General features: G+C 62.0%; 64 protein-coding genes. 63 read left to right on the top strand and 1 reads right to left on the bottom strand.

Annotated elements, in window-relative coordinates:
- Positions 1 to 493: 493 nt before the first annotated feature.
- The 3 genes from AWB94_RS24635 to AWB94_RS24625 all read left to right on the top strand — a co-directional run bounded on the left by AWB94_RS24635 (position 494) and on the right by AWB94_RS24625 (position 2,956).
- Positions 494 to 832 (top strand): ArsR/SmtB family transcription factor, encoded by a 339-nt coding sequence (locus AWB94_RS24635; RefSeq protein ID WP_062656703.1) that lies wholly within the window; start codon positions 494 to 496, stop codon positions 830 to 832.
- A complete protein-coding gene (locus AWB94_RS24630) occupies positions 829 to 1,443 on the top strand; it encodes a cation efflux transmembrane domain-containing protein (protein WP_201029541.1) in 615 nt (204 codons plus the stop codon). Before AWB94_RS24635 ends, AWB94_RS24630 begins: the two co-directional genes overlap by 4 nt.
- A 250-nt stretch (positions 1,444 to 1,693) precedes the next feature.
- Positions 1,694 to 2,956 carry a tyrosine-type recombinase/integrase gene (locus AWB94_RS24625; protein WP_062656701.1) on the top strand — a complete coding sequence of 421 codons (1,263 nt, stop codon included), beginning with the start codon at positions 1,694 to 1,696 and terminating at the stop codon, positions 2,954 to 2,956.
- A gap of 287 nt (positions 2,957 to 3,243) precedes the next feature.
- On the opposite strand, the gene AWB94_RS24620 is transcribed toward AWB94_RS24625, so the two are convergent.
- Positions 3,244 to 4,137: a helix-turn-helix domain-containing protein gene (locus tag AWB94_RS24620; protein WP_201029540.1), complete on the bottom strand. Its 894-nt coding sequence runs from the start codon at positions 4,135 to 4,137 to the stop codon at positions 3,244 to 3,246.
- A gap of 77 nt (positions 4,138 to 4,214) precedes the next feature.
- Between AWB94_RS24620 and AWB94_RS24615 the strand changes: the two genes are divergently transcribed.
- From AWB94_RS24615 to AWB94_RS35560, 60 genes are all read left to right on the top strand, one after another.
- Complete coding sequence (locus AWB94_RS24615) at positions 4,215 to 4,448, top strand: helix-turn-helix domain-containing protein (RefSeq protein ID WP_062656699.1); 234 nt, start codon at positions 4,215 to 4,217, stop codon at positions 4,446 to 4,448.
- Entirely contained in the window at positions 4,445 to 5,137 is a 693-nt protein-coding gene (locus AWB94_RS24610; protein ID WP_062656698.1) for a phage antirepressor N-terminal domain-containing protein, read from the top strand. Before AWB94_RS24615 ends, AWB94_RS24610 begins: the two co-directional genes overlap by 4 nt.
- Before the next feature lie 218 nt (positions 5,138 to 5,355).
- Positions 5,356 to 5,607, top strand: coding sequence for a hypothetical protein (locus AWB94_RS24605; protein ID WP_131805278.1), 252 nt, complete (start codon positions 5,356 to 5,358; stop codon positions 5,605 to 5,607).
- Positions 5,608 to 5,818: 211 nt separating this feature from the next.
- Entirely contained in the window at positions 5,819 to 6,022 is a 204-nt protein-coding gene (locus AWB94_RS24600; protein WP_131805277.1) for a hypothetical protein, read from the top strand.
- A gap of 238 nt (positions 6,023 to 6,260) precedes the next feature.
- Complete coding sequence (locus AWB94_RS35250) at positions 6,261 to 6,437, top strand: hypothetical protein (protein ID WP_165605312.1); 177 nt, start codon at positions 6,261 to 6,263, stop codon at positions 6,435 to 6,437.
- An 85-nt stretch (positions 6,438 to 6,522) separates the two neighbouring features.
- Positions 6,523 to 6,777, top strand: a complete 255-nt coding sequence (locus AWB94_RS24590; protein ID WP_062656694.1) for a hypothetical protein — start codon at positions 6,523 to 6,525, stop codon at positions 6,775 to 6,777.
- Positions 6,778 to 6,995: 218 nt separating this feature from the next.
- Positions 6,996 to 7,226, top strand: a complete 231-nt coding sequence (locus AWB94_RS24585) for a hypothetical protein (protein WP_062656693.1) — start codon at positions 6,996 to 6,998, stop codon at positions 7,224 to 7,226.
- A gap of 1,588 nt (positions 7,227 to 8,814) precedes the next feature.
- On the top strand, positions 8,815 to 9,186 hold the full coding sequence (locus tag AWB94_RS24575) for a hypothetical protein (protein WP_062656691.1): 372 nt from the start codon (positions 8,815 to 8,817) through the stop codon (positions 9,184 to 9,186).
- Positions 9,183 to 9,545: a hypothetical protein gene (locus AWB94_RS24570; protein ID WP_062656690.1), complete on the top strand. Its 363-nt coding sequence runs from the start codon at positions 9,183 to 9,185 to the stop codon at positions 9,543 to 9,545. The genes AWB94_RS24575 and AWB94_RS24570 overlap by 4 nt, the downstream gene beginning before the upstream one ends.
- Positions 9,542 to 9,793, top strand: coding sequence for a hypothetical protein (locus AWB94_RS34730; RefSeq protein ID WP_131805276.1), 252 nt, complete (start codon positions 9,542 to 9,544; stop codon positions 9,791 to 9,793). Before AWB94_RS24570 ends, AWB94_RS34730 begins: the two co-directional genes overlap by 4 nt.
- Positions 9,781 to 10,128 carry a DUF732 domain-containing protein gene (locus AWB94_RS36355; RefSeq protein ID WP_084395132.1) on the top strand — a complete coding sequence of 116 codons (348 nt, stop codon included), beginning with the start codon at positions 9,781 to 9,783 and terminating at the stop codon, positions 10,126 to 10,128. The genes AWB94_RS34730 and AWB94_RS36355 overlap by 13 nt, the downstream gene beginning before the upstream one ends.
- 555 nt (positions 10,129 to 10,683) lie before the next feature.
- A complete protein-coding gene (locus AWB94_RS24560) occupies positions 10,684 to 11,232 on the top strand; it encodes a dATP/dGTP pyrophosphohydrolase domain-containing protein (RefSeq protein WP_064961291.1) in 549 nt (182 codons plus the stop codon).
- Between the two features lie 113 nt (positions 11,233 to 11,345).
- Positions 11,346 to 11,975, top strand: coding sequence for a hypothetical protein (locus tag AWB94_RS24555; protein WP_062656687.1), 630 nt, complete (start codon positions 11,346 to 11,348; stop codon positions 11,973 to 11,975).
- Positions 11,972 to 12,160, top strand: coding sequence for a hypothetical protein (locus tag AWB94_RS24550; protein WP_062656686.1), 189 nt, complete (start codon positions 11,972 to 11,974; stop codon positions 12,158 to 12,160). The genes AWB94_RS24555 and AWB94_RS24550 overlap by 4 nt, the downstream gene beginning before the upstream one ends.
- A gap of 37 nt (positions 12,161 to 12,197) precedes the next feature.
- Positions 12,198 to 12,425, top strand: coding sequence for a hypothetical protein (locus tag AWB94_RS34725; protein WP_131805275.1), 228 nt, complete (start codon positions 12,198 to 12,200; stop codon positions 12,423 to 12,425).
- 356 nt (positions 12,426 to 12,781) lie between these two features.
- Positions 12,782 to 13,066, top strand: coding sequence for a hypothetical protein (locus AWB94_RS24545; protein WP_062656685.1), 285 nt, complete (start codon positions 12,782 to 12,784; stop codon positions 13,064 to 13,066).
- On the top strand, positions 13,063 to 14,058 hold the full coding sequence (locus AWB94_RS24540) for an AAA family ATPase (RefSeq protein WP_062656684.1): 996 nt from the start codon (positions 13,063 to 13,065) through the stop codon (positions 14,056 to 14,058). Before AWB94_RS24545 ends, AWB94_RS24540 begins: the two co-directional genes overlap by 4 nt.
- Positions 14,059 to 14,478: 420 nt before the next feature.
- Entirely contained in the window at positions 14,479 to 14,649 is a 171-nt protein-coding gene (locus AWB94_RS36350; protein ID WP_420092931.1) for a zinc finger domain-containing protein, read from the top strand.
- Positions 14,650 to 15,094: 445 nt separating this feature from the next.
- On the top strand, positions 15,095 to 15,445 hold the full coding sequence (locus AWB94_RS24535; RefSeq protein WP_165605310.1) for an HNH endonuclease: 351 nt from the start codon (positions 15,095 to 15,097) through the stop codon (positions 15,443 to 15,445).
- Positions 15,442 to 15,789, top strand: coding sequence for an HNH endonuclease (locus tag AWB94_RS24530; RefSeq protein ID WP_084395130.1), 348 nt, complete (start codon positions 15,442 to 15,444; stop codon positions 15,787 to 15,789). Before AWB94_RS24535 ends, AWB94_RS24530 begins: the two co-directional genes overlap by 4 nt.
- On the top strand, positions 15,786 to 16,451 hold the full coding sequence (locus tag AWB94_RS24525; RefSeq protein ID WP_062656683.1) for a DNA cytosine methyltransferase: 666 nt from the start codon (positions 15,786 to 15,788) through the stop codon (positions 16,449 to 16,451). Before AWB94_RS24530 ends, AWB94_RS24525 begins: the two co-directional genes overlap by 4 nt.
- A gap of 329 nt (positions 16,452 to 16,780) precedes the next feature.
- Positions 16,781 to 17,173, top strand: a complete 393-nt coding sequence (locus AWB94_RS24520) for a DUF4326 domain-containing protein (RefSeq protein ID WP_062656682.1) — start codon at positions 16,781 to 16,783, stop codon at positions 17,171 to 17,173.
- A complete protein-coding gene (locus tag AWB94_RS24515) occupies positions 17,173 to 17,529 on the top strand; it encodes a hypothetical protein (protein WP_062656681.1) in 357 nt (118 codons plus the stop codon). The genes AWB94_RS24520 and AWB94_RS24515 overlap by 1 nt, the downstream gene beginning before the upstream one ends.
- Positions 17,529 to 18,326 carry a hypothetical protein gene (locus AWB94_RS34720; RefSeq protein WP_131805274.1) on the top strand — a complete coding sequence of 266 codons (798 nt, stop codon included), beginning with the start codon at positions 17,529 to 17,531 and terminating at the stop codon, positions 18,324 to 18,326. The genes AWB94_RS24515 and AWB94_RS34720 overlap by 1 nt, the downstream gene beginning before the upstream one ends.
- Positions 18,327 to 18,538: 212 nt before the next feature.
- Positions 18,539 to 19,132 carry a plasmid mobilization protein gene (locus AWB94_RS24510; protein ID WP_349319028.1) on the top strand — a complete coding sequence of 198 codons (594 nt, stop codon included), beginning with the start codon at positions 18,539 to 18,541 and terminating at the stop codon, positions 19,130 to 19,132.
- Positions 19,129 to 19,467 (top strand): FDXHR family putative zinc-binding protein, encoded by a 339-nt coding sequence (locus AWB94_RS36345; protein WP_420092930.1) that lies wholly within the window; start codon positions 19,129 to 19,131, stop codon positions 19,465 to 19,467. Before AWB94_RS24510 ends, AWB94_RS36345 begins: the two co-directional genes overlap by 4 nt.
- Positions 19,460 to 19,699: a hypothetical protein gene (locus tag AWB94_RS24500; RefSeq protein WP_131805272.1), complete on the top strand. Its 240-nt coding sequence runs from the start codon at positions 19,460 to 19,462 to the stop codon at positions 19,697 to 19,699. The genes AWB94_RS36345 and AWB94_RS24500 overlap by 8 nt, the downstream gene beginning before the upstream one ends.
- Positions 19,700 to 20,003: 304 nt before the next feature.
- A complete protein-coding gene (locus tag AWB94_RS35245) occupies positions 20,004 to 20,153 on the top strand; it encodes a hypothetical protein (RefSeq protein WP_165605309.1) in 150 nt (49 codons plus the stop codon).
- A gap of 46 nt (positions 20,154 to 20,199) precedes the next feature.
- Positions 20,200 to 20,478 (top strand): hypothetical protein, encoded by a 279-nt coding sequence (locus AWB94_RS24495; RefSeq protein WP_062656678.1) that lies wholly within the window; start codon positions 20,200 to 20,202, stop codon positions 20,476 to 20,478.
- Positions 20,479 to 20,899: 421 nt separating this feature from the next.
- On the top strand, positions 20,900 to 21,769 hold the full coding sequence (locus AWB94_RS24490; protein ID WP_062656677.1) for a DUF7341 domain-containing protein: 870 nt from the start codon (positions 20,900 to 20,902) through the stop codon (positions 21,767 to 21,769).
- A 946-nt stretch (positions 21,770 to 22,715) separates the two neighbouring features.
- The gene (locus AWB94_RS24475; protein ID WP_062656675.1) at positions 22,716 to 23,294 is read left to right on the top strand and encodes a hypothetical protein; all 579 of its coding nucleotides are present in this window, start codon (positions 22,716 to 22,718) and stop codon (positions 23,292 to 23,294) included.
- Positions 23,294 to 23,722: a hypothetical protein gene (locus AWB94_RS24470; RefSeq protein ID WP_062656674.1), complete on the top strand. Its 429-nt coding sequence runs from the start codon at positions 23,294 to 23,296 to the stop codon at positions 23,720 to 23,722. The genes AWB94_RS24475 and AWB94_RS24470 overlap by 1 nt, the downstream gene beginning before the upstream one ends.
- 352 nt (positions 23,723 to 24,074) lie before the next feature.
- Positions 24,075 to 24,278, top strand: coding sequence for a hypothetical protein (locus AWB94_RS34715; RefSeq protein WP_131805271.1), 204 nt, complete (start codon positions 24,075 to 24,077; stop codon positions 24,276 to 24,278).
- A gap of 205 nt (positions 24,279 to 24,483) precedes the next feature.
- Complete coding sequence (locus AWB94_RS24455) at positions 24,484 to 24,720, top strand: hypothetical protein (protein WP_062656671.1); 237 nt, start codon at positions 24,484 to 24,486, stop codon at positions 24,718 to 24,720.
- 394 nt (positions 24,721 to 25,114) lie between these two features.
- Positions 25,115 to 25,396 (top strand): hypothetical protein, encoded by a 282-nt coding sequence (locus tag AWB94_RS24450; protein ID WP_201029539.1) that lies wholly within the window; start codon positions 25,115 to 25,117, stop codon positions 25,394 to 25,396.
- Entirely contained in the window at positions 25,397 to 26,968 is a 1,572-nt protein-coding gene (locus tag AWB94_RS24445; RefSeq protein WP_201029538.1) for a terminase large subunit domain-containing protein, read from the top strand. It abuts the gene before it with no gap.
- Positions 26,965 to 27,126, top strand: a complete 162-nt coding sequence (locus AWB94_RS35240) for a hypothetical protein (RefSeq protein ID WP_165605308.1) — start codon at positions 26,965 to 26,967, stop codon at positions 27,124 to 27,126. The genes AWB94_RS24445 and AWB94_RS35240 overlap by 4 nt, the downstream gene beginning before the upstream one ends.
- The gene (locus tag AWB94_RS24440) at positions 27,123 to 28,553 is read left to right on the top strand and encodes a phage portal protein (RefSeq protein WP_062656669.1); all 1,431 of its coding nucleotides are present in this window, start codon (positions 27,123 to 27,125) and stop codon (positions 28,551 to 28,553) included. The genes AWB94_RS35240 and AWB94_RS24440 overlap by 4 nt, the downstream gene beginning before the upstream one ends.
- Positions 28,513 to 29,436: an HK97 family phage prohead protease gene (locus tag AWB94_RS24435; RefSeq protein WP_062656668.1), complete on the top strand. Its 924-nt coding sequence runs from the start codon at positions 28,513 to 28,515 to the stop codon at positions 29,434 to 29,436. The genes AWB94_RS24440 and AWB94_RS24435 overlap by 41 nt, the downstream gene beginning before the upstream one ends.
- Before the next feature lies 1 nt (position 29,437).
- A complete protein-coding gene (locus tag AWB94_RS24430; protein WP_062656667.1) occupies positions 29,438 to 30,877 on the top strand; it encodes a phage major capsid protein in 1,440 nt (479 codons plus the stop codon).
- Positions 30,878 to 30,956: 79 nt separating this feature from the next.
- Entirely contained in the window at positions 30,957 to 31,220 is a 264-nt protein-coding gene (locus tag AWB94_RS24425; RefSeq protein ID WP_062656666.1) for a hypothetical protein, read from the top strand.
- Positions 31,220 to 31,621, top strand: coding sequence for a hypothetical protein (locus AWB94_RS24420; RefSeq protein WP_062656665.1), 402 nt, complete (start codon positions 31,220 to 31,222; stop codon positions 31,619 to 31,621). The genes AWB94_RS24425 and AWB94_RS24420 overlap by 1 nt, the downstream gene beginning before the upstream one ends.
- A gap of 3 nt (positions 31,622 to 31,624) precedes the next feature.
- The gene (locus tag AWB94_RS24415) at positions 31,625 to 32,176 is read left to right on the top strand and encodes a hypothetical protein (RefSeq protein WP_062656664.1); all 552 of its coding nucleotides are present in this window, start codon (positions 31,625 to 31,627) and stop codon (positions 32,174 to 32,176) included.
- A gap of 32 nt (positions 32,177 to 32,208) precedes the next feature.
- Positions 32,209 to 32,517 carry a hypothetical protein gene (locus AWB94_RS24410; RefSeq protein WP_109762215.1) on the top strand — a complete coding sequence of 103 codons (309 nt, stop codon included), beginning with the start codon at positions 32,209 to 32,211 and terminating at the stop codon, positions 32,515 to 32,517.
- A gap of 9 nt (positions 32,518 to 32,526) precedes the next feature.
- Complete coding sequence (locus tag AWB94_RS24405) at positions 32,527 to 32,904, top strand: hypothetical protein (RefSeq protein WP_131805270.1); 378 nt, start codon at positions 32,527 to 32,529, stop codon at positions 32,902 to 32,904.
- Between the two features lie 3 nt (positions 32,905 to 32,907).
- A complete protein-coding gene (locus AWB94_RS24400) occupies positions 32,908 to 33,201 on the top strand; it encodes an HK97 gp10 family phage protein (RefSeq protein ID WP_062656661.1) in 294 nt (97 codons plus the stop codon).
- On the top strand, positions 33,198 to 33,656 hold the full coding sequence (locus AWB94_RS24395) for a hypothetical protein (RefSeq protein ID WP_062656660.1): 459 nt from the start codon (positions 33,198 to 33,200) through the stop codon (positions 33,654 to 33,656). Before AWB94_RS24400 ends, AWB94_RS24395 begins: the two co-directional genes overlap by 4 nt.
- 93 nt (positions 33,657 to 33,749) lie before the next feature.
- A complete protein-coding gene (locus tag AWB94_RS24390) occupies positions 33,750 to 34,859 on the top strand; it encodes a hypothetical protein (protein WP_062656659.1) in 1,110 nt (369 codons plus the stop codon).
- Positions 34,860 to 34,875: 16 nt separating this feature from the next.
- Entirely contained in the window at positions 34,876 to 35,445 is a 570-nt protein-coding gene (locus AWB94_RS24385; RefSeq protein ID WP_201029537.1) for a hypothetical protein, read from the top strand.
- Between the two features lie 16 nt (positions 35,446 to 35,461).
- Complete coding sequence (locus AWB94_RS24380) at positions 35,462 to 35,878, top strand: hypothetical protein (RefSeq protein ID WP_062656657.1); 417 nt, start codon at positions 35,462 to 35,464, stop codon at positions 35,876 to 35,878.
- A 16-nt stretch (positions 35,879 to 35,894) separates the two neighbouring features.
- Positions 35,895 to 39,602 carry a transglycosylase family protein gene (locus tag AWB94_RS24375; protein ID WP_062656656.1) on the top strand — a complete coding sequence of 1,236 codons (3,708 nt, stop codon included), beginning with the start codon at positions 35,895 to 35,897 and terminating at the stop codon, positions 39,600 to 39,602.
- Entirely contained in the window at positions 39,599 to 41,326 is a 1,728-nt protein-coding gene (locus AWB94_RS24370; protein WP_131805269.1) for a DUF7257 domain-containing protein, read from the top strand. Before AWB94_RS24375 ends, AWB94_RS24370 begins: the two co-directional genes overlap by 4 nt.
- Before the next feature lie 60 nt (positions 41,327 to 41,386).
- Positions 41,387 to 43,123 (top strand): Gp37-like protein, encoded by a 1,737-nt coding sequence (locus AWB94_RS24365; RefSeq protein ID WP_062656654.1) that lies wholly within the window; start codon positions 41,387 to 41,389, stop codon positions 43,121 to 43,123.
- 52 nt (positions 43,124 to 43,175) lie between these two features.
- A complete protein-coding gene (locus tag AWB94_RS24360) occupies positions 43,176 to 43,997 on the top strand; it encodes a hypothetical protein (RefSeq protein WP_062656653.1) in 822 nt (273 codons plus the stop codon).
- Complete coding sequence (locus tag AWB94_RS24355; protein WP_062656652.1) at positions 43,994 to 45,607, top strand: DUF7257 domain-containing protein; 1,614 nt, start codon at positions 43,994 to 43,996, stop codon at positions 45,605 to 45,607. The genes AWB94_RS24360 and AWB94_RS24355 overlap by 4 nt, the downstream gene beginning before the upstream one ends.
- Positions 45,604 to 45,834, top strand: a complete 231-nt coding sequence (locus tag AWB94_RS24350; RefSeq protein WP_131805267.1) for a hypothetical protein — start codon at positions 45,604 to 45,606, stop codon at positions 45,832 to 45,834. The genes AWB94_RS24355 and AWB94_RS24350 overlap by 4 nt, the downstream gene beginning before the upstream one ends.
- Positions 45,834 to 46,190 (top strand): hypothetical protein, encoded by a 357-nt coding sequence (locus AWB94_RS24345; protein WP_131805266.1) that lies wholly within the window; start codon positions 45,834 to 45,836, stop codon positions 46,188 to 46,190. Before AWB94_RS24350 ends, AWB94_RS24345 begins: the two co-directional genes overlap by 1 nt.
- A 2-nt stretch (positions 46,191 to 46,192) precedes the next feature.
- Positions 46,193 to 46,582, top strand: a complete 390-nt coding sequence (locus AWB94_RS24340) for a phage tail fiber protein (RefSeq protein WP_062656649.1) — start codon at positions 46,193 to 46,195, stop codon at positions 46,580 to 46,582.
- The gene (locus tag AWB94_RS35565; protein ID WP_062656648.1) at positions 46,582 to 47,718 is read left to right on the top strand and encodes a phage fiber-tail adaptor protein; all 1,137 of its coding nucleotides are present in this window, start codon (positions 46,582 to 46,584) and stop codon (positions 47,716 to 47,718) included. Before AWB94_RS24340 ends, AWB94_RS35565 begins: the two co-directional genes overlap by 1 nt.
- Positions 47,718 to 48,926, top strand: a complete 1,209-nt coding sequence (locus AWB94_RS35560) for a collagen-like triple helix repeat-containing protein (RefSeq protein WP_201029536.1) — start codon at positions 47,718 to 47,720, stop codon at positions 48,924 to 48,926. Before AWB94_RS35565 ends, AWB94_RS35560 begins: the two co-directional genes overlap by 1 nt.
- Positions 48,927 to 48,957 lie beyond the last annotated feature (31 nt).

The raw sequence follows: 48,957 nt of genomic DNA, 5'->3' as shown, positions 1-48,957 counted from the left end.
GGGCGGCGCGGAACGTGCGACGTTCGCCGGCGGTGGCGGGGCGGGCGCGCCGCGCGGAGGTGGGGTTGCAACCGGTGCTGCCGCCGCGACGACGGCCGGAGAAGCCGGTGCAGTGGCGCGCGTGGTGACCGACGGTGCCGGGGCCACCGCGACAGATGTCGGCGCCGGCGCTCTCTCGGGAGGTTCTTGGCCGCGGATGATGACGACGGCGGCGGCCACCAACACGAGCGGTAAAACGCCGCGAGACCAACGCACGCCGGGGTGTGTCACAGTGCGTCCCTCCCGGTGGCCTGCGTTGTCGCACCCGACTCCCCGTTGACAGAGCAAATAATTGTAGCTAACGTCAATTAGTTTGCTGCTGCACGGCATATCTTGGCAGACCCTCCCGCGCTGCGTGGGCTTTGTCGGATTTTTGGTGCAGCGGTGCCGGTTCGCCCGGCGAATTCTCGTGCGCGCCGTTTCTTGATACAGAAATTCCTGTACTGTCGCCGGTGTGGAGACCCTGACCCACAGCGATGCCCTGGCCCGCTTCGGGCACGCCCTGGCCGACCCCACCCGGACCCGGATCTTGCTCAGCCTCAACCACGCGCCGAGTTACCCGTCGGAGCTCGCCGACCAGATCGGCGTGACTCGGCAGATCCTGTCCAACCACCTGGCCTGTCTGCGCGGGTGTGGCCTGGTGGTCGCGGTGCCCGAGGGCAGGCGCATGCGCTATGAACTGGCCGACCCGCGCATCGGGCACGCCCTTAACGACCTCATGGGACTGGTGCTGGCCGTCGACCCGGATTGCACCTGCGTAGGGCCGGACGGCCGGGAATGCGGTTGCGGATGACCGGTGCTTCGACACGGGACCGTCGCGCGCTGCTGGCCCGCCGCATCCGGATCCTGGTGGCCGCGACCATTTCCTACAACGTGCTGGAGGCCGTCGTGGCGATCGCCGAGGGGGCGCGCGCGTCGTCGACCGCGCTGATCGGCTTCGGGCTGGACTCTGTCGTCGAAGTCGCCTCGGCAGCCGCGGTGGCCTGGCAGTTCGCCGCCGCTGATCCCGAGACGCGCGAGAGGACCGCGTTGCGCATCATCGCGCTGTCGTTCTTCGGGCTGGCCGCCTACGTGACGGTCGACGCCGTCCAGGCCTTGCGGGGTGTGGGCCGACCCGAGCATTCCATCGTCGGGATCGTCTTGGCGGCAGCCAGTTTGGTGATCATGCCGGTGCTGTCGTATGCGCAACGCCGGGCCGGTCGGGAATTGGGCTCCCGATCGGCGGTCGCCGATTCCAAGCAGACCCTGCTGTGCACCTACCTGTCGGGCGTGGTGCTCGCCGGGTTGGTGCTCAACAGCCTGCTCGGCTGGTTCTGGGCCGACCCGATCGCCGGCCTGGTGATCGCGGCAGTGGCGGTCAAGGAGGGCCGCGACGCCTGGCGTGGGGACACCTGCTGTCCGTAACGACAAAAGCCCCGCCGAAGCAGGGCTTTTGCTTGTGGTGCGCCGTCAGGGTTTCGAACCCCGGACCCGCTGATTAAGAGCCATCCTTTACGATACAATCGCGAGTATGCGGCAACGGGCAAAAACCGTCTATGACCTCGATTTATACAGGTGGTCTGCACATTCGCGACGACCGTGGAAGCGTCAGCAAAACCCGACCGTTGTGTACAGTTTGTGTGGTCAGTCGCGTGTGGTCAGTAGGGGATAACAGATGGCGAAAACGACAACCTCCAAGCGTCGCGCACCCGGTGAAGGCGGACTCTACAAACGCAAGGACGGGATGTGGGTTGGTGTCGTCGACATCCCCACCACTGACGGCTCCCGCCGACAGAAGCGCGTCTACTCCAAGGACTACGGGCAAGCCAGAGACAAACTCGATGCCCTCAAGGACAACGTGTCCAAGGGTGTCATCCCCAGCACCACGATGACGGTGGGTAAGTGGTTGTCTTACTGGCTCACTGAGGTGCACGGCCCGCACGTCCGGCCAAAGACCTATCAGTTCTACGAGGAGGCCGTGCGCCTTCATCTCACCCCGGCCATCGGGAAGAAGCGACTCGACCGCCTCACCCCCATCGATGTCCGGTCCATGCTTTCAACGATCGCCACGGGCCGGAACAAGCAGCGGGCCCACCAGGTGCTGTCGCTGGCGCTGAAGGCCGCCGTCATCGACGGGATGGTGGAACGCAACGTGTGCGAGGCAGTGCGCAAGCCCAAGCATCTCCCCGCCGTACGGTCGGCCTTCACCGTCGACCAAGCAAGGGCGATCATCCGGGCGGCCATCGATGCTGAAGGTGATGGTCCGGCGGTCGGCACGAGGTGGGCGGCCGCGTTCCTCACCGGCGCCCGTCAGGCCGAACTTCTGGGCTTGGAGTGGAGCCGTGTCGACCTCGACCGCGGCACCGCCGACTTCTCATGGCAGCTCCAACAGCTCAAGAAAGTCCACGGGTGCGGTGACCCTACTGACGGGGTCTATCCGTGTGAGGTGAATCGGGCCAAGCGCCAGCGCGCCGCGTACTGCCCGCAATCCCGGTGGGACTTCGAAGACGGCTTCGAGTACCGCGAGTGCTACAAGTCCCTCGTCTGGACGCGCCCGAAGACCCGCACCGGCAAGCGCGTCGTACCACTCCTGCCCGGCCTGGTGGAGATGCTCCGCACCCACGCCGCACGGCAGGAACCAAACCCGCACGGCCTCGTCTGGCATCACCCAGACGGGCGTCCCCTATCGCCGACCGACGACCACGAGATATGGCAGCAGCTCCTCACCGCCGCGGGCCTCACCGAACCAGGCATGACGATTCCGATGCACTCGGCCCGGCACTCGACCGCCACGATGCTGCAGGCGGCCGGTGTGCCCGAAGAGGTGCGGATGGCGATCATGGGTCAGTCGTCCGTTGCTGCGCATGCGGCGTACGTCCACATAGATCAGACGCAAACCCGCGCTGCCCTGACGAATCTGGCCGAGCTTATAGCCTGACCTGCGGCCAGCCTGAGCCTCTACCAGAGGTTGAGGACACGCGTCGTCCGTTTTCTGGAATTTGCCTGTGATGTCAATTACAGTTCACTGCGTGGGCCGGGGAAAGTCCTTTACAGGGGAGGGCTACGCCTGTGCTCCAGAACGAATCAGACAGGCCCCCAGCGCCATACGGCAGCCAGATCGAAGCAGCGCTCGCACTCATGCCGGACGAGGAAGGCGAGGCTAACCTCGACGCACACGTTCGCTGGGAACTGAAAGAAGTGCTCTCCCGGATCCGGTACGACGACCTAAGCACCCGGGAGGTCATGGCCCTCCTCGCCGTCCTTTGCCCCGTCCACTCCCGGGTCATCCGCCTTCGTTCCAACATCGGCGTCGATGGTGGCTCCGTCATCCACCTGGTCCGCGACGACTAGCACCTCCTTGACTTTGTTGCCTTCCGGCGATGCTGGCGATTCCGCGGCTTGAGTAGCAGGTACTTCATGGCTTTCAGCTCCTGTCAGTTTCTCGGTTTGGTGGATCAGGTCGGCATACAGGTTCTGGAGTTCTGGACCCAACTCGACGACGTACGGGCTCTCCAACAGTCGCTGGACGATCATGCTGTTGATGACATGAATGGCCAGCCTGGTTGCGATCAGTAATTGGGGGCGTGGTGTCGGGTCTTCGAGTACTACCTCGGTAAGGTTCCTCGCCGCTTCCCAGGTGTGCTGTGCGACGTGGCGGTGTCCTTCGATGCTGAGCGCCGCAGGGGACAGCGGGGCTCCATAAAAGGACTCCCAGTCGGTGGGTGCGGGCTGGGAGTCTGCGTCCACGTCGAAGCCAGCGGTTTGCAGCGCTTCGTCACGGTCCCAGCCAACGGCCTTCGCTGCGGCGCACACCGTCGCCGGGGTGGTGCCGATCGGGATCAATAGGCCCTTGTTTTTCTGCCATCCAGTTTCCAACTGCTTCCAGCGGCCGGCACTCACGACCGGCTTGCCGCCGGTTACTGTCGCGGTCCGCCGGGAGGCTTCGCGCTGCGACAAACCAGCTTCTTCGCGGTGACGCCGCAGCGCTGGTCCAAATGGCCAGTCTTCGCGAACCCGTTCCTCTTCCACGCCGCCAATGTTCGCCTGCGAACAGGTGCAAAGTCCACCCGTTGCACCCGCCGGATTCTTTGCAATCACGCCGATGTAGTTATCGAACACCGCAGGTCAGCGCAATGTTGGCAGAAAGTTCGCGCAAACACTTGCGGTTTGCACTTGTTCGCAGTACGGTTTGCAACATGTCCAAGAAGAGCTACGGGGTATGGCAGGAGCTTCGCGTCATCCGAGAACGCACCGGTTGGTCCTCGGCTGAACTCTCCAAAGCCAGCACCATCTCGGCTCCTTATCTCTCCCAGCTGGAGAACGGAGACCGCTGGCCTAACGCCACCGTGACCAAGAAGCTCGCCGTCGCACTGAAGGTGCCCGTTTCCGTTCTAGAGCGCCCCATTGAGCAGAAGGGGGCTGTCGCATGACCACCGAACTGGTATGTGTTCCCGTTCCCGGAGCCGACGACCTCATGGCCACTGAGTTCAACGGCAATCAGTGGGCGGCGCTGAAGCCGATGTGCGAGACGCTCGGTATCGACTACTCCGCCCAGTTGAAGCGCCTCAAGGGCAGGTCATGGGCAGTTATGGCAGTCACGACCATGACTGCTGGCGACGGGAAGAACTACCAGACAACCGTCATCGACCGCTCAACGATCCCTATGTGGTTGGCGACCATCGATGAGCGTCGTGTCGCTGATGACGCGAGGTCGCAATTGGTGGCGTACCAGAGGGAAGCCGCGGCGGCTCTCGACGCCTACTTCAATCAGCGGGCTGCGGCGCCGGCAATGAATCAGCTCGACGTGTTGCGGGCGGCGCTGGATCAGATTGAGGCTGCGCAGCGCGATGCGGCGGACGCAAAGGCCATCGCGCAGCGCACCGATGATCGGCTTGCTGCGATTGAGGGCCGCCATGACTGGTTGTCGGCACTGGCGTACGCGCGGATCAATGGCCTGCCGACGCACACGACGTACCTCAAGCGGCTGGGTGGCTGCGCGGGTCGTATCGGGCGCAGCCGCGGTATCGCGCCGAATCCGGTTCAGCACCAGTTGTACGGCGAGGTCAACTCGTGGCCGGTCTGGGTGTGGGACCTAGCGGCTGATGGGTTTTCAGCATGACTCGGCAGGCTGGGCCGGGTTTGGCCGGGTCGGGCAGGGCTTGTCCAGGCGAGGTATGTCAAGGCGCGGCAGATGAGAAGAACGGTGAGCTGACTCCGCAGATCGTTGTGGATGAGGCGAGGCCGGAAACGTCGGAACTACATCACCGGTTTGAGTGGGATGACGCGGTTGCGGGGGAGGCGTATCGGCGCACGCAGGCCGCAGAGTTGATCAGGTCGGTGCGGATCACCTTCTCTGATAACAAGACCGGTGAGCGGAAACACATCAGGGCGTTCCATTCCCTCCGAGAGTCAGGGGAAGCGGAGCGGGCGGGGTATGTCCCGACCGATGAGATCGTCCAGGACGAGTTGGCGACGAGGATCCTGCAGCAGGCTTTCAAGCGCGAGATCGCTGACCTGAAACGCAAGTACGGGCACCTGGAGGACTACATCTCCTGGGTGCGCAGTGAGGCCGCGGAGCTGGCCTCATGAGAACGGCAGGCTGGGGAGGGCGTGGCATGGATGCGCTTGGTGTGGCTGGGCATGGTTTGGCAGGCACTACTTGGCATGGATTGGTGTGGTTCGTTCCGTCTAGGCGTGGCGTGTCGCGGCAGGCCAGTCCTGTCGGGGCCAGTCGAGGTTCCGCATGGCCAGGCACGTCACGGTATGGCGAGGCATGGCTAGGCAGGCAGGCGGCCCGCTCATGAGCGCCGAAGACAGCAAGCGGCGCCTGTTCTCCCGCAAGGACGCCGGTATCTACCTGGATAAGTCGCTCAGTGAAATCGACCGCCTCATTGCTTCTGGTGTGTTGTGCGCCAAGAAAGATGGTCGCCGGACGGTTATCGACCGGCGCGAGTTGGACCGCTATGCGGACCGGCTTCCCACGATTGAGCCGAGGGCGTCGTGATGAGCGGCGATCAGGTCCAGGATCTGCGTGCTCAACTGTCCCGTGATTGTCGGCGGCATCACCGACACCACCTCACCGAACTCATCCTCGCCGTAGTGGCGGGGTGTGTGTTGGGTAGTGCGTTGGTGCAGTTGCTGTCCGGGCACACACGGTCGGGGTTTCCGACGTTGTGGGTGGGTGTCTCGGTGGTGGTGTTGGTGGCGGGTGTTGTGCTGTGGGACCACAGGGGCGGTGCATCATGAGCGTGCTCGCTGTGGCAGCGATACTGCTGGGGGCGGTACCGATACTGGCCTTCATCTGGTACTTGATCCACGAAGACGCAGAAGCGTTCTTCGAGGCGTTGGGCCTGGCTGTCGTCTTTGCCGCCAGCGTCGCGGCGATCTGTTGGGGCATCGCCTATCTGGTGGCGTCATGAGTTGGCACGCGCGTCCCCGCCCGAAGGTTCAGCACTGGCCTAAACCCAGACAACCCCTATACACATCAAAGAACGGACACAAAGCATGAGCACCAGCACGGAACTGGTCCAGTTGGGATCCGAGCTGTGGCTGAAACCGGGCTATGGCGGAATCAGTCTCGTGCGTCGGGATGCCCACGGGCACATCCTCATCGGAGTGTTCACGGATCGGCTACGGGAGTACGCAACGGACTGGTCCCTCGCCGATGTGATGGCTGCGCTGAACGCGCACGAACAGAGGAACCGAGCCGAAGACTATCGGCGGGGATACGAGGCTGGCAAGAAAGAAGCCTCGAAATGAGCAGGTGCCCCAACGAAGGAATGCCGTGCTTCTGCACGGGCGTTATGCACGAAGCCAACGCCCCCGGATACGTGGGCTTCTGGTGTAACCAACCTCCATATGTATGTCCAACTCCCTGCATGTATCGATTCATCGGGGCACCGCTTCAAGGTGGATCTGGTGCGGGCTGACACGGCGGTTTGTGAGCGGTGCGGGTTGATCCGGAAGCAGGTAGTCCGATGAGTGACGCTCTTTCGACGGCCGGGGCTTTCCGCCGGTTGGATGAACTGCAATCCGAGCACGCTGTCCTTCTCCGGGATTTCGCTGTTGTGGATCAGGAGAACATGGCGTTGCGGGCACAGGTGGAGGAGTTGACCGTCGAGAACGACGCTTTGAAAGCTGCGGCTGCTGCACGGGATTCGGTGTTGGCGACTGCGGTAGCGAAGGCATGCAACGGGAGGCAGATATGACCGCGCTCGTTGTGGCCGGTGCTGCGGCGCTGGCTCTGTCCGTGCGGTGGATTCTTGGGGAGGCGTGGCGGGATATGGAATCGAAGTGTGATACCTGGCCGGGACCGGATGCCTGGCCAGACGAACTCTGGAGACCCCGATGAAAACCCGGCTGCTGTACATGCTGGCGATGTACGGCCCGTCCGCCTTCTGGGTGACCGCCTACTGGGTTTACAACACCTACCTATACCCAGGAGTAATCCAATGAACCCGGCGTTGTGGGTGTGTCATGGCTACTCCTGGACATCCCGTGACGGGCAATGGCTCATATCACCGGAACACAACCAATGGGTCCTATCCCGCAGAACTAGACGGAACTGGCACCCCTACCTGTTCTTCCACAATCCCGAAGACGCAGCCCAATACGCAACGGAGACACCATGACGTTCTGGCAGTTGGTATTCGAACATCCCGTGGCCACGTTCTTCCTCATCCTCGCGGTGGGATGGTCGATAGCCACGGTCGTCGACTCGATTCGGGGGAGGCGGTGACCATGAACCGTGATGTTGAGACAACACCAGACCTGGAACACCTCCTCGACCACGACATTCCCTGCGAGGATTGTGGTGCCACAGCGCAGTTGCGGAGCTGGGGGCATCCATGCCCGGGACGCCCGCCTGGGGGACATCCACCGTTCTTTAAGTGCATCAAGTGCTGGCAGGTGTGGCTTTCCAAGGCACTTCCATCGTTAATTCGGGCGGCTGCCCGTGGCGATGTCAGAGGTCCGACGTGCCCTAACTGCAAGCAGCACTTCAAGACCGTCGAGTCCTACTCCGATTACAGGCCGTTTTGATGTGGTGCAGGTTGTTTCGTTCTGTGTTGGAGCCGTCGTGGAAGCGGGAAGCGACACGGGCTGAGGTGTGGCTGCAGGAAACCGAGGCCGAGGAGGAGGTGTTGGGTCCGTCGGATTTTCCGGGGTGTGATTGCCGGTCGTTTCAGGCAGCCGACCTAGACGACCACGAAGCCGACTGTGGGGCGCGCAAGTACGCCGAGCGGCGAGCTTGGTGCCGTGGCTGCCAACTTGGCGGCAAGGAACCTCAGATGCACGACTTCCTGGATTGCGCTCCGATAGCAGCGGCCACTGCCGCTGCGGCTTCGGGTTCTGTGGTTGGGGATACCGCAGACACCAGCCCCACGGTGGGCGAGACCTTCGGGTCCCCACCGTGGGGCGACGCCAACCAACTCCTAGACCACATCGCGGAACTCGTCGACTACCACCAATTCCATCAACGCTCCACGGTGATGTTCGGGTACTGCACCGGGTGTTCCTGGTCCTGGACAGCCTGGGGGGAATTCACCCAGTCAACCAGGAGGGCGCATGCCGGGCATGTAGCCGAGCTGGTCATGGACATGGTCCAAGCAGAACAACGAATCCAACGAAAGGTGACGAAATGAAATGCCCTGAATGCAACCGCGATATCGGCTATCACGCTTTGGAGAAGAACGCCAAGGGGTGTGCTGGAGCCGGTGATCAGGTTGTGCCCGAACACGGGCCGGCCGGCGGTCCTGGACCCACGGGTAACGCCGTAATGCGGGGCGGTCCCGGAGCATGACGGCGTTCGCAATGGGCGACGCCAACCGCGGCAACCCGGTCCGTGTGTTCGACTGGGTAAAAGCCGCCAAGATCATCACGGAACGCGGGGCGCAGGATGCGTCCGCCGGGTTGTCCGGCGACTGGGAATGGACTGGCGGGGAGATATTCGCCGACGGCCAACCTGTACCCGAGGACGACACGTACGTCTACCTGGCATCCACCTGGGCTATCCCGGAACTGGATGTCGACGGGGACATCATCGATTGCTGGACATGGCAATCGGACACCCCTGGATGGGACCCCAAGAAGCAGACTGGGGGGTGGGGCTCGGGAACGTACTGGCCCGCTGAGGCCCTCGCCATCCTGGAAGCGGAGCCGGTGAAATGACTATCGAGTTGCCGAGGATCATCCCGTCATTCCCGCCCGGGTTTCAGTCGAAGTGGTCTGACCTTCCCACCCTCGTGGCCCCGCCGGAGATGGTGGAGCGTAACGCGGTGTTGGAGTTCCATGTCCGTGTCGACGAGTTGGAGGCCCGCTTTCAGTCGTTGATTGATGACGTTGTTGGCGGGTTGGGGGAGTGGTTTTGGCCGCATGAACTTGACGCGGCCGGGGACCGCCTGGTGGCCCTCTACGACTTCCTGGATACCCCGTTGGTTTCGGGGGAACCGGTGTGGCCGTCGTTTGATGTGTTGTGGGAGTGGGCCGGCGACGGTGAACTCATCAACCGCATGGACGGTGCAGCATGAGCACGCATATCGAAGGTATGTCGCAGCCCGTCCGCTGCCGTTGGTGCTCAGGCATCTACGACCTCGGCACCGTTGAAGTGACCGCCCGCTACATCGACTGCTCGATGTGGAAGACCCCGTGCTGCGGACACACCGCCGACGACCGCGGAGAGACCGGGTGGAAGTCCTTCTCCGACTACGAGCGTCTTGATCGGCCGCGCCCGCGGGGGCCGGTGGCGTATGGCGGCCGGTATCCATGGGAGGGATGATGCGCACAGCGTTCGGTTTCGTGTGCTTGGTGGGGATGTGGATGTTCCCCCTGGCCGCGTGTATACCACCAGCCCACGCCGGCCCGTATGAGGATATCGGGTTTCTGATGGTGTTGGACCGCAACCACATTGCGTATACGTCTGCGTCGGATGCGATTGAGGTGGGGCACACGATTTGTGAGGCCCTCCTATCTGGGTTGTCGCGGAGGGATGTCGTTGCGGCCGCAGCGTCTGCGGCGGACAAACTGCCGTTGTCGTTGGTGGGGGTGTTGGTGGATGCCGCGGTGGAAGCGTACTGCCCAGAAACCATGAAGGTTGGAGGGCGCGGCGCATGAGCTGCACAAGCTATGGCGGGGTGATCGTCTGCCAGCCAACCCGTGGCGGGGCGCGGCAGCGGCAGATCGGGAAGTGCTACGGCAAGTGCCCGAAGGGATGGCAGTCCCGCATCGTGCGTATGGAGCGCAGCCCTTGGTATGGGCCGGATTTTCACTGTCTCGAATGCGGCGACTCATGGGACATGGAAGGCGTATTCAGCCGCCCCGAACGTAAGGGGTGGCGGAAAGGGGCCAAGGCCAGGTTCAGGCTCACGTGGCAGGACGCGTGCTGGTGCCCGGTCGAGCGCGACGGAGAGCATTACGCGCTTCCATGCCAACTTCACCCGACGGGTGACGCCGAGAACCTGGAGGCCGCACCGTGAGTCGTGTTCCTTGGTTTCACATGTTGCTGGACTGCTTGTGTGGTCACCCAGCACACCCCGAAAAACATTGCGAACGGTGCTTGTGCATCAAGTACATCGAAGACACCGAGCCGTACCCAATCGGCGAAATCATCTGCACCTAACACGGCATACCGCCCACTTATCGGTACGAAATATCACCAGGAGGAAAGCCATGAACGACCGCACCGACGACGCACGGAAGCTGGCCCGCATCCGCGAGGTTCTGCGCGATCCCGACCTCTACGACTCGTACAACAGCGTTACCACCCGATGCCTCGTGCGTGACATCAAGCAGGCGATGGGATTGGAACTCAACGGCGCCAATATCCCTGAGCCTGACCCGCCAGCTGCCGCCATCGACGCTGCCCATCTCGACCGGCAGCGGACATGGAGCGAGAACACGTTCGGCCCCTACCCCCGACTGGCTGGCGTTGTCGATCACATCCGCAAGGAACTGGTCGAGGTGGTCGATTCGGGTAACGACCTGTCGGAATGGGTGGATGTGCTCATGCTGGCATTCGACGGAGCGTGCGGCACGGGTGCGTCATCGCAGGAGATCATCGACGCCTTGCAGGCCAAGCTGGCGGTCAACGAGGCTTTGGAGAACGCGTACAGGCTTGTTCGGGGGGAGCGGGACGAAGCCCTCCAACAACTCGCCTACCTGCGCGCCCAGTACAAGCAAGCATGCCTGGAATGGGGTGTACCCGGGGGTGAGAAGTGAAGTGCTCCCGGCCGAAATGCCCCTACAAGGTAGAACGAGCCGGGTTGTGCTACAAGCACTACATCGCCTCACCAGACACCGGTTTCATGCCAGCCCAACCTGTACGCGCACACATGGACCGTTTACGGGCGGCCGGGTGGACATGGGCGGCCATCGCCCAAGCAGCAGGGCTCACCGATCAGGGCGTGTACTACATCCGTGGCGCCCGAACAGTCCAACGCGCCACGTACACCGCCATCATGTCCATCCCCGTCGTGGATGGTGATGGGATGGTGGATTCGCTGGGGTCGGCCCGCCGGATCCAGGCGTTGATGGCGATCGGGTGGTCACAGGCCGAGTGCGCCCGCCGGTTGAAGATGACGCCTCAACGGTTGTGGCACACCATGCAGCACAAACGGATACGCGCTGATAAGGCCCGCGCGATCGATGCGTTGTTCCGCGAGTTGTGCATGACGCCGGGGAAGTCGGTGCGTGCCCGCAACTACGCCCACGCGTCGGGGTGGCCGCCGCCGCTGGGTTGGGATTGCATCGACGACCCCAACGAAACCCCCAACCTGGGAGACCGGTATGCGTCGTTTCTGGAGCGGTACGAGGATGCGATCAGTATCGGTATCCCGTTGTTGGAGTTGCCGCGCCGGTTGGGGTTGCTGCCGGATTCGCTGGCGGCGTCGATGCGCCGCAACAACATTCCCGTCCCGAACGAACTGTACTCACTGTGCTCTGCAAGGAGGAAAACAGCATGACTCTTATCCCGGTTGATGTTGATACCCAGTTGGTGCGGATGCGGCTGCTGCTAGCGGAGCTGCAGGCCGAGGCTGCGGCGTACCGGGCGGACCCCGACCCAACCCACACAGAGGATGCGCAACGCTTCACCTGTTATTTGGGGTGGGCGCGGAACACCCTGAACCGCATGCAAACACCGGCATAGCGCAACGTTTATCGGCATTCAGCAAGGAGTCTTAAAAATGAACTGGATAGAGGCAGCAGCCAAGGCGGCGCACGATGCTGACATTGGTGCAGTCTGGCCTTGGTATCACGAACGCACTGATCAGAGACGTTACATAGCAATGGTCCAAGCCGTCGTGGAGTCGATGGGCATCAAGGAACGCAGGCAGTATTCGTCATTCGACTCGCAACTGATCGGTGCCTACCTGGTTGGTAGAACCTTACATCGCTCCGAGTTGACAGCCTGACATAAGACTGCGTTATTTGGCACAACCACAGGGGATTCCATTGTGTACTTGTTCTCATCTGGTTGATGGTCATCACCGGTGGTCGGGGTATTGCCGGGTGTGTGTTGGGTGTGGTCTTCACAAAACATTCTGCCGTGAGGTGGGGCATTTCTATACCCGCTGCGGGTGCAACAAGTTCAAGGCGGCCTGATGTTCGACCCAGAGCATCCCCTTAAGGGGATACCGGAACCAGTGTGGGATACCCCGTTGGGGGGTGTCACCCCACGAGAAGCTGCAGCCCACTTCCTTGAGCATCACTGCCGGGCATGTTGGGGAATCCTGTTGGAATTAACCATGAAACACGAGAAAGAAACACCATGAGCCAGTACCAAACCCAATGGGGTGAACCCATCCTCGGCCTCTACATATCAGTGATGAGCGATCTTACTCACCCCGACTTCGATGGGTACAAGACTGAGGATCACTGGCAGGTGATCGAACTTCGCGAGCACGATTTCGACCGCCGCCACTATGGGCGCGAGTTCGAGCTGAAGAAAACCAATGCATCTAGGACTCAGGGATGGGTGGCTGGCCGGTTCAGCCGCGAAGAACTGACCGGCCTGCGGGACATGCTGACGAGGGTTCTGGAGGAACAGCGATGACGCTCAAAACCAGACCACCAACCGGCGCAGTTCCGTGGCCCCTCATCCTTGTTGAAGGTAGCGAGAAAGCGGGCAAATCTTGGGCCGCCGCTGTCCTCTCCGCATCGGACAAGGTTGGGCGGACGTTGTGGCTGGACTGGTCCGAAGGCGCCGCAGACGAATACGGGTCCATCCCCGGCGCCCGGTACGAGGTGATCGAGCACGACGGCACGTGGCCGTCGATCATCGGGCAGATAGAGGACGCCCGCGACGTCGCAGCGAAAGCGGTGAAGGACGGTGACAAACCCGTCGTCCTGGTCATCGATTCGATGACCGCAGAATGGGACGACCTCAAAGACTGGGTCGATAGCAAAGCCAGGAGGCGGGAGGTCAACCGGAAGAAGTTGGAGAAGGACCCCGAAGCGGAGATTCAGATCACAACAGATCTGTGGAACCTGGCCACCGCGCGGCATAAGGAGTTGATGCGGATCCTGATGCGGTTCCCGGGGATTGTGGTGATGATTGCCCGCGGCGCGGATCAGGTGGCGATGGAGAACGGTCAACCCACGAAGAATCGGACGTGGAAGGTGGAAGGGCAGAAGAACCTGGCCTTCGATGCTTCCGTATGGGTGAGGTTGTCGAGGACTGAGCACCCGTTGATTGTGGGGGCCAGGAGCGTGCATGCCGGCATCGTCCCCGGCGAAGACAAACCCAGGCGGGTGCCGGATTTGACGTTGGAACAGTTGGTCTTCGACATCCTCAAGTGTGACCCGAAGACCGCTCACGTCCGGGACCTCACGTCAGTGCAGGACAAGGTGTTGGACTTCCTCGACGACATCGCCCGCGCTGAATCCAAGGATGAGTTGACGAGGGTTTGGCGTGATGCGAAGGCGGCGGAGGTTCTGAATGTTGGTGTGCAGGACGGTCCTACGGTGCAGGAGGCGATGATGGCCCGCGCTCAGGCGTTGGATGCGAAGCCGGTGGAAGCGGCGAGAGACCAGGCCGCCTCATGACACAACGCTCGGTTATCAGTGAAGGGAAACAGAGATGAGCAAAGAGCAATGCGCGACGTGCGGGGAAGTCATACCCGACGGTGAGGCCGTGTTCGATCTGTTCGGCGGACGTATCGGGTTGTCGTACCACCAGACGTGTCAATCAATGCCGACCCCACTTAAGGCCAAGTTGTCAGTGTGTCCTGTGTGTGGCCACATGGAAGGTCGACACATGGATTACGACTTCGATGAGACCACCGTCCGGATCACCAGCGGCCGTCACACTCTGTGCGCCTACAACGGGTGCGGCTGCGACTGGTACATGGGGCGTGAATCGTGGTCATGAGAACAGAACTACCAGGGCATCCCGGACTGAATTACGTTCTTGAGTTCGACGCCTACCCGCTAACTCCACCAACCTGACATAGGGGGTGGTTCTCGGTGGTTGATTGGTGTGACCCTGCGGATCCTGTTGTGGCCGCGTGCCTCACCGTCACCTGTGGAGTGTGTAAAGCCCCACCCGGCATCCCCTGCCGGTCGATTACCGGGACACCGTTGAATCGGGTGGTTCACCACTACCGGCAAAACAAACTCATGAAAGGCAAGGAATGATGCCAACTTACCGAGTCACCTGCACCGGTCGGGTAACGGAGATTTACATCGTCGAGGCCGATAGCGCCGCCGATGCGCGCAATAACTGGTGTGACGGCCAACTGATTCACAGTGAGGCGTGGGACGTGCTTCCTGAAGGGGTGGAGCTGGAGGATGACTGATAAGGCTGCTGCTGTGGCGTTCCTGGTCACGTTTATTGGTGTCGCTGTCACTTTGGCTATCGGTGCGAGGTGGTGGTGATACCCCGGAAGACCCGCGCCGCCCTCCGATTACGGGCTAGTCAATGCTGCGAACGCTGCGGAAGGCGGACACAGTGACGAGACAATTCAAGGACACCATCCGGCAACTGCGACCCGGAGAAGCCGTTCCCCAACACCCGCCGCGGCGCTACAGCACAGGGTCTGGATACATCCGGCTTCGGTGGAAGGTCGGTGTCGCTCAGTACGTGGAGACGTATGAGCATCGCGTCTTCGACGGTGCTGTGACAACTGCCGAGCACGTCCACCATAAGAACAAGGATCGGTCGGATAACCGCCCTGAGAATCTTGTGCAGATGACCGCGGAGGAACACACCTCCCACCACAGTCACGAGCGTCGAACATGGGCGCCGTTCAATACCTTCGGAGCTATGTGGAAAGCGGCGCATGCCGAGAATCGGCGATTCGACCGTGACCGTAGAACGCAGCGTATGCGCGAGCTCTACGCGCAGGGATTGTCAACGATCGAGATCGGGCGGCGTTTCGGGCTGCACCCATCTGGTGTTTGGCGGTACATCAACCTGGGTGTGAACCCATGAACGAATCGACATGCCGGAGGATCGTCAAGGACCGGGCCGGCGGGTGCTGCGAACGCTGCAGCGTCCACGCCCGCGTCCGCGGACTCACCCTGCACCACAGGGTTAAAAGGTCCCAGGGCGGCCAGTGGACCCCGCAAAATTGTGTGATGCTCTGCGGCCACGGAACCAGCCCTGGTGGATGTCATTCGTGGGTCGAGCACAACCCGAATGACGCTGAAGAAGAGGGCTTCCACGTTCGACCGTGGATGAGCCCGGAGAAGGTTCCTGTGTTGCGGTTTGACATTTACACGGGGGAGTCGGGGTGGGTGTTGTTGACCGACGACGGACGAATCGAGGACGTATGAAACCACTCCTACTGGACCTGTTCTGCGGCGCTGGCGGCGCCGCGGCGGGATACCACCGCGCCGGATTCGACGTCGTCGGCGTCGACATCAACCCGCAGCCGAACTACCCCTTCACGTTCATCCAAGGCGACGCTAGCCATTTCCTCTCAGCGTGGTGTCGCGGCAGTCTCATCGCCGCGCACCAACTGCCGTTCGCCGCGGTGCACGCGTCCCCGCCGTGCCAACGGTATTCCGCGATGAGTAAGTGCCGCCCCGAGATCGCCAACAAGTATCCAGACCTTGTCGACCCAGTCAGGGAACTACTCCTCGAAACAGGTCTCCCGTACGTTATCGAGAACGTACCCGGTGCACCGCTGAGGAATCCGGTCATGCTGTGCGGTCAGATGTTCGGGCAGGAACTGTATCGGCACCGCCTCTTCGAATCCAACGTCCCGATAACCGCACCACAGCACCCGAAGCACGTCATCCCAGCCTCTAAAGCCGGCCATTGGAAACCGGGGACGATCATGTCCATTTCCGGGCATGTGTCGCCTATCGCTAAGGCCCGTGAAGTGATGGGCATCGAGTGGATGAGCCGGGAAGAACTCGCTGAGAGCATTCCCCCGTCGTACACGCAGTGGGTTGGCAAGCAATTACTACGAGCGGTTGAGTTGGCCGCGTGAGTGGCGAATCGGAGAAATCGAGGTGGTGTGATGGGTGCTGATGGTTTGGTGTTGTGGCGTTACCGGCGTCGCCTCCACAGGAGCGCATGGAAACCTAAACCGTATAGACGCAACGTGATTGGAATAGAATGTGGGGTTGGGGATGGTGTCCCGGCGCCTGTCGTTAGCAGGCCCGGGACCGGCCACCAAACGCGGAAGGTGACACGGTGAATCATAGCGGCAACGACCAAGATCTGCTGCGGCCCTGCCGTGATTGCGCCCATCCCGCAGCCCATCACGGACCCACGTGCGTTTGGCGAACGTCATCGGTGTGCGGATGTCCCCGATTCATGCCGCAGCGCATACAACGCCAGCGAGCCCGTGGCTGGCGTATGCCCGAAGGGGCCGTGTACGTAGGCCGCCCGAGCAAGTGGGGAAACGAATTCAATTGGCAGTCGTACCGGAAGTATCCGCCCAGTTACTACATGGACGGAGAAATGCGAGATCCGGATGACATGCGCCGGATCCCAGACGCGGAGAGGCGGCGGCTCGCGGTCGTTGACTTCAAGGACATGCTGCGGCGGGCCCCACTCGGAGATGGACAGTGGGGTCGGAAGGGCGAGTCCGTGTACGACACGATCCGCCGCGAACTTGCCGGAAGGGACCTGGTCTGCTGGTGCCCTTTGGATCAGCCGTGTCATGGCGATGTGTTGCTTGAGTTGGCTAACGGTGGGGGTGCCTGATGGGGTACAAGCGCACAACACACACCGTGTATCTGGTCCATTGGCCAGAGATCAACGTCTTCAAGATCGGGTATACCGAGTTCCAGCGATACCGAGCCTTCGTTGTCCGCGGCGCGAACATCCTCAAGCTGTTCCCGTTCCCAACATCCACCGAGGCATTTGACCTCGAAACCATCTGCCACGACGTTCTCTGGAACCTCTGCGAGGGAGGATTCGACACCCCCCAGGAGGCAACACCGTACCTGGGTAACCGCGGCGGCGGATACGTCGAATGCTTCAAGACCCCAGCCGATCTCATGCCATCCGAAATATGGCCCTACGTCGAGATGCTGATCAGGCAGAAGGCGGCAGCCTGATGGCGAGGATCAGGACATTCAAGCCGGAGTTCTTCCGATCACCCGATACGGCGAAGGCTTCCCCCCAGGCGCGGATCCTGTACATGGCGATGTGGTCGTGGGCCAACGACGAAGGTATCGGGGAAACGAACCTGTACGGGTTGTTGGGGTTCGCCTTCCCGGATGAGGACGAACTGACGGTGAAGGATCTTCAGAGGCTACTCAAGGAAGTGCGCGGATGCTTCAGTGTGGTGTTCTACGGCAACCGCGGCCGGTTCTTTTACGCCATCCCGTCGTGGGATACGCACCAGAAAACGGAGCGTCGTGCTGCGGGGAAGTTCCCGAAGCCGGACGACCCAAATTCGTTCCCTGACCTGCGGTTCGGAGATTCAGGCGATGGTGGCGGAAATTCCGCGCCTACCGAAGGATCTTCCTCCCCTGGAACAGGGGAACAGGGGAACAGGGGAATGCAGGAACCGGGGAACCGGGAACAGGGAACCGGGGAACCTGGTGGGGGCGGAAGTCAGGTATCTCACCAGGGCCACGCGAGCGTTCCGCCCCCCGAAAAATGCCCACTCCATCAACACCTCGACATCCCGCCGTCGTGCGGTGCTTGCGGAGACGCCAGGAAAGCTAAGAAGGCGTGGGACGCAGCCGAAGCTAAGCGCGTTGCTGCTGCTGCTGAAGATGAACTCACGCGCCGACGCGCCACCAGGAAAGCCATCGATGATTGCCCGGATTGCGACCAGTTCGGCCGGCTCGACGACCTCACCCCATGCCCGAAGCATCCAACCCTCAAGGAGGCCGCCAATGGCTGAGGATAAGTTTCAGCTCGCGGATGATGAGCACGCGTACATGGTGCGGGCGTTGACTGATGAGGAGCGGGCCGCGACGAAGGGTATGCCCGGTCCGGTGGTTCAGGGATGGGTGCGCCGTAGGAGGGGCCGAGGAAGTGTTGGCGCGCCGTGAAGAAAGCCCGGACTGACCGAATAGCAGAGGCGATCACGGCGCTAGCGGAAGGAGGCTTCCGGTGAATGACCAACCAAAGGCGAGATCCGAGAAACGGAAGCGCTCCGTGCTCGTTGGAGTGCGGTTGACGCCCGCCGAGAAGCACGACATCGAGACGATCGCGAGTCTGTTCGGCGTCAGCGTGGGCGAGTTGGTGCGCGCGAGGTGCTGCTCGATTCAGCCAGGAACGCCAGGGGCGCGCTCCATGGTCCACGAAGGGAAAGCTCGCATGAGCGACGGGAAAGTGGCGCTGGCGGAGGCAATTCGCAAGCACAAGCCCACCTCAAAGCGCATCAATCACACGTGGCGTAAGGGCCTCCTGCTGAACATTCCAGCCTGCAAGGGCTGCGACTGGGCTGTGGAGGATGGCGACCACGACGCTCATGTGGCTGAGGTGCTTGCGGCGTTGCCTGGTGTGGCGGTAATCCAACTCCCACAACCAGAGGACGCCAGCGGCGACGTGAGCGACTTCTGTGGTGGCGACGTGTGGTGCACTCCCGGGTCTGGCCGGGTTCGGATCTACGTGCAGGACTCCAGATTCTCTGCAGAGGAAGCGCGGTCGTTCGCCGCCGACGTGATGGCTGCTGCGGTTCTTTCTGAGGAGACCACCAAATGAGCGACCTAGCGTCACGTGACGAAATGGTGGACCCAACCGACACCACCAGTCAGGCCCCGAAAACCAGCCACGCGCCCACACACGGGGCGGGAACGACCGGTTGTGGCCGCTGCCCGCAACGCTGGGGAGGGCTCCGCACAGCGCACTGCGGCGCCTGCCACCACACCTTCACCGGACTGTCCGCGTTCGACAAGCACCGCGACGGCGACCACGCGAAGGGCACCCGTCACTGCCTACCCCCGGGGTCGGTGGGTTTGGTTGATGCGGGCCGCCAGTACCTGTGTTGGGGATGGCCCGGTGGTGAGGATGACCGGTGGGGTGAGGGCGATGAGTGAAACGCCGGATGCGGGTTCGTTACAGGACACACCAGACACCACTACGGGGCCGCCATGGTCGTACCCGGATGACGTTGACTACGCCATCGACGGAGGCTGGGACGGCATCTACGACGGCGTGATCGTGTGGGTGCTCACCGACGGCCGGCGGATTAACCGGTTCCGCGGTGAGGGGTCCAGGCGGGAAGCCCGGGTTGACCAGCTGTACCCGGAATGCGAGGCGTACCGGTGAGCGCTGATGCTGTCCGGTTGGTTGCCGACGTACTCCGCGCCAACTTTGAGCCTTGGTTGCAAGGGTTCATGGCGAACTACGACCCCTGCAATCCGCCACCAGCCGAGTGGTTGGCGCATTGCATCGAGGAGTGGGGCAAGGACACCGCTGCTGCTGTGGTGGCTGCCCTAGGAGGACTAACCCAAGAGCTGTCCTGGCGCGTTGGCGGGGTCAGGGGCTTGGTTCTGGACTCGACAGATGCAGAGGACGCGGAGATTATCGCCCGCCGTTGGGTTGGTCAGTGGAAACGGGAGGGGCCAGCCGGATGAGTATCCCGTACCACAAGGTGGATTGGGAACTGGTCGCCGAAGTGAGGCGGGTTCAGGGCCGCATCGGCGAACTGGAGAAGCAAGTCAGGGAGTTGCAGCGGCTGGTAAGCGCGGCGCTAGCGGTGCCAGAGGAGACCCACGAATGAACCCACCAGAACGCCGACTTATCGGTACTCAACAGGAGTTGAACAAATGAGCGACAGAGCCACCTTGCAAGCAGCCAGCGCCGGATACGTAGGCGGCGCGCATCTCTGTGACGTGTGCAAGAAGTCGATTCTGCCGGGACAGCAGATCCTCGTCTTGATTCGGGACAAGTACCCCTTCAAGTGCGAAGACGCCGATGACCAGGACTATGACGTATTCGAGTGGCACCAGGTGTGCGACCCCGGCACTATCGCCGCCGAAAATCCGATGACGACGGAACGGCAGGGCAATCCGCGCTTCGCATCATTCGAGCGGCACTTGACATAAGTACCTGTTATTGAGCACTGGCGCTTGAGTTTTGGAGGACCCGATGCGTGACCCCAACGACCCCGAGTGTGGGTATCCGCTTCCGGGTGAACTCATCCCGGAAGTCCCCCGGGCGCGTTCATGGCACCTCGCCCCCGAAGCCATCGAACGCTGTACCCGGTGTGACGATGGGGGTTATTGGAATGGTCATGTGTGTGATCACGGTGCCGGTGCGGCAGCAGCGGAACGGTGCCGTGGGTTGGTGCGGGAAGCGCTGAAGAAAGGGGCGAAGCGGTGAATGCTAGATGCCCGAAACCCCCTGCGGTGAGTGGGGTTTACCGGAGTGGGAATTGGAGCACATCGACTGAATTGCTAGATGCCTTTTGGGTGTTGTTTAGCGGATAAAATCGGGGGGATGGCGTTGGATATCGGGAGGGCCTAAGTGACCGTTGAGGCGATCGTTGATGAGGACGGCAACCTCCCCGCAGCCCGGGAGGAACTCGCAGACGCTGTAGCCGGACTCTGCGAACCCGTCCTGTCCTTGATGGACGGGAAACTCATGAAAGCCCCCTCCCTGTACATGCAGTTGTTCGATGCTGTGTCGGGGGAGCAAGCCCAAACCGGCTCCGGAACCGGCTCTAAATCCCGTCCCCCGTTCTGGACGGACGCGTTCGACGTGAAAAACGAAATCGACACCGCCCTCGAAATATGGCAACCCCAATACACTGGTGTCCCACCGAGTGTGGGGCGGATGCGGGGATTGTTGGAGCGGAAGTGGCGCCCCCAGGACGTCCACTGCATCCAACAAATCACCACCGCCCTGGGTGAGTGGAAACAGAAAATCAATCTCACCCTCACCCCCACCCGGAAGTGGTCAGTGCCCAACGCCTGCCCGAACTGCGGCACGAAAGTGGTGCACCGCCCCGACTCCGGAGGATTGCCCGTCCGCCAACCCGCCCTCCAGTTCACCGATGAGGGTTGTAAGTGTTTGCACTGCCAGTACGTGTGGGGTGTTGAGCGGTTTCAGATCCTGGCTGCGGCTTTGCGGCAGGAGGCCGAGAAGGAGGTTGTTGCTGTGACGGCTGCGGAGTTGATTGAGAAGTTGTCTAGGGTGGCGCCGGACACGATGGTGGTGGTGACGGATTCGACAGCGTTCCGCTACATCACTGAGTTCACGGCGAGGAGTGTGCGGGTGGCGATCACGAATCATCATTCGTTGGGTCCGATGGTGCAGCGGTTCAATGAGCGGTTCCATTCGGACCCGGTGCATGTGGTGGTGTTGTCACCACAAGACCAAGGCGAAGAACTCTGACGTCGTAGCGCACGAGCAAAGGAAATGATGGAACGATGGCTTGTGAAGTGACATTTATGGGCGGACCGGCAGACGGTGTGATTCGCGTACTTGAGGGCGATGAACCGCCTGCGGAATACACAGTTCGGACCGCCCCCGATCTGCACGCGGGCACACCGCCGGGCGAGTTCACCTACGTGCGGCAGGTCTCGCAGAAGGACAGCGGACCACTGTGGGTCTACGTGCCCAGATAACTGACATAAGGCGAGGTTCCCGGTGCTTCTGGACGACACGCTGGTTGCGGGTTTAGCATGTGGGCTTGCTTTCCGGGCAAAACACGGCATACTGGTGGGTGCGCGCTAGATTTGTGCCTTGAGCCGGTCGCGCCCAACCCCCACTCGAAACACCCCACCATTCCGGTTCGGGGTGTTTCGTCGTATGTAGGCGGTCCCGATGGCCACTTTCCCCAAGCCGCAGCCGTTGAAGGTGCGTATCACGTTGGCATGGGCTGAGCTGCAATCCGCCCGCTGCGACGGCTCCTACATGCGAATCATGCTGGCGCTGATGCCGCTCAAGCATGTCAGGGTGTGTGTTCCGTGTGACGCTGTCCGTTACGCGCAGTGCAGTGTGGGGTGTCGGGTGCCGGATGAGGGCGACCCAGCATCATGGGTGCAAGTCGAAGACGACGCCGAAACACTTAGCCGAGAACCGGCGGAACCCCGCACCGACCAGTATTCAACCCCCGTTGAGGGTTAACTGAGATGCGGCCTGGGGATGACGTGACCGTCATGTACGAAGGCCCGGAACACGCTGGAGTCGTGGTCCGGTCTGACCATGGTTGGGTGTTGTGCCGCATCGCTATAGACCCCGTCTGGGATTACGGGGCTGTGTCGGCCAGGTTGGTGCCGCACTCGTTGGTCATGGTCCGCGAAGACAACGTCAAAGCCCTACAGCCCAGGGAGAACGCATGACCGACGCTGACGATATCCGGGAGTGGAGTGACCGGCACCCGGTGATCCATGTCCGCCTAGACGGCGACGAGAAAGCCCTACGGGAAGCCCTGAAGGCCGCTGGGGTTGAACGGTTCGAAATCATCCACTACACCCCGCTGGGATGGCAGAAGCACCTCGACGGCCTTGACGCGCTCGCACCCGGTGCTGCCGCGGCTGCTCGCATCGGGATTGACCTCGCCAACCGCACTATCGGCTACGCCTTCCAAAACGCAGGGGAAGGCGTCCCCGGCCTGATGGAAACACTGTCCGTCGGTGACAACCCGCGTGGCAGCCTGGGACCGGCGTGGCTAAGCAAAGTCGTAAACGGCATCGCAGGAACACGGCCTGGTATGCCGAAAACTAAGCGGCGCCGGCTGACAGACGCCTTCCTCCAGAAGGTGGCCGAGGTCTACCGCGCCAACATCTCCTACGCCCCCACAGAGGCTGTAGGAGCCGCTTTCGGCGTTAAGTCACGCATGGCATCCACGTATGTGGCTCGGGCACGTGAGCGCGGCTTCCTGCCGCCGACAACGCCTGGCAAGAAAGCCGCGTAGTGGACACTGATGAGCTTGCTGAGCGTGTCGGTCCCCGGCTAGGGGAACTGGTCCACCCAGGCGACGCTGACACCCCACCATTCCCGCTGTCACTGCCCACCTTCCAACCCAACATCCTCCCCGATGGGATGACGGAGGAGGAAGCCGAAGAACTCGGCCTCCCAACCATGGATTTGCCGAAGCTGTTCTTGCAGGCGTTGTTCCATCTGTTGCAGAACGGGTTCGGTGTAACCCTCGTGGATAGTGGGGAACTGGCTGATCTGCAGGCTGCGGCCGCGGTTCGGGAGCATAAGCGGGTCGAGTTCAAACAGTTCCGCTTCCGCTGCGGGGCCGCCGCTTTTCGCGTGGCCGTGGAGAACTTCGACTCAGACTCGCCGATCATCCCGTGTGAAGCGGACCAGGTACAGAAAGCACACACCCATGGCTAAGGTCCCAGCGACCGGCAAGTGGCGTGTGCAGCGTTGCCGCCGCCCTGACGGGAGCTTGTACAAGCACGCCGTCAATTGGGACACGTTCGACGGCAACGGCGAGTGGACTGGAATCCATGCGACCTGGGCCGAGGCGATGGAATGGGCGACCAGCTTCGCCGCCCACGTTGAGTATTGGCTCGAATGCCAGACCAGGCGCCCTCTTCGATGAGCGCTAACCTGAACCCACTCAAGAGTTGCCATTGCGGTGACCCCGCCACTTTGACAACCACGAGTCAACGGCAGATGTGCAGCCCCTGCGCTTACGCGGTCCACGAGACCTGCATCTGCTCAACCCAAGGCAATGAGGGCGATGGCGCATATCAAGGTTGAGGTGAACGGGGACACCCTGTTCGATGGTGTTGTGGATGACTGGAACATGCCGCCAACACCACCCCAACCACCCGGCCATTTGAAAGCATCTGACCTACCGCCATCCATACGGCAGGTCATGGCCAAGGCTTTAGCGAAGAAGCTCGAACAAGTCACCGGATTCAAAGTAGACATTCGAACGTGAACACGTACTTGTTCATCGCAGCTGTAGCGTTCGTAGCACTCTGGCTCGCAATGGCTTGGACCGTCTGCACCGACGCCGCCAACGGGGCAGGACTCATGGCCCTCAGCTTCATCCCGCTGTTCACTATTGGTGTGGCTATGGTGGCGGTGGCTTGGCCAGCAGCACTAGTAACCGCTGCCATCTTCTTCCTCACACGCGTACCCTGATGCCCGACTACGGCCGAGACCACAAAGCCCGACGAGCACGCGTCCAACACGACGTAGACGCCGGCACCGCCTACTGCTGGCGATGCACCAAACACATCCCACCAGGCAGCAAGTGGGACCTCGGCCACGACGACAACGACCCCACCAAATACATGGGACCAGAGCACGTCGCCTGCAACCGCGCCACCTCAACCCACAAGGCGATGGCCGTCGTGGACGACTCCCGCACCTGGTAACGCCAACCACGCAGCGCATCAGGAGTTTGCTGGACCGTGCGCCAGGCGCTCGGTAGACTGACACATAACCGCAGGTCAGCGCAGCGCGCCACCGCAGCCATCTGAGACTTGACAGCATAACCGCAGGTCAGAGGCCCGGGGGGTGGGTTGCCCGCGAGGCCAGCATCGGCCCAGGTGGGACCGCCAATCGAAATCCGAATCCCTCCCCAGGTTAGCTGTGCACGGATAGTCGGTTCCCGATCGGGCTGCTGCGTCATGAATTCCCTTGTGGTGCACCAAGTCTTGAGAGGAGCGACCTGTGCAACGTGTGTGCGATGTGTGTGGGCGCGACTTTGAGGCGAAGCGCAAGGACGCGAAGACGTGCAGCGCTACTTGCCGGAGTAACAAGCGGAATATGTCGCCGCCGCCGAGTCCGGATGGTGATGGCGGGAATTCGCTGGTGAAGGCGACCATGGTGGAGCTTGAGGCAGCCGGGAAGCTTGATTCGATGCTGGGTCAGCAGGCTTTGGCGTTGGCTCGGCGGATGTCGGGTGAGGTCACTGGGATTGCGGCTTTGTCGAAGGAGCTGTCCCGGGTGATGGCTGCCGCTACGGCGAACACCCCGGGGTCTGTGGCTGCGGTTGCGGACGGTATCGATGAGTTGCGCGCTCGGCGGGATGCCAAGCGGGCGGTGTAAGTGGCAAACCTGCTGCGGCCGGCTCTGGTTAAGCCGGCGTACTTCACGCACCCGGAATACACGCAGACACTCGGCCCTGAGGTGTGCGACCTGGCCGTGATGGCGGGTTACGCGCCGGATCCAGAGCAGGAGTTGGCGCTGAACGCAATGTTCGCGCTGTCCCCGACAAAACGCACGCTGTCGGGTCAGGTTGCGACTGCGGCGTTCGAATTCGCTGTCGTGTGCTCGCGGCAGAACATGAAAACTGGCTTGTTGAAGATGGCTGCCCTGGGGTGGCTGTTCATCACTGATCAACGGTTGGTCGTGTGGTCGTCGCATGAGATGGACACGACTGAAGAAGCTTTCGATGACATAGTGAACCTGATCCAGGGGACGCCGCTGATGAGTAAGCGGCTGGACCCGGATTTCGGTAAGGAAGACGGTGTCAAGCGGGGCAACGGCAAGCAGTTGATCAAGTTGCGTCCGAGTGAGGCGTGCCCGCACGGTCAGAGGTTGAAGTTCAAGGCCAGAACCAAGAGCGGTGGTCGTGGTCTGACGGGGAACAAGGTCATCCTCGATGAGGCGATGTACTTGCAGCCGTCTCAGTTGAGTTCACTGGTTCCTACGTTGTCTGCGGTTGATGATCCGCAATTGGTTTATGGCGGGTCGGCTGGTTTGGCTGAGTCGGTGGTGTGGCGCGGGATTCGCGACCGGGGTCGTCCCGGTGGTGATCCGGCGTTGGCGTACATGGAGTATTGCTCCCAGCCGGAAGAGAACGCCTGCCTGGATGAGGCGTGCACTCACGCTCTTGGTGTTGAGGGGTGCGCTCTCGATGACATCGAGTACATCAGGCAGGCCAATCCGGCGTTGGAGCGGCGGATCTCGATCGAGTACATCCGCAATGAGCGGCGCACATTGGCTACGAAGCCGGATGAGTATGGGCGTGAGCGGGCGGGTTGGTGGGATAAGCCTGATGCCGGTTCTGAGGCGCTGATCAAACCCGATGTGTGGACGAACCTGGCCGACCCGCTTTCCGAACCGGTCGATCCGGTCGCGTTCGGCCTGTACACAAAGATTGACCGAACGGCCTCAGCCATTGGGGTTGTTGGTCGGCGCGCGGACGGAAAGCTCCACGTCGGCATCGTGCCGGCGGTGCGCGGAAAGTCGATCGACTCGCTCCCTGGAACGGCGTGGATTCCTGATCGCATCAAGGAGTTGGTCGATCAGTGGAAGCCGTGCGCGGTTGTGGTTGATGGGCATTCCGCTGCGGCGTCGTTGATTACCACTATTGAGGGTTTGGGCGTCGAGGTTGTGAAGTCGAACGCCACGGATTTAGCGAAGGCGTGTGGGGCTTTCTATGACGCGGTCACCGCGGATCCAGATTCGGCGGCGAGCCTGCGTCACCGTGGCGCGTCACCGTTGACCCGTTCGGCTACGTCGGCGAAGCGTCGGGACTTGTCGGATGCGTGGGCTTGGGATCGTAAGGACAAGGATTCCGACATCACTCAACTGATGGCGGTGACGCTCGCCCTGCATGGACTGATCGAGCATGGCACACCAGAAACAGTTGAGGTTTGGGGATTCCTATCGTGACATCGCTACAGTTTTCGGCTGCATTGGCTGTGATTGCCTCGGCGGCGATCATTGCCGGTGTGGTGCTGTTGGCTGGTGCCGCGTGGGGTCTCATCGCTGCCGGCGTGCTGGGTTTGGTGGGGGCGTTTCTGTTCTATGAGCCAGCCGGTAAGCGATGAACTGGCTCAACCGTCTCAAGGGGGCCACCCCGGCTGAACGCATGAGCCTGGATGAGTACGGGCAGATGCTGAACCTGTACATGCAGTCCGGGTTGGGGTATCAGACACCGTCATTGGTGCAGACCTTGGCGGGTACTGGAACTGAGCGGCCGGCAAACAATTTCGAGGGCCTGGCCAGTCAAGCGTACGCCACGAACGGTGTGGTGTTTGCGTGCATGCTGGTCCGACAGTTGGTGTTCTCCAGTATCCGGTTTCAGTTTCAGCAGTTCCTGAAGGGTAAGCCGTCTGAGACGTTCGGTGATCAAACCCTGTCGGTGTTGGAGCGGCCGTGGCCGGGCGGCACAACGCAGGACTTGCTGTCGCGGATGATCCAAGACGCCGATCTGGCGGGGAACTCCTATTGGGTCCGTCAGGGTGATGAATTGGTGCGCCTGCGCCCAGACTGGGTACAGATCGTCGGGAAGCCCCGGACGATGGATACCCGGTTGGGCGGGCGCGGCCTCGGGCAGGTCGGCTGGGTGAAGGCCGGATACATCTACACCGAGGGCGGCGCGGCTTCGCAGAACGAGGGTGTCCCTTTCACTGTTGATGAGGTTGCGCACTTCGCGCCGATACCGGATCCGCTGGCTGTGTTCACGGGGATGTCGTGGTTGACGCCGATCTTGCGTGAAATCCAAGCAGACCATGCCATGACCCGGCATCAGCGGTCATTCTTCGACAATGGCGCGACCGTGAACATGGTTGTCAAGCATCCGCAAGGCGCCACTCAGGACGCTGTCGAGAAGTGGGGCAAGGAATTCCAGTCGAAGTTCGGCGGTGTTGGCAACGCGTACAAGACACTGCAGCTCTACCCGGGTGCTGATGTTCAGGTGGTCGGATCGAATCTCAAAGAGATCGATTTCAAGGAAGTGCGCGGCGGTGGGGAAACCCGAATCGCCGCGGCGGCTGGTGTGCCACCGGTCATCGTTGGTCTATCGGAGGGGTTGGCTGCTGCCACCTACTCGAACTATGGACAGGCCCGCCGCCGGCTTGCTGACGGCACTGCGCACCCGCTGTGGCAGAACCTGTCCGGATCGCTGGAGAGGATCGTTCCGCCACCGAACCGGTCCTCGCGGCTCTGGTATGACGCCAGCGACGTTCCGTTCCTCCGCGAAGACGAAGCCGACGCGGCGAACATCGCCGCGGTGAAGGCCAGCACTATCGCCTCTTACGTCACACAGGGATTCACGAAGGAATCAGCGGTCAAGGCAGTCGATTCCGGCGACATCAACCTACTGGTCGATTCCGGCCTGACCAGCGTGCAGTTGCTACCGCCCGGGACAGTGAAATCTGCGCCCACTGAAACCAATGACAACGTGCCGGCACTGATGCTCCTAAGGAGGAACGATGACGGCTCCACAAGCCTCGAAAACACCCCCCCGCGATGATGTTTGCCGGTCTGTTCCGTTCACATCAACCCGCGACGACGGGGACGGCCTCACCTTCGAAGGGTACGGGGCTGTCTTCAACTCACCGACCCGGATCGATTCCTGGGAGGGCACTTTCGATGAGCAGATCGCCCCGGGGGCCTTCCGTAAATCTCTGCGGGAACGCACACCGAAGTTTCAGTTCGACCACGGTCACCATTCCCTGATCGGATCCGTCCCGATTGGGGTTATCGAGGACATCCGCGAAGACGACAACGGCCTGTTCGTGCAGGCCCGCCTTGGTCAGCATTTCCTCATCGACTTGATCCGGGAAGCAATCGCTACCGGCGCTATTGATGGGATGTCGTTCCGGTTCTCCGTGGTTCGCGATGAGTGGCGTGACGCTGAAGGGAAACTGGTCCGCCCGGAGGATGTCGAGGAAGCCTTGTGGTCGGGGAGCCGTGGGATTCTGCTGCGCACCCTCAAAGAGGTGAAGATCGCCGAGGTCGGACCTGTTGTGTGGCCGGCGTACTCCGACACCACCGCAAGTGTGCGGTCGCAGGACCCTGTGGAGATTGACCCCACCAGATTGAACGAGCCCGAGCAGCGCAGAAAGCTCGGTGAACTTCTACTGCGCGCAGAAGCAGTAGACGCCCAAGAAGAGGGCGAAAAGTCCGACGATGAGCCGCAAGACACCCCGGACGGGGCCGTTGAGCACTCGGATGAGGACACCGGCACGCCGCCCCCCACCGAAGTTGAGGCCGAGGGGCACGAGCCGCCATCCGACCCGCCAACCGATGAGGTCGACGAAACGATCCGGGCAGCCGAGGAACGGCTGTTCACGGAAGCGCTCGCCCACGTGAGGACAGCGCGGGAATCAACCCCCCCAATGAAAGGACTGTGACATGTCTGTCGAACTGACGCATCAGCAGGCCCTCCACCGCGAGAAGGACATCCAGGATGAACTGGAGCGGTTGAAGGCGAAGAACGAGAAGACCGCTGAGGATCGCGCCTTGGTGGCGAAGCTGCTCAACGAGTTCCGCGAGGTGCACGCGCACCGGCTGGACCAGGAGCACGACGCCGCCCTGGATGAGGTCCGTTCGGCCGCAGCCGTTCCGGCTGCGGATCCGGCCGAGGAAACCCGAGGCGCTGCTGTCGTGGATGCTCCTGCCCGCGTGAATCTCGGCGGCAAGTACAAGAACCCGTGGGATCTTTCCGGGGTTCGTTACGACGGCACCGGCAACCGCCCCGAGATGCGGTCCCGCGCCCTCGATTGCATCGAGAAGATGCCGTTCGCGGACGACAAGGTCCGTGAGGTGCTGACCAAGCTCGTGCAGCGTGACGGCGGGAAGACCGTCGACATGGTGCTGGCCGCCACGTCGCCCCTGTACGGTGAGGCGTTCACCAAGATCATCCGCTCCGAGGGGCAGATGGCCGCCCTGACCGGTGAAGAGCAGCACGCCATCTCCCGCGCGATGTCGCTGACTGACTCCGCTGGTGGGTTCCTGGTTCCTCCGCAGCTCGACGCCAACGTCATCCTGACCGCCAACGGTTCGGTGAACCAGGTGCGTCAGATCTCCCGTGTGGTCACCGTCTCCGGTGATAGCTGGACCGGTGTCACTTCGGCTGGTGTGACGGCTTCGTGGGACGCGGAAGCGGCTCAGGTGTCGGACGATTCGCCGTCGCTGGCTTCGCCGAACATCCCCGTGTACAAGGGTCAGGCGTACGTCCAGGTGTCCCATGAGGTCGCCGCGGACGCCCCCACCCTGGCCAACGAGATCGCGACCATGGTTGCGTTCGAGAAGGACCGCCTCGAGTCGGTCGCGTTCGTGACCGGTTCCGGTTCGGGTGAGCCCACCGGCATCATCACGGCCCTGGTCGCTTCGTCGCCGTCGGTGATCGTCAACTCGGCCACCACGGACACCTTCGCTCTTGCGGATGTGTACGCGTTGGATTCGGCTCTGCCGGCCCGCTTCGCCGCGAATGCGTCGTGGCTGGCTCACCGCGCCACCTACAACCTGATGCGGCGTTTCGACACCGCTGGTGGTGCGGCGCTGTGGGGTTACCTGTCGGAGGGCCGGAAGTCCGAGCTGCTCGGCCGCCCGGATTACGTTGCTGAGGCGATGGACGGTGCCATCAACACCTCGCAGGAGAACTACAACCTGGTGTACGGCGACTTCTCCAACTTCGTCATCGTTGACCGCCTGGGGACCACCATGCGGTTCATTCCCGACACGTTCGGGGCGAATGGTCGCCCGACCGGTCAGTCCGGCTGGCTGACCTATTGGCGGGTCGGTTCTGACTCCGTCAACGACGCCGCGTTCCGCCTGCTGAACGTCACCTAGTGACCACGGTGGTGGGGCACCCCTGGGTGCCCCACCACACCCCTGTTGGGAGACAACCACACACAAAAGGAGTCGATGCATGAGCTTCCGCTGCATCAACGCATTCGCATACAAGGACGTGGTCTACCCCAACGGGTTTCAGGCCGAAGACGACGATCCGATCTTGAAAACCCATGGGGAGCATTTCGCCGCGGTTGATCAGGGTTCGGCTACCCGCGCTGTCGAGCAGGCCGTCGCGCGTCCTGACGGGCTGCGTGCCGTACCCGCGAAGAAGGCACCCGCGAAGAAGGCGGCACCGAAGCCCGGCCCCGTCGCCAAACCTGAACCTGAGGAGAACAACTGATGCGCACTCTCTACACGCAGGTGGACGCCATTGAGGCGCTTCCCTACGCTGTCCGCACCGCGAACGCCGCCGTGAACGGAACAGTTATCGATACCGCCCGTGGTGGAAACAACTACCGCGAAGTCCTGTTCATCGTGAAGACCGAAACCGTCACCGATGGCACTGTGGCGATCACGGTTGAGGAGTCGGCCCAGAGCGGATCCGGTTTCGCTGCCGCCGCCCGCGTGGTCGGTAGCTTGCCTACGGTTACGGCCGATGACGACAATGCGGTGTTCCTTGTGTCGGTGCTGCCGACGCTGCGGTATGTGCGCCTTGTCGCGACTACTGCTGGTGCGACGTCGGGTGCCGGCATTTCGGCTGTAGCGGTCCTCGGCAACGGTAACAGCGCCCCGCATTCCTAAGACATGGCTGAGATAGCACCGGGTGACCTGCCGGCCGAGCTTGTCACACGGCTCGGCGGTAGCACTGCGGCGCAGACCGCCATCGACGCGGCGCTCGTTGCGGCTCGGCGGTATTGCGGTTGGCATGTGTCACCTGTCCGGGTCGACGACGTGTTCGAGTTGGATGGGCCCGGCGGCCAGGTGTTATCTCTTCCCACCCTTAGTTTGAATTCGGTTACCTCGGTCACTGAACTTGGTGTCGCGGTGGATGTCACAACCCTGGATCGGTCTCGTCGGCGTGGGACGTTGACTAAGCCGTTCGGTTGTTGGACGGCCCGCGACGGCGCGATCGTCGCAGTCGTCACCCACGGCTTTACCGAGGCGGAAGCGGCGGACTGGCGTAAAGCCGTCATCAGGCTGGTTGATGAGCGGTCCGAGGTGTCGATTCGAGACGACGCGGATATGAAGCGCAAGAAGATTGATGACACAGAGTACGAGTGGTTCGGTGCTTTGTTGTCTGTGGATCAAGAGTTGGCTGGCAAGTTCGCTCAGTTCCGGATTCTTCCTGCGCCATGAGTCGCCGATTCGGGTCGCAAACTGTAACCTTCGTGACTCTCACGGGGACGGGTGTTTTCGACGCCCGCGGGTTTGAGGTGACATCCCCAACCGAGGTTCCGGTGGTGGGGTGCCGGCATCGGCCGCTCAGTGCTCAGGAGGCGTCGGAGATGTTCGGTGATGTCGCTAAGCAGGTGTGGAAGACCACCGCCCCCCCGGAGGCTGCGGCTGTGGCGGCGAAGTCTACGGGTGTGTTGAAAGAGGGTGGGCGTACGTTCCACATCATCGGCGGCGCGCAGTCGTTCGAGGATTACAACGACCCGTTCAAGGTGACCATCCTGTCTGAGATTCAGGGGGTCTAGGAGGCAATCATGGGCTACTACAGTGTGGTTCGGCCGTGTGTGGTGGGGAAGTTGCATTATGCGACGGTTCCTGTTCAGCCGGTTGAGGTGGATGACGAGGTGGCCGCCCCCCTAGTCGAGAACGGATCGCTGCAGCCGTACGAGCCAGGCATCGCCGAGGAGAAGACCGGCCCACGCTTGGCGAATCTGTACCTGTCGATGAGTGATGCCGCGAACAGGGTGGCGATCGAAGAGCAGAAGCTTGCAGAAGCGCGTGAACGCGGCGCAGCGGATGTGGATATCGCTGACCGTGTCGAAGATGCGCGAAGCGCTGAAGTTCAGGCGGTCAATCGCGCAGCCGAAGCCCACAAGGCCGCCACACGGCGGCGCAAGGCTGCCGAGGACTGACCGGTGGCCGCCGACTTCATCCTCGCGATGAAAAAGCACATCGAGGAAGACGAAAGCATCACCGAGGCAAAACTCGTGATGGCCCGCGAAGCGGCCGCATATGCGCGGTCCATCGCCCCCGTCGCCCCAGTAGATGGTGGTGATTACCGCGACGGCATCCAAGTCCAGCACGTCGGGGTGTCTGGTGTGGCTGTGGCGTTCACCGACTACAAGTCGGTGTGGATTGAGTACGGCACCGTGGACACACCGGAGTTCGCTGTGGCGGCCCGTACAGTCGAACATTTCCGGGACCAGTGACCGCACCGCTCTCACTCGACGAGACGTTCACTCCCGCCGAGGAACTCCTGCGTGCCTGGCTGCTGCCGATCGTCACCACATCACCCGCTGGGAGGGGTGTGGGGTCGGCGTTGTGGAACCCGTCCGCCCAAGTACCTATGCCGCTGCCGTATCGGGCGGTGCGGCGCATCTCCGGCCCGCGGACCGTGTACTCGGATGAACCGTTGATGCGGGTCCACACCTTCGGTGCCACCTACCCCCTGGCCGCCGCAGCAGCAGAAGCCACCGATGACAGGCTTTTGGTGCTCGTCGACTACCCCGGATACGGCATCACCCTCCCGGATGGGGGTGTCGTGCACTGCGATTGGGCAGAAATCACTGAGGCTGCCCGCCACGAGCCGTACGGCGCCGACACGGTCGTTGAGCGCTTCATCACCGAGGTCCGTCTCGGTCTTTCACTCGTCCGCGCCCAGTAGCGCGGCGCGGCATCCTGCCGCACCCCACAGCCCACGTTCACCGCCGGATGCCCTTTCGGCGTTCTACCCCCTTCACTGAAAGGACGTTCAGCTATGCCTGATTTGCGACCGCTGACCGGCGGCTCTTGGCAGGGCGCCGGCCTCAATGACCGTGCACCCGAGTTCCTGCGCCGCGGTAAGGCCAAGGCCGCGCAGGTGCGTGACGCCCGCGGCGCCGCCACCGACATTTCCCCGCACAACGCGGATGGGTCGGTGCGTTGGTCTCCGTTCGCGCAGGACAACACTCTCCGCCTGGATTTGGTGGCCCGCCGCAAGGTCGGTGGCATCTATCAGACCGTCACCACCGCCAATGAAGGGTTCTTCGGGACGGGTGCGTTCAAGGAGGGTGACGGCCCGTCGCAGGAGCCGAAGATCACCCAGGACCGGTTCATGATCGAACAGTCCAACAGCCCCTACGACACTGAGTTGACGGAGGAGACGGAGCCGTTCAGCTTCACCATGGTTGATACCGCGGATCCGGTGTATCAGCGGCTGCGGAACAACCTTCCCCTGTATGACCAGAACGGCAACAGCCTTGTGGAGGATCCGGGCTGGACGTCGGCGGGTTATGGGCGGCTGCTCAATGGTGTGAACCCGGGACGGCAGTTCCTGTTCCTGCGGGAGCGGTTCTGGAATGGTCTGCCGGTGTGGTCGGTGACGGGTGTGGCGTTGGCCCGCCTGGACGACATCGGTTCGTCGAAGCAGGACAAGAAGGATTCCGAAGGCGCGAAGCTCACCTACCTACCGGTGGATGATGGCCGGTTCATGGCCTACCAGGATGGTGAGTTGCAGCCGGTCATCACGTACACGTGGTGGGGTGGCGCGGGGTGGACGGCGTTCGGTGGTGTGCCCGAGTTGTCGGCGACCGCCCCTACTGCGACGGCGACGGGTTCGGGTGGTGTGACGTTGTCGTTCCCGGAGCCGACCGGCCCGGGTGATCCGTGGTCCTACGACGAGGCGCCGGCTGGTGTTCAGTTCTCCACCGATGATGGCAGCACGTGGGGTTCGTTGATTGAGCCGGCCACCGTGTCCGTGTCCAGTGGGACGGTGACGTTGACCCTGACTGGTATCGCGACGGGCTCGAAGAAGTTCCGGGCGAACGTGAAGGGCACCAACGGTGCTGTGGGTACGACCCCGAACTCGAACGCGGTGACCGTCACCTAAAAAATCTCCTGCCGGGGTGGGCGTCGGGCTGTCGCCCACCCCGGCAGGGCACCAACTCCGCAGCCCGAAACCAGCCCGGAAGGAACAGCCCAACATGTCTGAAACTGAAGACCGCGCCCTCAGCCCCGAGAAGGCCGCCGCGCAGGCCGCCGAATTCCTCGGCGTATTCGCCGGAGTCGACTTCGACCTCGGCGGCGGGAAGACGTGGCGCCTCCCCAACCCGAGCTACATGCCCCGAGACATGAAGCGCCGATACAACGAACACCTGCGCTTCATGAATAAGGATCTCCAAAAAGAGGAGATCGCCGATCCGGTCACCGGTAAGAAGCGTGAGCAGACCATCTGGCCGCTGCAGTACAACGACCAATTGATCGACGAAGACGAATTACTGTGCGTCGCTTTGATGGATGACAGCGATGATGCCGGCGTCGCCGCCCGCACCGCGTACCTGAAGGACGGCACGCTTCCGGACGTCTACGAGCAGTTCCTCAAGGCTGGTGGTGTCGCGGGTCAGGTGCAGGTGCACTGGCGGGTGATGAGCCTCCAGATGGAGGAGCGCGTCAAGCGCGACCCCTTTCGTAACTGAGGCACTGTGGGTTTGGGTGCGCTGGCCCGACATCATCGAAAACGACCTGCTGGAACACAAAAACCTCGACATCGGGCTCTGGCACACCCTGGCAATCAACCCACTCACCGGCGGCCCGTATCTGTCGTCCCGACGGCTGCTGAACCTGCTGGAGCACATGCCCGAAGAGTCCGAGTGCAAACGCGTCATTGAGCGCGGCGGGCAGTGGGACATCAAGACCAGGATTGCCGCCCTGTCTTACAACGAGCAGGTCGATATGCGCGCGTCGTACCACGCCGCACACAGCACGGATGAGTGCGATGTGCGGTTCGACCCGAGCGAGTACTACATCGTCGACCCCGTTATAGCGGAGCTGCGCGCCGAACAGGAACAAGCGGAAGCCGATATTTCGGCACAAACAGAACCCGACCTGGCCGAAGCCGGATGGATGTGAGAGGTGGTGAGCACGCATGGACCCGCTGATTCTTCTCGTTGAGCCGGAACTTGATGAGCGTGCCGCCACCGCCACCATGACGCGGGCTAAGCGGGTGTATGAGGAAGGCGCCCGCGACATTTCGCGCGTCATGCGGCAGCAGATGACCGAGGGCACCGCAGCCGCGGGTAAGGGGTTTGATGATCTCGAAACGAAAGCCCGGCGCGCGTATTTGAGCATGCAGGACGCCAGCGAGAAGGTTGCCCGCGAGGAACGCAAGCTGGATGCCGCACGCGAGAAGGGCGCCGCGAACGCGGAATCCCTTGCCCGTAAGGTTGAGCGCGCGCGGCTGGATGAAATCCAGGCCATCGAGAAGGCCACCGCGGCCTATAAGGAATATGGGCAGGCCGCCGAGAACGCCGGCCAGTCAGGTGAGCGTGCGGGCGCGGGGATTCTCGGCGGTCTACGCGGTGCCGTTTCCGGTGCTGGGCAGACCGGTGGCGATATGGCCAACGAGTTCGCGGCAGGATTCGCCAGTTCCTCGGCACTGATGCGGCTCGGCGCTAGCACAGGCCCGATTGGCCTCGCGGTGGCGGGCGTAGTCGCTATCGGCACAATGGCCGGAAAGGTACTGGCGGACAACATAGCTGCCGGCATGGACACCTTGCGCATGCAAGATCAGTTCCGGGCCAAGATCGGCCTTGATGAGGCCACCATGCGCACTTTCGGTAGCGCCGCATCGAAGGCGTGGACCAGTGGTTTCGGGCAGTCCATCCAAGACAACCTGACGTCGCTGCAGTTCGGCGTGCAGTCGGGGTTGATTAACCGGAATGCCAGCGACGCCGACCTCGCTCAATTCGCATCGCAGATGGACACGGTCAAGCAACTCGTCGATGCCGATTCGCGGGAAATCGCCGCTGGTACGCGCAACTTCGTCAAGACCGGTCTGGTGGACAACTATCAGCAGGCGTTTGACTTGATCGTTGCTGCGCAGCAAAAGGGCTTGAACATATCGAATGATCTGCTGGATACCGCTGAGGAATACGGCACCACCCTGCACGCCGTGGGGCTGAGCGGTCAGGAAGCGTTCGGGTTGATCGCGCAGATGCAGGCCGGCGGTGTCCGCAACACCGATGTCGCCGCCGATGCGTTGAAAGAGTTGTCGATCAACGTCGCTGATGGGTCGAAGTCGACAAAGCAGGCGTTCGAGGCGATGGGGTTGAACGCCGACATCTTGACGCAGAAGTTTGCTGAGGGCGGCCCTGCTGCCCGGGAAGCGTTCGGTGAAGTCCTCACAGGTCTACGGAGCCTCAGCGATCCGGTGCAACAGCAACTCGTCGGCCTGGCTTTGTATAAGACGAAGTGGGAAGACGCAAAGGTCGCGATCCAGGCTGCCAATCTGGACACAGCTGCGTCCACGATGGGGAACCTGCAGGGGAAGACGCAGGACGCCACCACGGCGCTCAATGCGCACACCGACCAGTGGGACTTGTTGGGCCGCAATATCGACAACACGATGTCGAAGTTGCAGACATGGTTGGCGGACACGTCTATCGGCAAGTTCGCAAGCCAAGGACTGCCGGGATTCTTCAACACCAATCTATTCGGCGATGCGGGGACTGCGGCGCAGGCCAAGTTGGATGCCGCCAAGGCAGCTTTGGATGCTCAGAACGCGCTGGGCACAGGGTTTGCGAATGCCGGCGATGCGCAGCGGCAACATCGTGGCACCGCATCGGGAACCCCGGATGGCGATCGCGTCCCAGTGGTCCCCATGGTTCCGGGTGCTGATCAATCGTCAGGGTCTACGTCCCTGCCGCCGGCTCCGGTGTTGCCGCTGCAGTACACCAACACGGCGGGCTTGCCTTCTGCGATCGCTAATGCCACCACGCGCCTCGATGATGCTCGGCACGAGGTAGCGGAGAAAGAAGCGCGGGTCAATCAGTTGGTTCAGTCCAACATTGCGAAGGCTGACGATATCCAGAAGGCGCGTAACGATCTCACGAAGGCCGAACAGAATCAGCAGCAGGCCGAACAAGCACTGACTGATGCCCGGGTGAGTGCCGCGAAGCAGGCGCAGAAGCAGTACGACAAGTTGTCGTCTGATCTCGACACGTTTGGCAACAAGCTCGACGCTGACTTCGGTATCTCCAAGGGCCTGGGTGGGATTGTCGAGAACTTCGTGAAGGCTGCGGGGAACATCCTGGCGGCGCCGTTCCTGCAGGCGTTGGGTCTGATTGCGAAGGCCAACCCAAACGAGGGGTCCGGGCTGATCGGTATCGCCGCCGCGAACGGGGCGTTCGGATCCCAGTACACCCCAGCGGCGATCGCAGCGACACAGAATGTGGGGACGTACAGCTATGGCGCGCAGCCCGGCGGTGGGTATCCGTCTATCGCGGCGTCAGCACTCCCGGGTGAATCGGCGAAGGATTTCGCGCATCGGGTGATGATGCCGTTCTGGCAGAGCCAAGGCTTCCAGGTCGGGGACCATCAGGCCGACCAATACGGGGAGCATCAGAACGGTGCCGTCGACATCATGGTGCCTGACCTTGCGACCGGCCAAAAAGTGTTGCAGCAGGTGCTGTCTGACCCCAACGTGTACGGGGCGATCTTCAACAACCAAACCTACGGCTACGGGCATGGTCTCACCCCGCAGGACTACACCGCAGGGCATACCGGCAATCCGACGCAGGACCACCAAGACCATGTGCATGCTTGGTATAAGCCGGGCGGCCAGGACAACATCTCCCCGCTGACTGGGGGGGCGGCGTCGAGTGGTCCGGTGCCGGTCACGGTGGTGTCCGCGCCGGGAATGCCGAGCCAGGGCTTGTCGCCGGATCAGTGGAATGCGATCGCCGGTGCGGAAGCATCCGGTAACTGGTCAGCCAACACAGGTAACGGCTTCTCGGGTGGGTTGCAGTTCGCCCCATCAACGTGGACCGGGTTCGGCGGCGGGCAGTACGCCCCGGAGGCGTGGCAGGCCACCCCGCAGCAGCAGATGGCGATCGGTGACCGCGTGTTGGCGGCGCAGGGCCCAGGTGCATGGCCGGCGACGTCCGCCGCGCACCCTGAGTGGTTCCAACCGCAACCGTATTCGTCCGGATGGGGGCCCGGCCCGCTCGCACCGCCCAGCCCGGGGACTGTGCCCACAGGCGGCGGCCCGATGGCTCCGGGGATGCCCCAGGGGCTAGGAATCTACGGCGGCGGCCCCGGTATCGGTGGCGCGGCGGCGGCGTCGTCTCCGACGATGGGTGGCGGGTTGGCGTATCCGTCTCAGGGCGGCAACAGCGGCAACATCCTCGGAGGGCTGCCGCTCGATGGCGTCATGGCGGCGACCTCAGCACTGGACATGATGGCCCCCGGTAGTAGTGCCGCGGCGAAGATCGGTATCCAGTTGGCCAACCGGACGATCGGGTACGCCGCACAGAACGCCGGCATCGCGGCCAGCGGGCTGATGGAGACGTTCTCCATCGGCGATAACCCGCGCGGCAGCATCGGCAACTCGTGGCTGGGCAAGCTGGCTGGTGGACTCGCAGGCGCCGCCCCAGCATTGCCGAACCTGGCGGGCGGTAAGAAGCCTCCCGGCCCGATGGAACAGGCCACCGGTGGCCAACAGCAGGGCGGAAACGTAGACAACTCTCAGGTCAACAACATCACCCTGCAGCCACCAAAGGATACGAGCGCCAACACACAGGCCGCGATGGTGGCTGAGCAGACCCGCATGTACGCACCAGCAGGCCGCCAGTGACCGCCTCCACGGTGCGGATTCCTGCGAATCCAGTGCTGCCACACGGGGCGTACTACTTTCTGAATGGTACGCATCCACGGGTTCGGTTGAAGTCGCCCGACAAGTCAGTGGTCGTGGAGATGGCTGGTGGTGGCGCCATCGCCGACAAGTACGAATCACCTGAGTGTGTGCTGATCAACGCCGCACCGAAGGGTATGGCTGGTCAGTGGAAGGTTGTTGGGCAGCAGGGCGCCCGCACCGACGGCACGACGTTCCTGTTCGCCGTCAACGATGCGATGGAAACCACCCTGCCGGTGAGGTTGATCGCCCGCGACGGCGCCCACCTCCGCCAGCTCCGGCAACTCCTCCTCGGCTGCCTGGATAAGACGAAAACGTCTGAGTTGTCGTGGTTCACACCCGAGATGGGGTTGTGGTGGGCCGACGTCCGCCACATGCGCCCCTCTGCTACCGGTTGGGATGTTGGTGGGCAGCAGCGCTCAGTGACGATGGATTTGCATCTGCAGATCGATGGCGGGTTCTGGCGCACCCTCGACCATGTTGATGAGTTCCGCCTGCCGTATGACGCGATGAAGGACAGCTTCGACGTCGATTACGTCGAAGACAAGAACATGGGCCCGAACTGGCCCCTATTCTTCTCGGGTCCGGGTGGTGGCTACCCGTACACACTGCGGGGTGCGATGCGGTGGCGTGACGACCCGGCACGGATGTTGTTCACCGCCCCACGCCAGTTCGTTGCCGGCCCGTACCGGGATTTCGACACGTCGACGGACAACCAGGTCAGCAGCATCGTGTTTGATTCGTGGCAGGAGTGGGGCGCCTCCAACGACATCTGGGGACGCATGGGCCGCACCTCTTCGGGGGAGTGGAACGGGTACGGGGTGCGGGCCCGCATCACGGGTGCGTGGATTGAGATCGCGGCGTTCAACAACTTCCATAAGACGAACATCGCGGCCGGGTTCGCATCAAACCCCTTCCCCCCGTTGCCGGGTGAAAGGTATCGGTTGGAGTGCGGTGGCCTGGATAAGGACGGCAACTTCAACCCGCGCATCTTCCGGGTCCGTAAAGGCGGGGACACCATCTTCGTTGCGAAGGACAAGGGTGGTGTGTCCGCGATGGGTGCGTCCCTGCGGGGTGTGGGGACGGGCGGTCAGGCTGCGGGGGCGTTCATCACCCAAGGAACCCCCGCATCGATTAGGGAAGTGTCGGCGGGTGATTTGACCTCCGCCGCCCCTACCGGATTCCTCACCCGGGTGAATGTGGGGGACCAGGACATGTGGGACCGCTACACCCTGTTCGGGCCGGGGACGTTTGAGATTGCATCAGGGCCGGGGTCTAAGCAGATGGTGAAGATCGGACCCCTGTTGCCGAATCAGCGGGTGCAGATCCGCACGGATGGGCAGCAGCGCCGCATCATCGACCTCACCTCCGAACCACCCACCGCGGCTGAATTGTTGGAGTACCGCAAAGCGTTGGCGGAGTTGGATTCGTACGCGCCGATTAAGAACATCGGCCCGACCCGTCAGGCGAACGCCTCCGAGTTCGGTGTCGTCCCGCCGCAGGGGAATCTGCACCGGATTATCGAGGGTTGGTTTACGCGGCCGATTCCGGCGAAGTCCCCGGGCCGGCCGGCTGAGAAGTATCAGGTGGCGTGCAAGATCACCGGCGGCAACCCGGACTCCCGGATCATTGCTGCGGGGACCCCGTTGAGGAAACTGCCGATTTAGATGGCCGCCACCATTATTGCCGCTCGGTTTGCCGAAGCGGCCAGATCAGGCTGCGCGTAAATGCTGTCAGACGACGAAATCGAGAAGTGGAAACGCGACCTCGAATCTGGTGACCGCTACCGGCAAGCCGAAGCCGCCGAGGTGTTGTCTAAGACGTTCACCGCGGACGACACCGACGTTGACCTCACCGTCTGCGACAAGCTCTGGAAAGACGTCGACAAGATCGGCGACTTCATCGAACTGACGTACACCATCCCGAGAAACCTTGCCCCTCAGGCGACGTTGACGCTGCGGGGGAATCACCATCTGGTTCCGATGTTCCGGACGTGCCGCAGGACGATGGTGGGTGTCACCATCGAAACCGCCGGGATCTATGAGGCGTTCTACGTCAAACGTCATCGGGAGAAGATGGGCGAGGACGGCGTCCTGACACACACCCTGGAACTGGTCGGCATCTTCGACATCCTCAACTACCTGGTGATTTGGCCGTCGTGGTGGAGCCCTATTCAGGCGCAACCGTTTTCGCACGCGATCTACGCAGCCCCGTTGTGTACGGCGATTGAGGCGATGGCTGCGGAGCAGGCGTTGCGGATCCAGTCTGGCATGTGGGAGTTCGTCAACAACGCTCTCTCGCTGAATCCGGATGTGCGGGCGTGGTTCGGGACAGTGCTGCAGGGGTTGAAGCGGGACGGGAAACCGTCCACGATCCTGAAAACGCCGTTGTATGTGGTGCGTACGGGGATTCTGCGGGATTCGTCGCCGCCGTATGTGAAGACCGTCCGGATGACGACGGTCGGGGAAGTCATCAAGGAGATCACCCCGGCGTATGGGGTGGATGTTCGGGTGTATCTGTGGCGTGAGGGGATGCCGCAGCCGGACAAGTGGGCGAACCTCGAAGTGCCTACGTATGTGATGACGGTGAAGGACCGCTCCCAGATTGAGGGGCCGACGAAGACGATTCTGGATTCGGCGTTGCGCGGAATCGTTGACGCGCAGGGTTCACTGTTGGGTGACACCCTGTCCCCGTTCCTGAACCCGGACGGGAAGTACGCCCCCGAAGGTTTGTACATCGCACCACGGTTGGGCATCGAATTCGTACCACCGTACGCGGTGTTGGTGACCCCGGATTTGGTGGTCACTGAGGACGGGGATGTTGTTCAGGACCGCTCAGCCCTGGTGACGTACGAGATTGTGCACTGCACCCCTCTTGGGTGGCAGCACATCATCGGTGGGAAGTCACCGAAGTGGTTGAACGACTTGATCAATGCGTTCTTCGCGTACGTCATCGACTGCATCATGATCGTCATCGGCTTCACCGGTGTGCCGAGCAATTTGTTGGACGGGTTCCTCAACGATTCGTTCCTGGCGTTCCAGCTGATTGAGCATTACGCCCGACGGAATGATGTGGGCCCGTACCACCCGGCGATTGAGGTGTTCACCTCCACCAACTCGTCTCCGTACAACTTGGAGGCGTTGTTCCAGTTCATTGCGGTGCTGTGGAACTCGCGGGGTTACACGACGGCGATTGCGACGTTCCGCGGTCAGAACGGGCCGTACAAGTTGGGGCGGGATATCTTCCCCGGCGCCCTCATGACTTTGGTGTACGCGAATCGGACGTTGATGTTCACCGATTACATCGAGTTGATCGCCGGGAAGGTGAATCGCACTACGCGTGAGTTGACGGTGCAGATGGGTGACGGGAAACCGTTGGAGCATCCGTCTGCTCAGTTGCGTCGAAATATCAGCGAGGCCATGGCGGCGATAAATGTCGTCAGCCTTGCTCCGCAGTCAGGTTAATCCAGGAGGCTTTGTGGCAGAGATTCTTTGGCGCACCGAGTACCGGGATGGTGTGCGGTGGCTGTTCTGCAACCTCGCTGAGATCGGGTTCCGGCTTGATGATGATGGTCAGGCGTCGGGCATGTATTTGGCGGTGGCCGCACCTTTGGGTGGGGTTGCATCGATGGGGAACATTCTCGCCAAAGGTGATCGGGGGTTCTCCCCGTCCATCGAGATATCGAGTTTCACCGAGTTGGATGCTGATGACCCAACCCCGGCGTCGGTCAATCTGAACTTGTTGGCGGAGGCCACGGATGTGTCGGGTCCGGTGTATGGGCTGGACATTGTGCTGCACCGCGGGGTGCAGGGTGAGTCCGGTTCGGCGGTCATCTCACCGGAGGACTACGGTGACCCGACGCTGGGTTATATCCCTGCTGTTGCTGCGGGTTTGGAGACGTTCGAGCTGGTCCCGCAGAAGGTCCCAACGATGCATTGGCCGGCGTCCGTGGACAACGTTCCCAGCGGGACAACGGCGGGGTTCACGATGACCACTATCCCGATCGCTGCCGCCCCGTACGACCGGTACGTGATCCCGTCGGGTGAGGTGCAAGTGGTTGCGGCGGGCGGCGCGACGAACCTGCGGGTGGATTTGGTTGCTCACCTAGATGAGGAGACGGGCACCAAGATTGTGGGCCGCTCCTACGGTGTCGCTGGCACGAAAGACAAGCTGTCAATGATCGGCTACCCGCCTGCGGGGACTACATCGTCGGCGACGAAGATCCTTGCAGGGCAGCCGGCGAACGTGTACTTCCGCACTGAGAAGCAAGCCGGGTCGTCGGCGTATTCGTCGGTGGCCGGTACTGGATTGTTCGGCGCGTTGACGATCCCGGCATGACCGATTACGACAGCGAGGATTGGGCGTCGACCCTCGACGCGGTTGGGCGTCCTCTTGGGCGTTCATCGGTTAAGAACACCAAGACGCCGCTGGAGACGATCGAAGACCAGCAGAAGTTCGTTCAGCAACGCAACCTGGCTGATACCGCAGTCGCTATGGGCGCGGTTGATACAGGGGAGGACTTCGACGGCGCAGGGTGGTTAGCCGACTGGGGATCCAACGTATTTTCCGGTGCGCAGAAAGCGCTGACCGCATTCACCGGTATCGACATGTCCCAGACGCCCATCGAGGTGTGGAAGGACATCACCGCTGGATTCATCCCCGCAGTGCAGGGCACCATCAACGCACTGGTGCAGGGGTTCACCGGCCTGTTCGGGTACGACTGGGACGCTTCAGATGCACAGTCTGCGGCGGAGGCGATAGCGCAGCAGCAAGCAGACACTGCGGCGGCGGTGGCTATCCTGCAGCAGTTGAACTCCGGTAACGCGCAGGGCGGCAATTCGGGGTTCGTGGACTTCACGAACATGCCTGATGCGTCATCGATGGGATCGTCGTTCTCCCAGTGGTATTCCGGTGCCGGGACGGACACCCTGGGGATCGTGTCGGGGCGGGCGCAGCTCACCCCGGGAACGTGGGATGCAGGACGGAAAGCGTACTACACGTACACGGATAAGACGACGATCACCGACCTTCAGCGCGTGAGTGTTGTGTTGTCGACGGTGCCTGGTAAGCGAACCTTCGGGCCATTCGGCAATCTTCACTCCTACGCGTACAACTACATCCGCGCCCGCGTCGCTGAGTCTGGCACCTATGCCGACGTGGACTGCGTGATGGTCATCTTCGACATTGACTCATTCGACCTCGGCTTTGTCGCCAACGGTGTCTGGACAAAGTGGATTACCGTAAGTCACAAGTTTAGGGCCGGCGCGATCTACTCCCTGGACGCTGGGACCATCGGCGGAAGCAGGCAATACAAGATACTGCTTAACGGATCTCCGGTGTATACACATAACGAGGTCGGGACACTCTCGAATCTCGGTGCTGGATACCGGAAGACAGGCGGCGGGGAAGAGTGGGTGATCGGCTCCGACGGAGCCGGTGGCAGATTCAACACCACCCCCGGCGCACTGGTCGCCTTCTACATGGCAGACAACACCCCACCCGCGATGCTGTCGTCCCTCGGCCGAGCGTTCCGCTCGTCGAGCACCCCGATCAGCATGCCTTCGGCTAGCAACTGGAATCTCTTTCCTTCCGGCTTCTTCGACACATTCGATTACGCGACAAACGATCTGGTGTGGAACGGCCCTGCCGGAACATGGACGGTCAAGCGCAAAGGGAATTACCTAGTTAGCTCCGAAATTGTGACCCAAACAACAGATATGTCCGGCTACCCAGGCCTGTACAAGAACGGGGTACAGACGGCGGCGGGAACCAGCGGTGTATCAGGCTTGGTGGTCGCTGCCCTTCCACTCGAACCCAATGACGTTCTTTCCCTTCAGTATTTCCCTGTGACCACTGGCGTGAAGGTGATGGGAGTGACATCGGGTGCCTATACCTACTTCCAGGTGATGCGCATTACGCCGGACACGGTGGAGGACATCAGCTCATGACCGACATTAACTTGCATCCGCCAGTGGACGACCCAACGTTCGGCCGCCTCCGCATCAGCCCGGACGGCGCTGTCGTCGCCGAGGAGCTGGTGGGCCAGGTAACCAGCCAGGGCACCGTATACAAACCCGGCGACTACTTCGTGTGGGTGCGCGGCCAACGCATCTACTACACAACTGCTGAACAGAATCCAGAGATTGCGTCGTGGCCGAAACTAGGGGTGGTGTAGTGAATCTCGACCCGAAAACTTTGTCTGACGAACCCGAACCGGAAGCTGAACCGCTCCCTGACGTGGATGTCACCACACCGTCTGTTGTGGTGTCGGATGAGTTCGTGGACCGGCTGTATTCCATGACTTCACAGCAGGCCACGCCAGAGTTGATCCGGGAAATCCTCGCCGCGCAGAACCTCGCCAACTCCGGGTGCGCGCAGGGAACTATCCGCCGGAATGAAGCCAACGGGGCTGTAGCGGTGAAGGTTTGCCGCGGCGGCGTCCCGATGTGGGCGGTCATTCACCCCGACGGGGGATTCAGCTTCGACACCGAACCAACGCTGCCTTGGCAGCTCGTCTCTGGAGGTAACTGACCATGGCTATCGGACCCTCCAACTGGCTGATCAATTCGCAGTGGGATGCGGCACTGACCGGAATCCCTTTCGTGGTCAATCAGCCGTACGTGCAGTTCCACTCTGCTGACCCGGGTAGTGGCGGTACGTCCAACATCATCGCGATCGACCGGCAGGCTGCGTTCTTCGAGCGTGACACTGATGGTCATTGGCGCACCGCTGGTGCGCCTTTGGAGGTGTCTGTGGATGTGGGCACCGATGTCACCATCACCCACATCAGCATCCACGACGCCTTTTCGGCCGGTAACTGGATGATCAACATGGTTGGCAACCAGCCGATCTTGGTTGTGAATGGCGACCTTCTCACGTTGTCTGACCGTATCCAGTGGACTGTGACGGACTGGGTGTCCTGATGCCAGTCACTCGCAGCGCCGTCGCTCAGCGCACCCAACTGCTGGCGGGGAACCTCACCAGCCACAACATTGATGTGTCGGTGAACGTCAACCCGAACCTCGGCACGTACGTGTACGGCATCGTTGCGTACGGGTGGACCGGTGAGCCATCCGTCGCCGGGGACACCATCAGTTGCACGTGGACCGGCGGAACCCCCATCCCACTGCTGGCAACCCCCTTGTTGTTCGGGTCGGACAAGAACCTACTCATGGGGTGGATCGTCGAAAACCCTGTCAGCGGAACGGTGGAAGCATCGCACTCGGGTATCGGGACCGGTTTGGATACCAGGTCGCGGTTCATCACCACGGGGGTGTGGGCGCAGGCCCAGCCGCTGGATTTGGACAACATCCAATCCGCGGTGGTGTCGGCGGTGGGGTCCACCAACGTGACGACATCTGGCGTCACAGTCCCGTCTATCCTCCCGGCGTCGCGGGTGATCACGGCCCACCTTGTGGGTAAGGGGAAGAAGGTCACCAACTTCACGGGCGAGAAGGTGGCGTCCGCGCCGTCACCGTCGGGTAATGGGCAGTTGTTGTTGGGGGAGACCCGCGGCGCCGAGACGGTCACCCCGACCATCACTCATAACGTGTCGACGGCATTGTGGGGGGCGTTCGGGCTGAATCTGGATCCGGCGCCGGTGGTGTTCGGTGCGACTGGTCGGCATCGCGCTGGGTCGGGTGGGTTCGGGGGGAGTGTGTACCGGTGGGCTGAGCCGCACCCGGATCGCTTCTACCGCGTGCCCGCCGTTGATAACCCATCCAATGTTCTTGTGGCGGGCAACTTTGTGCGCGCCGCCGATGGTGTGCCGATGCCGGTGTGGCCGAAAGACCCCGACGACGTCAACGACTACACCATCGATTGGTCCGAGCATCTGGCTGACGATGACTACCTGATTCACGTTGACCACACCACCTCGGGGTCGCTGCGCAAGGTCACTATGGACGGCGACCGGTCCATTGACGACACGAAATCCATGACGCAGGTGTGGATCACCGGCGGCACGGTGAACGTCAACCGTAGCGTCCGGGTGCGGGCATCAACCGCAAGGGGCCGCCGCTTCGACCGCACGTTCTGGATCGTGGGAACGACGAACTGATGCCTCTCGTTACTGGGGTTGTTGTCGACTCAACCGGGAAGAAGGACAGCCGCGACTGGAGGGTGTGGTCACCGACCTACGCCCAATCGGCCACCGGTGAAGTGGTGTCGACCCGCGTCCGCACCATCAACGTCACCGCTGGCCTGTTCCGCGCGGTGATTGATCCTGGGGTGGTGGTTCTGGAGAACCCCGATGGGAAACGTTGGACCGTCACCGTCCCCGAGACGGATATCGACCTTTGGGATTTGATTGCGCTGGCTGCGGGGTTGCCTCCAGAAACCCCGCAGGGCGCGATTCAGAATGTGGTGTGGGAGTACCTGGAAACCCACCCGATCGAAGCGGGACCTGAGGGCGATTCCGCATATGAGGTTGCCGTCGCCAATGGGTTTGTCGGCACTGAGGCTGAGTGGTTGGCTTCGCTGGTCGGCCCTCAAGGGGAACAGGGCGAGCAAGGCATTCAAGGGGAACAGGGCGTGCAAGGCCCTCCCGGTGCAGATGGCACCGGGTCCGGTGATATGACCAAAGCGGTCTATGACCCCAACAATGTTTCAGGAAATGCGTTTTCCCAGGACAACATGGTCGATGGGACGGCGAACAAGAACTACACCGCCACAGAGAAATCGAAACTCTCTGGTATTGCGAACAATGCGACCGCGAACGACACTGACGCCAACCTGAAGAACCGGGCGAACCACACCGGCACGCAACCCGCGTCCACCATCTCCGATTTCAACACTGCCGCCGATGCGCGTATCTCGGCGGCGGCGTTGCAAGCGACAAGTCAGAAGAACCAGCCCAACGGTTACGCCGGACTGGATTCCTCAGCTCTTATCCCTGCCTCGCTGCTGCCTTCGTACGTAGATGATGTTCTCGAATATGCCAACGCAGGCAGCCTCCCGGGCACTGGAGCCACAGGAAAGATCTATGTGGCGCTGGACACGGGGAAGATTTACCGCTGGTCGGGATCGGCGTATGTGGAGATCAGTCCATCGCCTGGATCTACAGACGCCGTCCCTGAGGGATCGACGAACCTTTACTACACGAATGCCAGGGCGGACGGGCGTATCGCCTCGGCCGTCGGGGTGAGTGTTCAGGGATACAACGCGAACACCACCCAGTTGGGCAACGCCACCACGGGCACGGGGTCGATTGTTCGCGCTACGAGCAATGATCAGAACCTGTGGATGACCCTCGGTGGGGCGGCATGAAAGTGGGCGCACCTTCCCGGGGATGATCTGA

It is taken from the genome of Mycolicibacterium canariasense, assembly GCF_002101555.1.
Lineage (GTDB): Bacteria > Actinomycetota > Actinomycetes > Mycobacteriales > Mycobacteriaceae > Mycobacterium > Mycobacterium canariasense.
This window is presented reverse-complemented; position numbering and strand designations above follow the sequence as displayed.

Bases quoted from the DNA above. Each gene is read 5' to 3' on its own strand.
- AWB94_RS24430 (WP_062656667.1), top strand. From the start codon at position 29,438: ATGTCTGTCGAACTGACGCATCAGCAGGCCCTCCACCGCGAGAAGGAC.
- AWB94_RS24600 (WP_131805277.1), top strand. From the start codon at position 5,819: ATGAGCGCCGAAGACAGCAAGCGGCGCCTGTTCTCCCGCAAGGACGCC.
- AWB94_RS24455 (WP_062656671.1), top strand. From the start codon at position 24,484: ATGCCCGACTACGGCCGAGACCACAAAGCCCGACGAGCACGCGTCCAA.
- AWB94_RS35560 (WP_201029536.1), top strand. From the start codon at position 47,718: ATGCCTCTCGTTACTGGGGTTGTTGTCGACTCAACCGGGAAGAAGGAC.
- AWB94_RS24500 (WP_131805272.1), top strand. From the start codon at position 19,460: ATGAGTGAAACGCCGGATGCGGGTTCGTTACAGGACACACCAGACACC.
- AWB94_RS24560 (WP_064961291.1), top strand. From the start codon at position 10,684: ATGAACGACCGCACCGACGACGCACGGAAGCTGGCCCGCATCCGCGAG.
- AWB94_RS24630 (WP_201029541.1), top strand. From the start codon at position 829: ATGACCGGTGCTTCGACACGGGACCGTCGCGCGCTGCTGGCCCGCCGC.
- AWB94_RS24405 (WP_131805270.1), top strand. From the start codon at position 32,527: ATGGGCTACTACAGTGTGGTTCGGCCGTGTGTGGTGGGGAAGTTGCAT.
- AWB94_RS34725 (WP_131805275.1), top strand. From the start codon at position 12,198: ATGAACTGGATAGAGGCAGCAGCCAAGGCGGCGCACGATGCTGACATT.
- AWB94_RS24570 (WP_062656690.1), top strand. From the start codon at position 9,183: ATGACTATCGAGTTGCCGAGGATCATCCCGTCATTCCCGCCCGGGTTT.
- AWB94_RS24555 (WP_062656687.1), top strand. From the start codon at position 11,346: ATGGACCGTTTACGGGCGGCCGGGTGGACATGGGCGGCCATCGCCCAA.
- AWB94_RS34715 (WP_131805271.1), top strand. From the start codon at position 24,075: ATGGCGCATATCAAGGTTGAGGTGAACGGGGACACCCTGTTCGATGGT.
- AWB94_RS36345 (WP_420092930.1), top strand. From the start codon at position 19,129: ATGAGCGACCTAGCGTCACGTGACGAAATGGTGGACCCAACCGACACC.
- AWB94_RS24440 (WP_062656669.1), top strand. From the start codon at position 27,123: ATGAACTGGCTCAACCGTCTCAAGGGGGCCACCCCGGCTGAACGCATG.
- AWB94_RS24390 (WP_062656659.1), top strand. From the start codon at position 33,750: ATGCCTGATTTGCGACCGCTGACCGGCGGCTCTTGGCAGGGCGCCGGC.
- AWB94_RS24525 (WP_062656683.1), top strand. From the start codon at position 15,786: ATGAAACCACTCCTACTGGACCTGTTCTGCGGCGCTGGCGGCGCCGCG.
- AWB94_RS34720 (WP_131805274.1), top strand. From the start codon at position 17,529: ATGGCGAGGATCAGGACATTCAAGCCGGAGTTCTTCCGATCACCCGAT.
- AWB94_RS24375 (WP_062656656.1), top strand. From the start codon at position 35,895: ATGGACCCGCTGATTCTTCTCGTTGAGCCGGAACTTGATGAGCGTGCC.
- AWB94_RS24450 (WP_201029539.1), top strand. From the start codon at position 25,115: ATGTCGCCGCCGCCGAGTCCGGATGGTGATGGCGGGAATTCGCTGGTG.
- AWB94_RS24540 (WP_062656684.1), top strand. From the start codon at position 13,063: ATGACGCTCAAAACCAGACCACCAACCGGCGCAGTTCCGTGGCCCCTC.
- AWB94_RS24625 (WP_062656701.1), top strand. From the start codon at position 1,694: ATGGCGAAAACGACAACCTCCAAGCGTCGCGCACCCGGTGAAGGCGGA.
- AWB94_RS24545 (WP_062656685.1), top strand. From the start codon at position 12,782: ATGAGCCAGTACCAAACCCAATGGGGTGAACCCATCCTCGGCCTCTAC.
- AWB94_RS24420 (WP_062656665.1), top strand. From the start codon at position 31,220: ATGCGCACTCTCTACACGCAGGTGGACGCCATTGAGGCGCTTCCCTAC.
- AWB94_RS35250 (WP_165605312.1), top strand. From the start codon at position 6,261: ATGAGCGTGCTCGCTGTGGCAGCGATACTGCTGGGGGCGGTACCGATA.
- AWB94_RS24615 (WP_062656699.1), top strand. From the start codon at position 4,215: ATGTCCAAGAAGAGCTACGGGGTATGGCAGGAGCTTCGCGTCATCCGA.
- AWB94_RS24530 (WP_084395130.1), top strand. From the start codon at position 15,442: ATGAACGAATCGACATGCCGGAGGATCGTCAAGGACCGGGCCGGCGGG.
- AWB94_RS36355 (WP_084395132.1), top strand. From the start codon at position 9,781: ATGGGAGGGATGATGCGCACAGCGTTCGGTTTCGTGTGCTTGGTGGGG.
- AWB94_RS24590 (WP_062656694.1), top strand. From the start codon at position 6,523: ATGAGCACCAGCACGGAACTGGTCCAGTTGGGATCCGAGCTGTGGCTG.
- AWB94_RS35245 (WP_165605309.1), top strand. From the start codon at position 20,004: ATGAGTATCCCGTACCACAAGGTGGATTGGGAACTGGTCGCCGAAGTG.
- AWB94_RS24550 (WP_062656686.1), top strand. From the start codon at position 11,972: ATGACTCTTATCCCGGTTGATGTTGATACCCAGTTGGTGCGGATGCGG.
- AWB94_RS24425 (WP_062656666.1), top strand. From the start codon at position 30,957: ATGAGCTTCCGCTGCATCAACGCATTCGCATACAAGGACGTGGTCTAC.
- AWB94_RS34730 (WP_131805276.1), top strand. From the start codon at position 9,542: ATGAGCACGCATATCGAAGGTATGTCGCAGCCCGTCCGCTGCCGTTGG.
- AWB94_RS24495 (WP_062656678.1), top strand. From the start codon at position 20,200: ATGAGCGACAGAGCCACCTTGCAAGCAGCCAGCGCCGGATACGTAGGC.
- AWB94_RS24415 (WP_062656664.1), top strand. From the start codon at position 31,625: ATGGCTGAGATAGCACCGGGTGACCTGCCGGCCGAGCTTGTCACACGG.
- AWB94_RS35565 (WP_062656648.1), top strand. From the start codon at position 46,582: ATGCCAGTCACTCGCAGCGCCGTCGCTCAGCGCACCCAACTGCTGGCG.
- AWB94_RS24365 (WP_062656654.1), top strand. From the start codon at position 41,387: ATGCTGTCAGACGACGAAATCGAGAAGTGGAAACGCGACCTCGAATCT.
- AWB94_RS24575 (WP_062656691.1), top strand. From the start codon at position 8,815: ATGACGGCGTTCGCAATGGGCGACGCCAACCGCGGCAACCCGGTCCGT.
- AWB94_RS24515 (WP_062656681.1), top strand. From the start codon at position 17,173: ATGGGGTACAAGCGCACAACACACACCGTGTATCTGGTCCATTGGCCA.
- AWB94_RS24350 (WP_131805267.1), top strand. From the start codon at position 45,604: ATGACCGACATTAACTTGCATCCGCCAGTGGACGACCCAACGTTCGGC.
- AWB94_RS24475 (WP_062656675.1), top strand. From the start codon at position 22,716: ATGACCGACGCTGACGATATCCGGGAGTGGAGTGACCGGCACCCGGTG.
- AWB94_RS24435 (WP_062656668.1), top strand. From the start codon at position 28,513: ATGACGGCTCCACAAGCCTCGAAAACACCCCCCCGCGATGATGTTTGC.
- AWB94_RS24520 (WP_062656682.1), top strand. From the start codon at position 16,781: ATGCCGCAGCGCATACAACGCCAGCGAGCCCGTGGCTGGCGTATGCCC.
- AWB94_RS24610 (WP_062656698.1), top strand. From the start codon at position 4,445: ATGACCACCGAACTGGTATGTGTTCCCGTTCCCGGAGCCGACGACCTC.
- AWB94_RS24340 (WP_062656649.1), top strand. From the start codon at position 46,193: ATGGCTATCGGACCCTCCAACTGGCTGATCAATTCGCAGTGGGATGCG.
- AWB94_RS24585 (WP_062656693.1), top strand. From the start codon at position 6,996: ATGAGTGACGCTCTTTCGACGGCCGGGGCTTTCCGCCGGTTGGATGAA.
- AWB94_RS24355 (WP_062656652.1), top strand. From the start codon at position 43,994: ATGACCGATTACGACAGCGAGGATTGGGCGTCGACCCTCGACGCGGTT.